Origin of the sequence: Pseudofrankia asymbiotica, from assembly GCF_001983105.1 — a bacterium.
Taxonomy (GTDB): Bacteria; Actinomycetota; Actinomycetes; order Frankiales; family Frankiaceae; genus Pseudofrankia; species Pseudofrankia asymbiotica.
In genome coordinates this window covers 1-45,806 of record NZ_MOMC01000079.1, presented here as the reverse complement: position 1 = coordinate 45,806, position 45,806 = coordinate 1, and the positions used below count along the sequence as shown (strand labels likewise).

The following is a 45,806-nucleotide window of genomic DNA, read 5'->3' as shown; positions in this document are numbered from 1 at the left end:
CCTGCGCCTCGGCTGGCAGGCTCGCGAGCAGCGGCGTCGCGAACAGGCCGGGCGCGATCGTGACGACGCGGATCAGCTTGTCGGCGAGGTCACGGGCGATCGGCAGCGTCATRCCGGCGATGCCGCCCTTGGACGCCGAGTACGCCGCCTGGCCGATCTGCCCGTCGAACGCCGCGACCGACGCCGTGTTCACGATGACGCCCCGCTCCCCACCGGGCAGCGGCTCGGCGCGCGCGATCCGCTCCGCGCCCAGGCGCAGCACGTTGAACGTGCCGATCARGTTGACACCGACGACCTTCGCGAACAGGTCCAGCGAGTGGACACCCGCCCGGCCCAGSACCCGGGCCGGCGGGCCGATGCCCGCGCAGTTCACCACCACGCGCAGCGCGCCCAGCTGCTCGGCCAGGTCCAGGGCCGCGGCGACCGCGCCCTCGTCGGTGACGTCGGCCGCGCCGAACCGGGCCCGCTCGCCCAGCTCCGCGGCGGCCCGCTCACCGGCGCTGGTCGGCAGGTCGAGCAGCACCACGCCCGCCCCGGCCTTGGTCAGCCGCCGGGCCGTCGCGAGCCCCAGGCCCGAGGCGCCGCCGGTGACGACGGCTACCGCACCCGCTATCTCCACGTGTCCAGCCCCTTCATGTTCACGGTCTCCTGGTGCGTCGCCATCCTGGTTCGCCGTCGCACACGCACAGCCCATCCTAATGAGCACTCACTCATGAATGCGCGCCACGCAGGCCCGATGGCGCTCCGACTCAGTCCCGTGGCAGCACCTCGGCCGGCCGCCGGGCACCGGGCGCCAGCCGCCGAGCGCCAGCCGCGACCTGGGCCTAGGCCTGGGCCAGGCTTAGGCCCTCGCCCAGGCCTAGGCCCTGGCCCAGGCCCGGCCTGCGCTCAGGCCTGGGCCGCTGGCTGCTCACCGAGCCAGTCGGCGAAGACCTCGTCCGTGTCGGAACCCTTCGCTGACGGCGGGGTCGGGGTGCCCGGAACAGTGCGCGAGAACCGCGGCGCCGGCGCCGGCTGCTCGATGCCACCCACGGTGACCAGCGTGCGGCGGGCGGCCAGGTGCGGGTGGGATCCCGCCTCGGCCCAGGTCAGCACCGGGGTGACGCAGGCATCTGTGCCATCGAAGACAGCGGCCCACTCATCCCTGGTCTTCGCCAGGAAGGCCCCCGTGAACCGGGCACGCAGCTCCGGCCAGCCCGCACGGTCGTTCTGGCCGGGCAGGCCGGCGTCGGTGAGCCCGAGGCCGGCGAGCAGCGCGGCGTAGAACTGTGGCTCGATCGCGCCGACCGCGACGTAGCCGCCGTCCGCGCAGACATACGTGTCGTAGTACGGGGCACCGCCGTCGAGGACGTTGACCCCGCGCTCGTCCGACCAGAACCCGGTGCCGCGCCAGGCCCACATCATCTGGGCCAGCACGCTCGCGCCGTCGACCATCGCCGCGTCCACGACCTGGCCGGCGCCGGACCGCTCCCGCTCCCAGAGCGCGGCCAGGATGCCGGTGAGCAGGAACATCGAGCCGCCACCGAAGTCGCCGACGAGGTTGAGCGGCACCGGCGGTTTGCCGTCCTTCGGCCCGATCGCGTGCAGGACGCCGGTGATGGAGATGTAGTTCAGGTCGTGGCCGGCCGTGTGCGCCCACGGGCCCTCCTGGCCCCAGCCGGTCATCCTGCCGTAGACCAGGCGCGGGTTGCGCCGCAGGCACACGTCGGGGCCGATGCCGAGCCGCTCGGCCACCCCGGGCCGATAGACCTCGATGAGCACGTCGGCCCGCTCGACGAGCGCGAGCAGCCGTTCCGTGCCCGCGGGGTCCTTGAGGTCGAGGACGACCGAACGCCGGCCGCGCAGCAGGTGGTCACCGTCGTCCGGAGCGCCCTGCACCCCGCCGCCGCTGGGCCGGTCCACGCGGACCACGTCGGCGCCGAGATCGGCGAGCACCATCGCCGCGTGCGGTCCCGGCCCGATCCCGGCGAGCTCCACCACCCGCAGGCCGGCCAGCGGCCCCGTCGACGTCCCGGTCCCCGTCGCGGCATCGCCGGACGTGGACGCCCCAGCGCCTGGCTCCATCAGCCCGTCACTCCCTCTCCGAAACAGCTCGCCGCGTTAGCGGCGCGCGGCACGTTGACGACCGCGGCCGCGGACAACGGTCCGCGACCGCGCCCGTCGGCCGGGTCCGTCGGCGTGCGTGGACGTGCTGACTCTCGCCGGGTGACGGGTCCGCGCACTGAGCCGCTCCAGGCGCAGACCCAGAACCCGTTTCGACGACCGCTGACCGGTCTACCGCCATGACACCGCCGCGTCCACCGATCGGTCATGGGACGGTGACGAAGGCGAGCGGGCGGGCGGGCGGGCTGTCAGGCGGGCGGGCTGTCAGGCGGGCGGCTCGTCCTGTCAGGCGTACGGCTCGTCGCGCTCGGCTCGCTCCACCAGCGACGCGGGCGGGGTGAAGCGGGCGCCATGGCGGGTCGCGAGCGCGCCCGCCCGGGCCACGAAGCCGGCCAGGCCGCCGGGATAGCCGTTGACGTACCGAAGGGCGCCGCCTGTCCAGGCGGGGAAGCCGGCTCCGGTCAGCGAGGCGACGTTCACCGCCGACACCGAGCCGACCACACCCTCGTCGAAGCAGTCGACGGCCCGCAGCGCCACGACGAACAGCAGCCGCTCCTTCAGCTCCTCGAACGCGATCCCGGCCGGCTTCCCGACCGGGTTGCCGACCGGGTTCGCGGCCGGGTTGCCGACCGGATTCGCGATCGGGTTGCCGACCGGGTTCGCGGCGCCGTCCCCGCCGCCGTCGCCGTCCGCGTCCTTGCCGAAGTGCTCCCGCAGCCCCTTCCACAGGCCCGCGCGCCGGCCGTCGGCGTACTCGTAGAACCCGGCCCCGGCGGCGCGGCCGGACCGGCCGAACTCCCCGGCCATCCGGTCAAGCACCGCGAGTGCCCCGTGGTCCTGTCCCGTGGCGACGGCCCCTTCGCCCGCCGGCGCCTCGGCCACTGCTTCGGCTTCGGCTTCGGCTTCGGCTTCGGCCACTGTCGCTGCCACACCCCCGACCGCGCCGACCGTCGCCGTCGCCGTCGCCGTCGCTCGGACGGTGGCGAGCGTGAGCTCGTCACACAGCCGCAGCGGCGATGAGCGGAAACCGGCCTGCACCCCGGCCTGTTCGACCGACGGCGCGGGCACGCCCTCGCCCACCATCGCGGCCGCCTCGGCGAGATACACGCCGAGCAGCCGGTCGACGAACGCCTTCGGCGCCTCGAACCGCGCCCGGCCGCCCGGGCCATCCGCCGAAGCCGCTCCTTCGGCGACAACCCGGCCCATGTCCACGAAGAACGCCTGGACGAGGTTCTTCGACGCCTGGCTGGTCACCAGCTCGGCGAAGTAACGCGACTCGACGACACCCGCGGTGTCGACGTCGAGCTGGGCACCCTCGACCGCGGCGGCGAGGATCGCGGGCCCCGCGACCTGGGCCGCCCCGGCGGCCTGGCGGCGCAGGCCCGCGGGCAGCGACGCGAGCGCGGTGGCCAGCGCTGGGCTCGCCGGGCCGCCGCCCGGGATCTGGTAACCCGGGACGTCCCAGCGCGCCGCCGGTGCCGGGTTCGCCCGGATCCAGGCCTTCGCCGCCGGCACCAGCTCGTCCCGTGTGGCGACCAGCCCGTCGACGAGCCCCAGGGCGCGCGCCCGCGCCGCGCTGTACCGCTGGCCCTGCAGCAGGACGTTGACCAGTGCGTTCAGCACCCCGAGCAGGCGGACCACCCGCACCACCCCGCCGCCCGACGGCATCAGGCCAAGCGTCGCCTCGGGCAGGCCGAGCTGTGTGCCGGGCGCGTCCAGGGCGACCCGGTGGTGGCAGGCGAGCGCGATCTCCAGCCCGCCGCCGAGCGCGGCGCCGCCGAGCGCCGCGGCCACCGGCCGGCCGAGCGTCTCCAGCCGGCGCAGAAGGACCCGGCCGGCGGTGGCCAGCTCGAAGGCGGCTCGCGGGTCGGCCAGCTCGGCGAGCTCCCGCAGATCGGCTCCGGTGGCGAAGGTCGGCTTCGCCGACGTCACCACCACGCCGGTGAGCGACGCGCGCTCGCGTTCCAGCCGCGCGACGACGGCGCCCAGCGAGCGCCGGAAGGCCGCGTTGGTGGTGTTCGCGGGCTGCTCGGGGTCGTCGAGCGTCAGCACGACGATCCCGTCCGCGTCCCGCTCCCACCGGATCATCCCGATCCGCTCGGCCTCGCCGCCCGGCTCGCCGCTCCCCCGCTCGCCACCCGCGAGCTCGGACGGCGGCGGTACCGGTGGCCGCGCCGCCTCGGAGGTCGACGCCGTCTCACGGGTCGACGCCGTCTCCGAGGTCGACGCCGTCTCCGAGGTCGACGCCACCTCGGAGGTCGACGCCGCTTCGGGCGTCGGTGCCGTCTCGGAGGTCGACGCCGCCTCGGACGCCAGTGCCGCTCCGGACGTCGGTGCCGCCTCGGACCTCGGTGCCGCCTCGGACGGCGGCTCAGCCTCGGACGTCGGTGCCGCCTTGGACGGCGGCTCAGCCTCGGACGTCGGTGCCGTTTCGGACGGCGGCTCAGCCTCGGGCGTCAGCGCGGTCGCGAGCGCTGGCGACGGCTCGGGCATCGGCGTCGTCTCCGGGTCGGGAAGGCCGCGGGCGGCGGCGAGGCGGGCAACAGGGGCGTGGGCAACGGAGGCGGGCATCGGAGGCGACTGGATAGCCGCGAGCGGACAAGAGGGACGAGGAAAGGATGAACGGGGTGATGCGACGCGTCGTCACCGGCCCCGGTCCAGGAGACCGTCAGACCCGTTCCAGCAGCGTCGCCACCCCCATTCCGGCGCCCGCGCTGACGCTGACGATCGCCCGGCGGGCACCGCGCCGCTCCAGCTCGTCGACCGCGGTGACGACGAGCCTCGCGCCCGTGGCGCCGAGCGGGTGACCCAGGGCGAGCGCGCCGCCGTTGGCGTTGAGCTTCTCGTCGGGGATGGCCAGGTCCTTCTGGTAGGCGAGCGCGACGGCCGCGTAGGACTCGTCCGTCTCGAACAGGTCCACGTCGTCGACGCCCAGCCCGGCGCGGGCGAGCAGCGCGCGGGTCGCCGCCGCCGCGCCACCCAGCGCCAGCGTCGGGTCGGATCCCGCCGGCACGACGTCCACGACCCGCGCCCGCGGCGTCAGCCCCAGCTCCTCGCCCGCCCGCGCACCGCCGACGAGGACGAGCGCCGCGCCGTCCGCCGGCCCCGCCGAGCTGCCGGCCGTGTGCGCGTGGTCCACGCGTTCGAGCCAGTGGTAGGCCCGGGTCGCCACCGCGTCGAAGCCCGCCTGCTCGCCGGCCTGGGCGAACGCCGCGGGCAGCCCCGCCAGGTGGCCGGCGGCGGCGTCCAGCCGGGACTGTTCGACCAGGGCGCCGGCCCCGACCGGTCCGACCCGCTCGTCGTGGTCGAGGACGAGCAGGCCGTGGTCGTGGACGGCGACGACCGAGCGGGCGAAACGGCCGTCGGCCCAGGCGTCCGCGGCCAGCCGGCGCGACCGCAGCGCGTAGGCGTCGAGGTCGGCCCGGGTGAGGCCCGTCAGCGTGGCCAGCAGGTCGGCCGCGACGCCGGCGGGGACGAAGCCGGTCCGGTGGTTGGTCGCGGGGTCGCTCGCCAGCGGGCCGGCGTCGGTGCCCGCCGGCACCCGTGACATCGACTCGACGCCGCCGGCGAGCAGGAGATCGTCCCAGCCCGCGCGCACCCGCGCCGCGGCCACCGCGACCGCGTCCAGTCCCGACGCGCCGAGCCGGCTGACGACGGCGCCGCAGACGGTGTCCGGCAGGCCCGCGACCAGCGCCGCCGCCCTGGCCAGGTCCCCGGCCTGGTCACGGACCGGGCTCGCCGCGCCGAGCACCAGGTCACCCAGGCGGTCGACGTCCAGCGTCGGGTTCCGCTTGCGCAGCTCGTCGACCAGGCCGGCCACCAGCGAGACCGGCTTCACCCCGCGCAGCGCACCGTCGACGCGCCCGCGTCCCCAGGGCGTGCGGACGGCGTCATAGAGGAAGGCCTCGCCCGTCACCGTGCCAGCCAAGCCCGCCACCCCACCCTGGTCAACCCGCCCACTCCGCACCGTCACCCCTGTATCCCAGCAGCCCACACCAGGCTTACAGCAAGGTGGCCACCCGGACGGACGCGGCGACGCCGGTCAGGCGCGACGGAGCCGGTCAGAGCGGGCGGGTGGGACGCCCTGGGCTATGCCGATCCGACGGGAACCCCGTGGGCGGGGGCGGTGGCGACGTCCTCGAGGAACGCGATGGTGTGGGCCGCGGCGGCGCGCCAGCTCGTCTCGGTGAGGACCTGGTGGCCGCCGGGAACGGCGACCAGGCGGGCACGCGAGGCCGTACGGGTCGTCATCCGGACCACCTGCAGGGGGCTGACGTCGTCGCCGACGCCGTGCACGAGCAGGATCGGCAGGTCGGGCAGTGCCCGCGGCGGCGGATCGGACGGGACCTGGCCCGCGACCGGGCGGTAGAGCAGCGGCAGGCCGAGCAGCACGAGCGCGTCGGCGCGCAGTGCCGGCGAGCCGGCGACGGCGAGCGCCCGCAGCGCGCCGGTGTCCGAGCCGACCAGCGCGAACGGCCGCCCCGGGACCCGGCACTCACCGAGGGCGAGCGTGCTGTCCTCCCCCATGCCGAGGTAGGTCACCTCGTAGCCGTCGAGCGCGAGGCGGAACGCCAGCGGCTCGAAGAGCTCGGCGGACTCGCCGCGGCCCGGGAGCACGACGACGGCGCCGCGCGGGTCCCGGTCCGGCTCGGCGCTCGGCCAGAACCGGGTGTCCCGGCGGTGCGCCTCGTTCTGCCCAATGCCCGGCGACGCGGCGTCGGTCCGCACTCGCGCCTCGGGCGGCCTGGCCGACGGCACGGCCGGCATGAGCGTTGGGGTCATCGAACACTCCTGATTTCTGGCCGGCACCGTTGCCAGCCGTTGTGCTGCCCGGTCGGCGGTCGCCGGCCGTTGGCGCCCACCGGCGGATGCCGGCGCCGGGCGCCACCCCGGGGGTTCCCGCCGGATCGGCGGAACCCGGGGCTCCTGTCGGATCGGCGGGGCCGATCTGTGGGTCTGCTGGGGTCTGCTGGGGTCTGCTAAGAGGTCCGCGATCCGGGACGTCCGCCGGAAGGTCGGCGATGCGGCGAATCGGGGGCCGTTCCCCGGCCGGCGGGTGCCGTCCAGGGTGTCGTCCACCGCTGGCCCGGCGGCCGCACCGAGCGGGACAGTGGCATCCCGTGGTACGTGGCGGGGACGGGGCAGTGCCCACGGGCGGTCTCGCGATTCCGACGACGGCGGACAGTACCGCGCCCGTCGCGGTCGGACGCCGCGGGGGCACGTGTTCACGTTGCGCTTCCGAAACCTGGCCGACGACACAGCGAAGTGGCGCCGGGGCGAACTCCGCGCGAAGAGGCGGACGAGTGCCGCGGCGGTCCCGCCGACCCGGGAGCGGGCCTGGGCGCGGTTCTGGACGGACCCGACGCGCGCGTGGGGCCGCGGCGAGCGCGAGACGGCGGGAGCTCGCCGGCGCGAGGGCGCAGCGGGCGGGCGACCGGTCGGGAACGCGCAGGTCAGCGACACCGGGGCGAGAACACGCCGGGCCGCGGGCCGGCGCGGGTCAGGCGGATCGCCGTACCGGGCCGTTCGCCGGAAGGCGGGACGGACACAGCCACGACGGCGCGACGGCGACCGCGCGGCGGCCGGACGACAGTCGGGCGTGTTCGGAGAACATGACTCTATGTTCACTGGATCAGTGGGGAATGTCAATGATCGGAGCGTCGCCGGAGACTTCGTCGACACGGAAGCGAAACATCTCGGATACATAGTGGCACGACGTGGGCCACCTCAGGTACCGCCGCCAGCCAGTTGGCGATGACCTGGTGACGCACCGACAGGCCGACACGAGCGTGGCGCACCGGGTGGTCGCGCCCCCGACGCACGCGTAGCAAAAGTACCCGGAACGTCATGAGAGGTATGAGCGCCACCCCGGTCGGCACGGGGCGGCACGGGGCGGCACGGCACGGGGCGGCACGGCACACGCCGCACCGCGGTGGGGCGCCGGTCAGCCGAGCACGCCGCGCGCGATCGCGAGGGCGTAGCGGCGGGCCCCGTCGGAGTACACCGGGCAGGCGCCGAGCGTGACCGGGTGCGGGCAGAAGTGGATGCCGTCGGGAGYCCGCACCACGACCCGGCCGTCGGCGCCGCAGGAGGAGTCTCCGGAGTCGCAGGGCAGGGTCGCGGTGAACCGGCCGTGGTCGGATACGGCCTGCCCGGCGCGGATCACCCTGGTGTGCGGCGTGGTGCTCGCGAGCTGCGCCCAGAGCCGGTCGAGCCCGGTGCGCCCGTCGGCGTCGACGGCCTCCCCGAACCGCGGCGGCGTCTCGACGAGGCGCACCTCGACGCCGCTCGCGGCCAGCTTCTCGGTCATCGCCGTCGTGTCCGCGCGGTAGCCGGCGATGAGGTCGCGCCCGTCCATGCAGGGCGGCCGGTTGCCGGAGAAGGCGATCACCGCGATCGTCGGCCGGAAGTCCCGGATCGTGCCCGACACGTCGCCAAGCCAGTTGCACGGCGCGGTGCCACTCCACATCTTCATCAGGATGGCGCGCGCGCCGGCCTGGGTCGCCGCCGTCCGGAAGTCATTCTGCGCCTCGACCATCAGCGAGTCGCCGTAGACGACGACCCGCGGGCTCTCCGGCAGGTGGCCACGCAGGACGACTCCGCCCGCGAGCGCGGTGACGGTCACCACGAGCAGTACGACGACCCGCCACGACCAGGGCCGGGACCCGCCCCTCCCCCGCCCGGTCGGCTCGCCGCCCCGGTGCGACGACTCTCGCCGATCCGGCCGCCCGCCGGCCTTTCGCCGGTCGATCGGTTCCGTGTGCCGCTCGAACGCCCCGAGCCCCGAGGGCCCGCCCATGGACGCCGATGGGTCGGCCGGTCGCGACGACGGAATGMGCGGAGGTCGTTCGGACTGCGCGGTGGACATGGCGCCCCTTGTCCGTAAGGAAGTGCTTTGTCTCCCTTATGGACGCACCGCGCCCCGGGAAAGGTTGACAGCTGGATTGGCCTTTTGATGCCACGCGGATGCCACGGCCCCTCAGGGGGCGGCAGCCAGAGGCCCTGTGATCACGGCCGGCAAGGGATCAATACGGATCGACGCCCTTGAGCACGCCGCAGAACTGGCGGAGGTGTTCCTTCTGCCGGTCGGTGAGCGGCCGCGGGTCGAAATGCATGATCTCGTTGCGGRTCCGCCGGACCTCGTCAAGGTCACGGAGAAACTGCTGGTGATMGACCGTCGCCCAACTGAGCTTTGTCCATTGGCCGGGCGGACGCAGCAGCTTGAGATACTCCCCGAACATCAGGTTGCTGATGCTCGTCGCGTCCGGATTGATCGCGCGCAGATCCTCGAGGCCGAACCTCAGCCCAAGGCACCGCCGCAGCCGCCGCTCGATCTCACCGACCAGAAAGTAGGGATGCGCGAGTCGGTCGTAGGCGTTCGCGAGATCAGCGGTTGTGACGATGCCGCAGACCCGGCCGTCGCGCCAGACGACGACGAACCCCCGCTCGGTGACCCTGGGCAGGGTCGCCAGCAGGTCGTCGGTCACCTGGACGCTCTCCACGTCCGGGTCCGTCGCGTTCTCGAGAGTCTGCTGCCGTCGCGAGCCCTGCAGCGTCGCGATCGAGCGCCAGGTCACGGCGCCGCGCAGATTCGACGTCCCGTCCAGGACGGGCACCTGGGAGTAGCCCAGCTTCAGCATGAGCGTCGTGGCCTTGGCCAGTGGCGTGCCCGAGGGGACGCTGCGCACGCCACCCGTCGCGCTCGGCAGGTGGCCGACCTTCATCGCGACCCAGGGCGGGGCGGCATCCGCGTCGACCCTCGGCTGCCCGGACGCACCGCCCTTCTTGCGCCGCCGGTTGCGTCTACGCCCGGCGCCCGTAGACGCTCCGTCGGGCGGCGCCCCCTCCGATGGCGTCCCCTCGGGCGGCGTCCCATCAGGCCTCGTCCCATCAGGCTTCGTCCTGTCGGATGGCACCTCCTTGGACGCCGCCCCGTCGGACGCCGCCCCGTCGGATGGTCCCGGTTTCGCCGAGGCGTCCACGGTGCCTCGAGCCGGCTCGCCGGAGCTCTGGGCGGGCGCGGCACCGCCTGCCCCGACAGCCGGCGTACGACCGTCACCATCCCCGGCCGCGGGGTCGCTCCGCGAGATCCCGGTCGTGGCGGCGCCGGCCCCGTCACGGCCGTCGACGCCCTCGCCCGGGTCCTCTACGGACGGACCGGAGCCGGAGTCGGGCCCGTCCCCCGACAGGCCGGGGCCGAGGTCGGACTTCTCCTCGGGCGGGCTGGAGCCGGGCTTCTCGCCGGGTGAGCCGGAGCCAGGGCCAGCGCCCGTGCCAGCGTCGGCGTCGGCGTCGGCGTCGGGCTTCTCGGCGGCGCTCGGGACCGGTCCCGGCAGCGGGACGACGCGCACGAGCGTGCTCAGCGGCCCGCGGGCGAAGCCCGGCTGGGTCGTCAGCCCGACGGCCGCGAGGTCGCGGCTGATCCGGGGCACCGCGATGTCGTCCCGGACCCGCTGCCCCCACTTCGCCAGGAGCTGGCCGATCGTCAGCGAGACGTCCCGCAGCGCGCGGATGTCGTCGGCGTCCACCGGTGGCCCCGCCCTCAGACGCCGGCCGGGACCGGGCCGCCGGCCGGGCCCGCCGCCGAGGCACGCACCGCGTGCTTGCCCATCGCGTCGTCGACCAGGTCGAGCAGCCGGGCCGTGCGGTCGGCGTAGAAGGCGTCGAAGTCGGCGGCGCGCAGCAGCGCCGGGTCGATCAGGTGGGTGGCGACCCGGTCGTCGAGCCAGTCGGCGGGAGCGCCCGCCTCCCTGGCGAGGACGTCCAGGTACGCGGTCGGCGCGCGGGTGTTCATCCGCTGGCCGGCCTGGTAGGACAGCGCGGTCTTGTTGACGATGCTGCCCATCCGGGCGTCCCGGCGCCCGGCCCGCTGGAACCAGGACTTCGGGAAGACCATCCGGAGGTCGACGTCCCGGCCGACGGCGCTGTCGCCGTCGATCGGCGCCTCGGTGAAGTACCAGTCGTACGCGCCCTGCTTGACCAGCAGCGCGTACAGGCCCTTGTAAGCGGCGCTGTTGCGGGTCGTGAGGGTAGCCAGCCGCTGCTCGTGGAAGGTCGCCTCGACGATGGTGTCCGGCCTGGGGCCGTCGGCGGTGATCCAGGCGACCACCTGCTCGACGTCGCGCGGGAAGCGGCTCTCGAACGTGCCGCTGTACAGCTCGCCGAGCACCCCGCACCAGTACCAGCGGGCCAGCCGCTCCCGCACCGGCGGCCTGTCGGCCTCCTCGCCGAGGAGCACCCGGATCGCGGCGAGCGGGATGAGCTGTGTGCGGTATGGCAGGAACTTCGACTGGAACACGCACTGCTCGCGCAGGAAGACGCCGGTCCAGTCGAACGCGTCGACAACCCGGTCAGCCCATTCCCGGTAGTCGGGCAGCGGCAGGTCGAGCAGGTCGCGCCGCTTACAGCCGACCGCGGGCGCGGTGCCCGGCGTCACCGCGCCGGCCGCGCGGCGGGCGCGCCATTCGCGTTTGCGCAGATAGGTGACGACAAGGGCGACGGACTGCAGGAAGTCGATGTTCTCCAGGTCGGTGAGCATCTCGTGCTTCTCGACCAGCTCGGTGCGAATTCGCTCCCAGTCGGAGGCGAGGTGGAAGTCCTCGCCGGCCTCCTGGAAGTAGTCGCTGTCGCCGGCGTACATCGCGGTGAGCAGCTCGAAGACGTTGAGGACGACGCCGCCGGTGTTCACCTTCTCGAAGACCGCGCACACCGCGACCTTGTCCGTCGTCTTCGGCAGCTTGATCATCGGCACCTGGAAGCCCGTGATCCGGTGCAGGACCCGCTTCTCGAACTCCGACCAGCGGTCCCAGTTCTCGTCCCCGGGGCGGGAGCGCACGAAGCTGCGCTGCCAGGCCACCACCCGGTCGTTGTCGAAGGTGATGTTCAGCGGGAACAGGCCGGCCGCGCACTCGGCCTCGGTCGTGGTGAGGTCGAGCCTGACCCTGCGGCCGAAGTCCTCCGTGAGGATCCTCGTCGCCGGTATCGACAGGATCGCCTCCTCCCGGTCGGCCACCGGGTCGATCGCCCTGTCGAGGTCGACGTAGTACCAGCGCTGGACCGRCCTGTGCCGGGAGTCCTCGGTGTCGACCGGCCGGTCGGCCAGCAGCGCCTGGTAAAGCGAGGTGAGCCGCTGCTGGCCGTCGAGCAGCAGCTGCTCGGGCTCGACGGTGGGCGCGGCGGGCGGCGTGCCGTGCAGGGCCCGGGTGCGAAACCGCGTCACCCCACCGGTCTCCAGCGTCATCACCACACCGAGCGGGTAGTCCAGTGTCACGGTGGCCAGCAGCGAGCGGATCCGGTCGTCGTCCCACTTCCAGGACCGCTGGAACTCCGGGAGCTGCACCCTGCCCTCGGCGACGAGAGTCAGGAGCTCACCGAGCCTGATGTTGTCGAGCGCCACGTCCCCCCCTGTCCGCACCCGCCCGCGCCACCCCGTCGCCCCCCGCCTCCCGACGCCGGCGGCAGGCCGAACAACGGCGCGCCGCGTCGAAGAGGAGTGCGCCAACCATATCGAAGCGGAATGAAGCGGAACGGACGGGCCGATTCCGGACCTGTTTGGCTCACCTGGGCGCGCGGTCGCGCGAGCTGTGGCTCAGCCCAACGCGAGGTGGCCGCCGGCGAGCTGGCGGCGAGCTGGCGGCGAGCTGGCGGCGCGGCGCGATCAGGAGGTGAGGCGAGCCAGGACGGGTGGGAGGGCGCCGGTGTGCAGGACGGTGAGCGAGCGGGTGGCGCGCGTCAGGGCGACGTACAGGTCGGCGAGGCCCCGGGTCGGCCCGGCGAGCAGCGCCGACGGCTCGACGAGCAGGACGGCGTCGAACTCCAGCCCCTTGCTGTCGGCGACGGTCAGCACCGCCACCCGCGCGTCCAGCACCTCCGCGCCGTCACCGGCGCCCGACCCGGGCCCGGCGGCGCCGAGAAGCTCGGGCGCGAGCCGGCACAGCGCGGCGCGCACCGGCCCGGCCGTCTCCGGCGGGCAGATCACCGCCAGCCGGCCCTCGCCGATGATCCCGGCCGTCCGGACGGTCTCGGCGGCCACGGCGTCCGGGAGACCGGCGGGCGAGGGCACCCGCACGGCCAGCGGCTGCTCACCGGTAGAGCGGACCGACTCGGGCGCCGACGCCGCCGACCCGCTCGCGGCCAGCACGTCCGCGGCGACGTCCATGATCTCCCGCGGGGTGCGGTAGTTCACCGTCAGCCGCTCGAGCCGGAACCGGTCGCCGACGTGCGGGGTGAGGATCGGCGCCCACGTCGAGGGCGCGCCGGGGCGCGCAGCCTGGGCGAGGTCGCCGACCAGGGTCGCGCTGCGCGCCGGGCAGCGCCGCCACAGCAGCCGCCACAGCATCGGCGAGACCTCCTGCGCCTCGTCGACGATGAGGTGCCCGAACGCCCATTCGCGGTCCGTCGCGCCCTGCTCCGCCGCGGTCGTGCGCCGGCGCGGGCCGCGCCACCGGTCGGCGACGGTCTCGGCGTCGAGCTCGCCGGCGAGTCCCAGCATCTCCAGCACGTCCTCGGCGTAGCGGCGCTCGGCCGCCCGCTCCCTGGCCGCGCGTGCCTCGGCCGCCTCCCGGCTGCTCTCGTCCGGGTCGCCGAGCAGCTCGGCCGCCTCGTCGAGCAGCGCCACGTCGGCGACCGTCCAGGCCTGTCCGCTCTCCCGGCCGCCGCGGTCCGCGCGGCCCCGCTCGGCGCGATCGGGCTCGGCGCGATCGCCGCGGCCCGTGCCGTGCCCGCGGCCCGCGCCCGCCGCGCTGTCCGGCGTGGCGGCTTCGTCCGCGTCGAGGGCGCTGAACAGGTCGTCGTGGCCGGCGGCGCCCGCCCGGCGGGTGCCCTGCAGCAGGTCCCGCTCGGCCGGGGTCAGGATCCGCGCCGCGGCCCTGGCGAGCAGGTCGGCGTCCGTGTAGAGACGCTCGAGCAGCTGGAAGGAGGTGAGCCGGGGCCACAGCTCGTTGAGCGCCCGCCGCACGGCCGGGTCCGCCCACAGGCCGTCGCGGACGTCGCGACGCTCGTCGTCGTCGAGCAGGCCGCCGGAGATCTGGCGCACGACCTGGCCGGTCAGCTCGTCGAGCAGCTCGCGCAGGAACACCCAGCGGGCACCGTTGTGCGGGCGGCGGCTGCGCCGTGCCCTGGTCCGCGCGCGGGCGACGGTGTCCCGGTCGAGGCGCAGCGTCCGGTCGTCGTCGTGGACGATCTCGATCGTCCGCCGCGGCAGCCGCTGGTGCTCCCGCACCGCGGCGGCGAGCACGGCCGCCATCCGCTCGTCGCCCTTGAGGCTCCCGAGCGCCACCGGGTCGGTCACGGTCGCCGCGACGCCGGGGAAGAGCCGGCCGGGGGTCGCGAACACCACCCCGGTCTCACCGAGCGAGGGCAGCACCTGGTCGATGTAACGCAGGAACACCGGGCTCGGGCCGACGACCAGGACGCCGGAACGCTCCAGCCGCGCACGCTCGGAGTAGAGCAGGTAGGCCGCCCGGTGCAGCGCCACCGCGGTCTTCCCGGTGCCCGGGCCGCCGTCGACGACGAGCACCGAGCGGGCGTCCGCCCGGATGATGCGGTCCTGCTCGGCCTGCAGCGTGGCGATGATGTCGCCCATCCGGCCGGTGCGCGGCGCGGACAGCGCCTCCAGCAGCATCGCGTCGCCGGTCGGCCTGTCGCCCGCCGCGGCGCCGTCGGCCACGGCGGGGGCCGCGCCCGCCGGTCCCACGGACAGCAGGTCGTCGGCGACGCCGGTCACCTCGCGGCCCTTGCTGCGCAGGTGCCGGCGGCGGACCAGGCCGCGCGGCTCGGCGAGCGTCGCCTGGTAGAACGCGGTCGCGACGGGTGCCCGCCAGTCGACCAGGATCGGCTCCTGCTCGGCGTCGGACAGGCCGATCCGGCCGATGTAGGTGCGCGTGCCGTCGGTGCGGTCCATCGCGCCGAAACACAGCCGGCCCTCGGCGGCCTCCAGCCGGGCCAGCCGCTCGGCGTGGGTCGCGGCGAACACGTCGCGCTCGACGACCGCCTGCGGCGTTCCGGTGCCCACGTCCAGCAGCACCTGCCGCAGCTGGGTGCGGGTCAGGTCGCGGACCTCGTCGAGGCGTGCGTACAGCAGGTCGACGTAGGCCTGTTCGCGGACGAGCCGCGGGTCACGGGTCGGGGACACGGCGCTCCTCCGCAAGTCGAATCGGCAAAAAAGGCTAGTAGCCGATCCGACGCCCCCGCCAGTCGGCCGCCGGGAACGGCCTCCTCGCCGACCTGCCGCACCTCGCTCGACGCTGGATCCGCGTGTTCGGCGCGGGCATGGCTTGGTGGACAGATCACGGACCTGTCGGGTCGCGGACCTCCCAGATCGCTTCGCGATCCGGCAGGAACCGTCGCAGATCCGACAGCACCCCCGAGATGCCGGCCAGCTACAACCAGAGCACAGAAGCCTAGCGGGCTCCGCAATCTTCCCGGCGATCTGCCACACCCGGCGCGGGCACCTGGGAACCCAGGGCCTTCGGCCGACGGACGTCAGCGTTGCGTGGCGGCGTCGATGACCTGGTCGATGTCCTGCTCGAGGCGACCGCGGACCAGCGCGGCCACCAGCAGCGGGAAGTCCTCTCGCTCGACCAGCATGAGCAGCCGGCGCGGGTCGCCGGGCAGGCCGAGCTCACGGGCGGTCTGGCGGGTGCGGGCGTCGATGTAGGGGATGAGCTCGTCCCAGCCAGCCTGCGCCTCACGCAGGAAGATGTCGGCGCCGACCGGGCCGATCCCCTTGATCTGCGTGAGCAGCGTGTGCTCCCGGCTTCCCTGGTAGTCGGCCGCGTCGCGCACGCCGCGGATGTCGCCGTCGTAGGTGTCGAGCAGGTAGTGGCACGCGTCGTCGAGGACACGCGCGGTGCTCTCGTCGTAGCGCGCGTATCCGTGCTGGTTGAGCACCTGAACGCGCTGCTCCCACGTGGAGTCGGCCATCGCGGCGGGGCTCGTCCACCCCTCGGCGAACAGCGCGTTCGACGCCTCCATCGCCGTCGACGACCGGATCCGTGCGCTGGCCAGCGTCGCGAAGACGAGCAGCCGGAACATCGCCTCCGCGGTGTCGGCGGCGACGTCGGCGTCGATGTCCTCGGCGAAGGTGCGGCCGTGCCGGGACATCAGCTCGGCCACGACGGCCATCGGATCGGCTCCAGCCATTTCCACGGGCTACCCACCACCACGCCGCGTCACTCAGGACGCACCCCACGGTGGGTCGCGGGAAACACACTTTGACCACTCTGGGAGGATTTCTCGGGACGATGTTCCCTACCGTGACAGACCAAAGTCCGGAGGGTTCAGTGGTAGGAGAGGGTTGATCACGGTGGGACCGGCGTGCTGACTCCGTTAGGCCCGACGGACCGCCGCGAGGTCGGCAACTACCGGCTGCGCGGCCGGCTCGGCGCCGGCGGGATGGGGACCGTGTTCCTGGGCGTGGACCCGGACGGGCAGCCGGCCGCGGTGAAGGTCATCCGGTCCGACCTGATCGACGAACCGCAGTTCCGCGACCGCTTCCGCCGGGAGGTCACGGCCGCGCGGCGGGTCCGCGGCGGTCGCGTCGCCCAGGTGCTCGACGCCGACCCGGACGCCGACGAGCCGTGGATGGCCACCGAGTACGTCGAGGGCGTCAACCTGCTCGCCGCCGTCGGCCGGCACGGCCCGCTGCATGGGCAGAACCTGACCGCGCTGGCCATCGGGCTCGCCGAGGGCCTGGTCGCCGTGCACGCGGCCGGAGTCGTCCATCGCGACCTCAAGCCGGCGAACATCCTGCTCACCTGGGAAGGCCCGAAGATCATCGACTTCGGCCTCGCCAGAGCCGACGACCTCACCGGCAACACCAGCGGCGGCAGCGTGATCGGCACCGTCGCGTGGATGGCGCCCGAGCAGCTCAACGGCGACGCGGCCACGACCGCGACCGACATCTTCAACTGGGGCATGTGCGTCGCGTTCGCCGCGCGCGGCCGCCACCCGTTCGAGGCGCAGACACCGGCCGCCACCGCGATGCGGATCCTGTCCACCCAGCCGGGTCTGGACGGCGTGCCGAACGACCTGCTGCCGATCGTGACCGCCGCCCTCGAGCGGGACCCCGACCGACGGCCCGGCGCCATGAGGCTCTTCGCCACCATCACCGACCTGCCGCACGCCAGCCCGGCCGGGGCAGGCGGGGCGGCCGGGGCGGCCGCGGACCGGGTCTTTCCGGTCGCTACGCCCACGGGGAGCGAGCGGGCCGGCGCTGCCGGAGCCGCCGGCGCGGTTGGTGCCGCCGGCGCTGTCGGTGCCGCCCGTGCGGCGGCCCCCGGTGGGTCGACGGCGCCGGTCGCTATGGCGATGAGCGCGGCGGACGTCGGCGCGGGGGCGCCGGTCGCCGTCGCGGACAGGGACGACGAGGCCGCTGGACCTCACCGGCCGGCCGGCGAGCCGACGGGCGGCGGCCGCGGCGGCGAGGACGACCTCGTCCCGCTGAACGGCCCCGCCGAGGGCGGACCGGGCACCACCGGGCGCCACCGGCCCCGCCGCCGGCGACGGCTGCTGATCCTGCTGGCGCTGCTCGTGGTCCTGCTGCTGGCCAGCGTCGCGCTCGCCCATTCCCTGCTGCGCGACGCCGACCAGAACGACACCGCGGGTGGCTCGTCCCACCCGGCTGGCGCCGGCGCTCGGGCCGGGGCTGGTGACGGCAACGGTGACGGCCAGGCGGCCGATGGCACTGGCGCTGACGACGGCATCGGCGCTGGCGCCGTGCCCGGCGCTGGGGCCGGGGCGGGACCTGGGGCCGGCAACCAGTCCGGGGGGCCGTCCGCCTCGGCGGGGCCGGGCGTCACCGTCTCCGGTTCGGCCGTCCCCGCGGCAGAGGGGTCGTCGGCCGGCCCGGCCGCGGCGACGCTGCCGCGCGTCACGACCAGCGGGCGGCCGCTCGACGAGGCCGCGGCCAGCAGGACCACGGTTCTGGGCACTGACGGCGCCGCGGTGCCGGCCTACCGGGGCCCGTCGACAGGCGGCCTGTTCGGTGGGCAACGCGGCTCCGTGCCCAGCGGCTCGCCCGTCGACGTCTACTGCGGCCTGTACGCCCAGCAGGTCAGCGCGACCGAGAGCACGTCGCGGCTGTGGGTCTACACCGACTCCGGCTGGATCCCGGCCGGCTACATCCAGACAGGCAGCGGCGAGCCCGTCAGCCCGCCGGCCTGCGTCGGGACGATCAGCTCGCCGAAGCTGGGGTCGGGCGCCCCCCAGCCGGACACCGGGCCGTTCCCGCTCACTCAGGAGGTCTCGGTCCTGGGGGTCGTCGGGCAGGTGGTGTCCAGCCTGACCGGGGCGCTGCTGGGCCAGGCCGACCCGGTCGGCCGGCTGCTCGGCGGCGACCTCGTCGTGCTGCGCTGCCAGTCCCGCGCGGCGGACACGGGCGAAATCTGGGACCAGCTGGCCTCCGGCGGCTGGATCAAGCACGCCTACGTCTACAGCGGCACCTCCGGGTCCCCAGCCCCCGCCTGCTGACCGTCCGCCCCGCGCCGCCCCACGCCACGCCACGCCGCCCCGCGCCGCGCCGCGCCGCCCCGCGCCGCGCCACCCGGCGCTGGTAGAGGTGCCTGGGCCTAGGCTGGCGGGACCTGGCCCTGGGTAACCAGCGGAACCCGGCCCTGGGAAGAGGCGCGTCGGCCCAGGCCGGCGGGCCGGTCGGAGTGACCGTCAGGGTGACTTCGGCCCTTGGTCGGGACGGCCGGCCGAGGTGGGGTAGGAGGGCCAGAAGGGCTGGGACGGCACGGGGCGCCGGGACGGGGAGACGGGGAGACGGGGAGACGGCCATGGTCACGCAAAGCACGACGTTCTCGGTCGAGCAGGTGCGCGCGGCGGTCGAGGCCGCGGGCCTCGCGCCTTCGATCCACAACACTCAGCCCTGGAGATGGCGGTTCCGCGACGAGACGTTGGAGCTGTTCGCCGACCTCTCCCGAGCCGTGCCGGTCGTCGACCCGGACCATCGCCAGCTGCTGGTCAGCTGCGGCGCGGCGATGCTGAACGGCTGGCTCGCGCTGCGAGCCGCGGGCCTGGACGTCGAGGTCGGGGAGTTCCCCGACGGCCCCGACCTCGGCACCGGGCGGCTGGCCACGCTGATGATCGTCGGTCATCGCCCGGCGACGGAGGACGAGTCCCGGCTCGCCGAGGCCATCACCCGCCGGCACACCGACCGCCGTCCGTTCACCCCCGCGGCGCTGGCTGTCGAAGAGGTGCGCAAGCTGCGACGGGCGGCCGAGGCGGAGGGCTGCTGGCTCGCGTCGCTGGGCGGCGAGGACGCCCGCGTCGAGCTGTCGGTCCTCCTGGCCAGGGCCGACTGGATCGAGCGCAACGATCCGGACTACCAGGCCGAGCTCGCCTCCTGGATCCGCGACGACGCCGACGCCACCGACGGCATCCCGCGCTCGGCGGCGCTGTCGAGCGCCGAGCAGCGGCCCGTCGAGTTCACGGCACGTGACTTCACCGGCGGCACGGGCGGGGCCGCCGGGGAGCCTGCCAGCGCCGATGAGGCCGGGGAATGGGTGCGGACCGCCCGGGTCGAGCACCCCGGTGTGCTGGTGCTCGGCACCGACACGGACGGCCCGGCGGACCGGCTGCGCGCCGGCCGGGCCCTCGGCCGGGTGCTCCTGACCGCCACCGCGGAAGGCCTCGCGACGTCCCCTCTCGGCCAGGCCGTCGACATCGCGGCGACCCGCGCCCTGGTCCGCTCGACGACCGGCGGCACCGGCCACACTCAGATGATCATGCGAGTCGGCTACCCCGACACCTCCGCTCCCCCGCTCACGCCAACCAGGCGCCGCCCCGTGTCAGACGTTCTGGAGCACCTCACCGTCACCTGACGAGCGCCGCCGACATCGCCAATGCCGCCGTCGACGGCGTTGTCCCTTCGGACCGCCCATTTCGAGATCGGTCAGACGGCATGCGTCACCGGTGACGCGCGCCGTCTGACCGATCTTGGTCCCCAGTGCCGACGACGGAGCCCAAGTCCTTCATGATCGCCACGGGCGTGTGGTCGCGGTCGCGATCTGGCCGGATCCGCGACCGCGACCACACGGTTGTGGCGATCTAGGCGATCTAGCAGTCGCGTGCCGGCGGGCGAACACCGCGGGGTGCAGTGCTAGCGGTACGACCAGCCGGTCCAGCGAGTCACGGTGACCACGATGGCCGGGCCGGCGGGCGGATGGTCACGGTACTGGCGGTAGCGCTCAACGAGCGCGCGGGCCGCCACCGCGTGCGCGTGGTCGGGCGGCTCGACGACGCTGGCCACCCCGTCGGCGCGTGCCCACCACAACCGGCTCCAGTCGTCGTCGTACTCGTCGGCGAGCAGGCTGACGCGCCCGTCGCGGGCGATGTCGTCGAGCCGGCGCAGCCGGGTGGTCCGCTTTGGCTTGTGGTCGACGGCGGTGACGACCGTCCCGAGGCCACCCGCCACGGAACCTGGCCCGGGCCCGGGCCCGGGCGCGGGCCCGGGCGCGGGCGCGGGCGCGGCGGAACCGAGGCCAGGCGCGGCGGAACCGCCTTCCGTCGGCGGCCCGGCCAGCACGGCGAACGTCACCGGGACGAGCCGGGGCGTCCCGTCGGGCGCGATCGTGGCCAGCCGGGCGACTCTGGCCGCGGCGAACCGCGCCCGCGCCTCGCCCTCGGAGAGGTTCACGCCCCTCCCCCGCCGGTCCTCATCCAGATCCGACGCCATCCTCACACATGCGCCGTGCCATYCCGCCTGCTCGCTGCTCGCTGCTCCGCGATCGCGCGACCAGCCGCACGTCGATCGCTGTTCGCGCCCTCCCGCGGTCACGATCCGCCGACCTCGCCGATGACCACCGCGAGGCTAAAACGGCGATCAACGCCCAATACGGCGCTACGCGGGCGGCTTCCACCGGAAGTTACTCGTCGGTATGCTTACTGGGCGGTATCCGTTCCGACCGACCGAAACCGGCTGGGAGATCGACGAGATGAGTGGTTTCAGCCTCGACCTCTCCGACGAGCAGCGCGAGCTGCGCGACTGGGTGCACGGCTTCGCCGCGGACGTGGTGCGCCCGGCCGCGTCCGAATGGGACGAGCGGGAAGAGACCCCCTGGCCCGTCATCCAGGAAGCCGCCAAGATCGGTCTCTACGGCTTCGAGTCGATCGCGACGATGTTCGCCGACGAGACCGGCCTGTCGCTGCCGGTGGTCTGCGAGGAACTGTTCTGGGGTGACGCCGGCATCGGCATGGCGTTGATGGGCACGGGGCTGGCCGCCGCCGCGATCTCGTCGGCCGGAACCATGGAGCAGCTGCTCGAGTGGGTGCCCCAGTGCTACGGCGACGCCGCCGACCCGAAGGTCGGCGCCTTCTGCGTCTCGGAACCGGCCGCGGGCTCCGACGTCTCCTCGCTGCGCACCCGCGCCCGCTACGACGAGGCCACGGACGAGTGGGTGATCAACGGCCAGAAGGCCTGGATCACCAACGGCGGCATCGCCAACATCCACGTCGTCGTCGCCTCCGTGGACGCGGAGCTGAAGGCCCGCGGCCAGGCCACCTTCGTCGTCCCACCGAACACCCCCGGCCTCGAGGCCAACAAGAAGATCAAGAAGCTCGGCCTGCGTGCCTCACACACCGCCGACGTCTTCCTCGACGACGTGCGGATCCCCGGCAGCTGCCTGCTCGGCGGCAAGGAGAAACTCGACGCCCGGCTCGCCAAGGCTCGAGAGGGCACCAGCTCCAAGGGCCAGGCCGCGATGGCCACGTTCGAGCGGACCAGACCGACCGTCGGCGCCCAGGCGATCGGCATCGCCCGCGCCGCCTACGAGTACGCCCTGGACTACGCCAGGACGCGGGAGGCGTTCGGCCGCCCGATCATCGAGAACCAGGCGATCGCGTTCGCGCTGGCCGACATGCGCATGGAGATCGACGCCGCCCGGTTGTTGATCTGGCGGGCCGCCTGGATGGGCAAGCAGAACAGGACGTTCGAGGCGGGCGAGGGCTCGATGTCCAAGCTCAAGGCCGGCGAGGTCGCCGTCGCGGTCACCGAGAAGGCCGTTCAGATCCTCGGCGGCGCCGGCTACAGCCGCGACCACCCCGTAGAGCGCATGTACCGCGACTCCAAGATCTACACAATCTTCGAAGGCACGAGTGAAATCCAGCGCCTGGTGATTGCCCGGGCCATCTCTGGCGTGCACATTCGCTAGGAACCCGCAGGTTGGACGGGCCAAGACGCCATGATCCGATATCGGCTAGGGCACCTCGACTCTCTTGCTGCCTCTCACTAAGTCTCGTGATCTCCGGCTACCTGCGGTCCATTCGTGGTCCCGGTTTCAGCGCTGAATGACGCGTCGATCAGGCGCATCGCGCGCTGCTCCTCCCCCACGATGCACGCCGCGTAGATCCTCAGAAGGACGGCCACCGTGTGCCCGGCCCACTCGGCAACCTTCTGCGGGGACACCCCGGCGTTCAGCCACCTGGACACGGCCGCGTGCCGCAGGTCGTACGGTCGCGCGGCCAGCGGGGACGCCGCTTCGGCTTCGGTGAGCGCCTGCGTGCGAGCCTTCGCCCAGACCTTGCGGTAGGTGTCGTTCGCGACGGCCAGGCCGCCTGTACTCCGGAAGAGCCTGCCGTCGGGCGCCGTGCCGTACAGGTCGAGATGACGACGCAGGAGACTTACGAGGTCGGGATGCAGCGGCACGACCCGGATCTGTCCTGGCTGACGGTGCTTCAATGCCCGGCCTTTCCGCTCGCTGGGGTCGTCAGCCCATCGGGGCGACACCTCAGGGTTGTTGGAGACGATCGCGGCTTGACCCCACCCGGACGTCGGCAAGGTCAGTTGGTCACGGCGCAACTCCTGGACCTCGCCGGGACGGCAGGCCGCGTAGTAGGTGACCGCGAAGAATCCTTCCAACTGAGGCGCCGCGCCAGCGCGGACCGCGGCCATCAGCGCCACGGCKCGTGGGTGATCGACGACGACCCGCCGGTCCACGATCATGACCATTCGAGCTGGACGCCATTCCTCGGCGTCCAGCGGGTTGGCTTCGAGATCGCCACGGCGGGCGGCGTGGTCAAGTGTCATGTCCAGCACCGCGCGCCGACGGGTGAGCGTATTTGGCGCCGCCGGTTTGCCGTCCAGCTTCCGCCCGACGGCAGTAAGGACGGCGCGGAGCACGTCAGGGTCAGCGAGATCGGTGATCGGCCGGGTGTGGCCCTCCATCCAGCCCAGCACCTCGGCCCACCCAGCCGGCGGATCGAACTCGACACGGCGACCGTCAGTACCGACCTTGCTTCGGGCGCCGGTCGTGAACGTCCAGGAGACGAGGGCCTCGCGAGTGAGCTCGGCCAGCCGTGCCGGGGGCTCATCCGTGAAGAGGGCGGCGGTTGCCGCCGCAAGGGCTTGCGCGAGGGATCGGCGAGTTCCGGGGGCTTGGCCTTCGGCCCATTTCAGGTCGCAAAACTCGCGGGCCACCGCGAGCCATGTCCGCGCGGCCGGCGAGGGTGGTGCCGCGGTACGCAACTCGCTCACGGGTCGGCCGGTGTCGACGTCGAATGCCTCGCCCTTACGCACTGCCGTCAGAATTTCAGCCCGCCGGGATTCGGCCGACTTAGAAGAGCGGAAGGTCTCGGTGACCGGGTGCGATCGCCCCGCGACGGTCCATCGCACCTGCCACCGCTTGCCAGTCGTCCTCTCTCGAACGCGGATTGCCCATACGACGACTTCAAAGGTGGTTGGYCCCCGTTCCCAGGAGGCAGTGGGCTTGGAGCGCAGGCTCGTCATGCCGCCGCCTGCGTCGGTTCGACCGTCCTGTCGTCGAGCCAGCGGTTGAGATCCGCGCGGTCAACCCGAACCTGCTTGTTCGGCAGTTTCACCTGCCGGGGCCCCTTGCCCTGCGCCTGCCAGGCGTACCAGGTCGATTCCGGGATCTGAAGCTCCTCCAGGACTTGGGCCAGCGTCAGCAACACCCGGCGGGTCGCGTCGGATGCAGTCCCCCCGCCTACGACGTGGTCCGGGACCGTGGTCTTGGAACGGGTGCGGGTTGCGCGACCCGCGGTGGTCGTCATGCTGGGGGTGCTCCTTCTGGGGAGTGGCGGCCCCGGCGGTTGCTGCCAGGCTTTGCGCCGGGGCCGCGTTCTGTCGTCGGCGGTGTCGGGTGCCGATGGGCGTTGACACGTTGACAATCGGGCTTGTGCGGTCTGTTCGTGCTGGTCGGAGGGGGTGCGGGGCTGTCATCGGGGGGTGGTGACAGGCGTTGACAGTGTTGACAGTCGGGCGGGGTGGCGGGGGTTGGGTGTCAACGGTGTCAACGGCTGTCAGCGGGGGGTGTTGACGGGGGTTTCGGGGCTGTGACCTGCGGAAAAGGCGCCGTTGATGTTGGTTGTCAACGTGTCAACGGTTTCGAGGAGGTCGGCGGCGCGGGGGTGGAGTTGGTGGTGTCCGTCGGGGCGGGTGCGGGTCCATCCGTAGGTGGTCAGGACGTCGAGGGTGGCGGCGACGTCGGCGGCGGTGGGGAGTTGGCGGATGAGGCGGCGGTGCAGTTCGCGGCGGGTGAAGGTGGTTATCTGCCGGTCGGCGAGGAACCGCAGGGTTTTCAGGGCGGCGGTGTGGTTGGGTTCGGTGGTGACGGCGTGTAGGGCGGTGCGGTAATGCGCGGCGAGGGCGTCGGCGAGCTGGACCGCGCCGGCCATTTGTTCGGCGGTGATGGGGTGGCGCCATCCGTCGGTGGGCCGGTGGGCCATGTGGAGGAGGCCGGCCAGACGGAGGGTGGTGCCGGGGAGTTTGTTGGCCCATTCGCGCATGGCGTGGTATTCGCCGCCGGGACGTAGGTCGTTTTCGACGCGTTCGGCGTGGGCGGTGCGGACCTGGTCGGCGTCGGAGGTGAGGGTGACGACGATGGGGTCTTCCCATTCCGCGAGTGTGGCCGCGAGGTGTTGGATGTTGTGGTTGTAGGCGTCGGTGAGCGGGGCGGGTACGGGTGGGGCGTTGACGTCGCGCCAGCCGGCGAGCGAGCCGGGGAGGACGAACAGGAACCGGGCGGCGAGGCCGCGGCCGGTGAGGTCGGCGTCGGCGCCGAACCGGCGTAGAACCGAAGGCTGGATCATCACGCCGACGGTGAGTGCGGGGTTGGGGATGAACTCGCCGTCACGCCCTTTGCGGTCGACGCGCATGGGCCTCCCGGCGTGGCCTTTCAGGTAGGGGTCGAGGTTGGGGACGCTGCTGAATCGGCCGGCGAAGATGTCGAAGATGCCGCCCTCGTCCGAGATGACGGCGATGCGTCCGCCGTTGTCGGCCATGAGGGAGATGAGGGCTTCGGGGGTGGAGTCGTCGCCGAGTAGCCGTGGCAGGTTGGGGACGGTGACGGCTTCGGCGGCCAGCGCCGCCGCGACGGCCTCGGTGGTCAGTGCCTTCCGCTTCTCCTCCTCGGTGGCTTTCGCGGCGACGGTCTTCGCCTGTTCGGCGGCCCGTCCGGCGATGTCCTTGAGCGCGGCGTTCTCCCGGGCCAGGGGTTCGACGCGGGCGGCCAGGGTGCGTTCGGCGGCCAGCAAGGGGGCGGTGAGGGCGCCGTGGACGGGGCTTTTGCGTTCGCCGGGGTCGGCGACGACGGCGAGGAACAGGTTGACCGGTTCCCGCCAGCCAGGTCGGGGCTCGACTTCGAGCCGGCCCCCGGCGCAGGTCGACAGGACGGCCAACGCGACGGCCCCGGCCATCGCGGGGTCGGTCTGGGTGAACGTCGCGACGGCGCGGACGTAGTCGGCCAGCCAGGGCGGGTAGACGTCGATCGGGAAGCCGGGCGGCGGGGGCACCGTGCTGAGCGGGACGGGCAGTTCCCAGGGCGGCCCGTCGCCCGGGTCGGCGGCGAGCTCGGCGGGTCGCAAAGGTCGGATGACGGCGGGGTCGCCGGGGTGTCCGGTCACGCGGGCCGCCCAGCGACGCTGTTGTCGGGGAGAGGGCCCCAGTGGGTGCCGAGGATGTCGGCTTCGGCGGTGATGGCGATGCCGCGGTAGGTGGTGGTCATGGCGTTCTGCAGGTCGGCGCGGACTTGGTCGGCGCGGGCCGTGGGGACGTGGACGATGACTTCGTCGTGGACGAACAGCCACAACGCGTCGTGCAGGCCGTGGCGGGTGACGAGGGTGTGGACGGCGGTCACCAGGAGGTCGCGGGCGGTGGACTGGACGGCGTAGTTCGCGTTGGCGTAGGGCCGTTCGGGGTCGGCGGGGATGCGCCGTCCGGAGCCGGTGACGACCGGGTCGACCTGGCCGAGGCGGGCGGAGTAGGCGGCGACGCCGGGGTAGGCGGCCCGCCAGCGGGCGATGACGTCGCTGGCGACGGCATGGGTGGCGCCGGTGGCGCTCATCAGCGCGCGGGCGCCGCCGCCGTAGATCGTCCCGAACGTCGCCCGCTTCGCCAACGTCCGCTGGTCCTTCGTGAACGTCTCGCCGAACAGGAGCCGTGAGGTCGCATCGTGGATATCGACCCCGGACGCCAACACGCGGGTCAGGGCGGGGTCTCGAGATAGGGCGGCGGTGACCCGGACTTCGACCTGGGAGAAGTCGCAGGAGATCAGGACGTGGCCGGGGTCGGCTTGGAAGCAGTGGCGGAGCCGGGGGTCGGCCTTCTTCAGCGTTTGGAGTGCTGGGCCGGTGATGGACATCCGGCCGGTTTTGGCCCGCAGCGTGTTGATCTGCGGGTGGACCCGGCCGGYCTGGTCGGCGGCGGTGAGGAACGAGCGCAAGTTGGCGATGGTGTTGGACGTCGCCGCGACCCGGCGGCGGGCGTCGAGCATCCGGCGGACCTGGTCGGACACGTCGAGCCGGCCGGCGTTGAGGTCCCGGCCGAGTGCGGCCACCGTGTCGGCGGTGACCTGAAGCCGGCCCGTGGCGGTGCGCGGGCCGGGGACACCTTCACTGTCGAGCCAGTCGGCGAACCGGGGGCTGGTCGCCGGGCATCCCAACTCCGCCTCGATCAGCCCGGCGGCGTCGTCGTGCTCGGCCTCGGCCTCGGCCAGCAGCCGGCGGGTGTAGTCGAGATCGAGGGCGAGGCCTCGGATCGTGATGCCGGTCGACTGAGCGGCCAGCCACTGCTCCACCGGGACCAGGTGCGAGAACGCGCCGCACCGGTCCAGCAGGAGGGGTAGCAGTCGGCGGACGTAGACCGCGTCGAGGCCGGCGTAGACGACGTAGGCCGGGTCGTCGGCGGGCAGGTGGGTCCATCCCCAGGTCTTCCACCGCTCCCCGGCCCGCTCGCCGGTCGGCGCGGCCTCGCGCATCCGGGCGTGCAGCGCCTCTTGGRCTTGGACGAGACCGTCGTCGAGGTGCTCGGCGGTGAGCGTCTTGAGGCCGTGGCCGGCGCGCTCGTCCGGGTCGATCAGCTTCGAGATCAGATGGGTGTCGACGACCCGCTGACCCAGCCCGATCCCGAACGCCGACCAGACCGCGAGCACGTCATAACTGGTGTGGGTCACGAACCGCCGGGCCGGGTCGGTGAGCACCGCGACGGCGGCGGCGCGCTGGGCCGGGTCGGTCGGGTCGAGCACCCACGCCGTCGTCTCGGTCCCGAGCTGCACCAGGCGTAGGCCGGCGTCCGGGCCGAAGTGCCGCGGGCCGGCGTCCGGGATGGCGCGGGTCTCGACGTCGAGGCCGAGGATCGCCTCCCCGTCGAGGTCGGCGGCCATCGCCGCCGGGTCGAACTCCCCGGGGCGGGGGGCGTGGATGGTCATGGTGTGGCCGTCGTGGGTGCGCTGGTAGGTCGCCATCACGCAGCCTCCGCCAGCACCGCACCGAGGCCGGGTTCGCAGGCCGGGCAGACCCACAGCGGCGGYGGGTCGGCGAGCACCATCGGCCACCGGTGGACCTCGCAGACCAGCGGGGACGGCGCGGGGAGCAGAGTGGCGAGCCAGTCGTAGCGCTCCCCGGCGAGGCCGGGGTTCACCGCTGACGGGTCGGCCGCCGCGTAGGGCACCGCCGGGGGCAGGGGTGGGGTGTAGTCGTCGACGTCGAACAGCGAGAGCTGGTCGACCGGGGTGGGCCGGCCGGTCCGGYGAGGGGTGGACATGGCGGCGGGAACCTCCCGAATGCTCGAGAACTGCGGGCCTGTGGTGGCCATGGCCGGCCCGTGGCGCCGGGCCCTGGCCATCACCCCGGCGGGACGCTCGCTGGCGTACGGGGACTGTGAGGGGCCGTAGGCGAGGGGCTGAGCGGGCCGTAGAGCCACGTTTGCGGGCAAGGTGGGGTGAGGGGTTGGGCCGGTGCGGTTCATGCGGGGACCGTGCGGGGGTTTCGGGCCCCGGCGCGCAGGCCGGAACGGATCGTGGCGGCCACCCCGGACCGGTGGCAGTCACACGGACCGGTGATGTGTCCGGCCGCTGCCTGTTCCAGCAGATCGGCGGCATGCTCGGTACTGAAGGCGCCAGCGGCGGCGAACTGGCCGAGGACCAGCGCGGCCGTGTACAGGGTCCAGTTGTGGGCGCCGGCCTCGGCGGCGGCGACCAGGTCCGTCTCATGGCGCACTACCGCGTCGAGGTAGGCCGTCGTCCGCCGTGTCGATGCCGGCGCCGTGGCCCGGCCCGCCCGGCGGGCCGGGCGAGGCGGGGGTGGGGTCAGGCGCTGGAACAGCCAGGGAGGCAGCGGGGCGGGCGGTCGATCATCGGTGACCGTGTACGGCCGGCCGGCCACGGTCGACCCGGCGGCGACGACGTAGCCACCGAAGCCCCGGGTATCGATCAGCCAACCCAGCCCCCCGCCGCGCTTCCCGCTCGTGTTCCCCAGTCGCGCGCCGGCCGGCATCGTGAAGTACAGGTGCCGCCCGCCCCGGCCGGTCGCGACCGTGAACGTCTCGCCCGGGAACGGCTCCGCCGCCCGCTCGGCCAGCACCGCGAGCACCTCGAGACCGCAGCCCGCGCCGACGGCGGCCCACTCGGCCGGCGGGGGGAGCTGGTCCGGCTTGGGGGTGTCGAGGTCGATGACCAGCAGACCCGACGGGCCGGCGGCGATCCCGACGTTGTACCGGCGCCCCGTCGACCAGCCCCGCCGGATCCGGTCGGCGTCGACCGTGGCGCGGTCCTCCCAGCCGACATGGCCAGCCTGGCAGCGGGGATCCCGCCGGGTGCAGTGGTCGGCGTCGTGGTCCGGGAACGCCGGGCGCTTGTCCCCCGGCCGCAGTGGGAACACGTGCCAGCCCCGCCCGGCGGCGGCGATCGCGGCGGCCAGCGGCGCGACGCCCGGTCCGGTCACCATGTGATGTCCTCGGGTTCGGGCATCAGCGCGCGGGCGGCGCGCAGCATCCGGCGGGCGTCCGCGAGGAACAGCGCGACGTCGTCCGGCGCGCCCGGAAAGTCCACCTGGCGGGTCGGTGTCCGGCGCTGCTGCGCCTCGGCGGTCGCCAACGCGCCGGCGGCGGTGTCCAGCAGCGCGGCCAGCCGCCGCCGGTCGTCCGCTACGGCGGCAAGATCTGCCTCGACGCGGGCCGCGTAGGGATCCATGTCGACCTCGACGGCCGGGTCGGCCGGTGTGCTGTCGACCATCGGTGGAAACCTCCTGTCGAGGGTGGGCCGGGTCGGCGGCCAGCCGCGCCGTGGGGCATGGCCGCCGACCCGGACGGCAAGCCGGGCAGGTCAGAACGGCGGCTCATCGCTGTAGCCACCGGCCGGCATCGACCACGGGTCATCCACCGCGCCATCCCTGGCCTTGCCGTCGGAGGCCGCGCCCCGGCTGGTCTGACCGGCGGGGGCGGTGCCGCGGGCGGCGCGGGTGACCTTCGCGGTCGCGAACCGCAGGGACGGGCCGATCTCCTCGACGTCCAGCTCGAAGACGGTCCGCTTCTCGCCCTCGCGGGTCTCGAAGGTGCGCTGCTTGAGCCGGCCCGTCACGATCACCCGGTCGCCCTTGGCGAGGGACTCCGCGACGTGCTCGGCAGGCTTGCGCCAGATCGAGCACCGCAGGAACAGCGGCTCCCCGTCCTTCCATTCGTTGGTGGCCCGGTCGAGGGTGCGGGGGGTCGAGGCGACGACGAACGACGTGACGGCGGCGCCTGTCGGGAGGAACTTCAACTCCGGGTCGGCGGTCAGGTTCCCGACGACGGTGAGGGTGGTCTCGCCTGCCATGGCTGATCAGTCCTTCCGGGTGTCGGCGGGCACCGGGCCCGCCGTGGGAGCGGTGGGGGTGTGGCGGGTCGCGGGCGTGTAGGTCGCGACCACGGCGCCGCCGTGGTGGGTGTCGTCGTGGACCCCGGCGGCGTCGATCGCGCCGGGCTCGTCCTCGACGGCCAGGTCGAGGACGAGGCAGGCCGGGCACGAGACCACGAACACGGCGCGGGGGTGGGCGGCCCTGCCGGCCGGGTTGGGGTTCACGCGGCGCTCCGGAGAGCGGCGGTGACCCGCTCGGCGAGTAGCCGGGCGGCGGGTGGGGTGACGGCGTTGCCGTACATCCGGACCCGGTCGCGCCGGGACGCCCCGGTCATCCGGTAGTCGGCGGGGAAGGCCATCGCGGCGCCGATCTCGGCGACGGTGAGCATCCGGAACCGGCAGCCGTCGACCTCGGTGTCGGGGACGTCGGCGGGGGTGCGCGTCGTCAGGGCGTAGCGGTCGCGGGTGGTCAGCGTGCCGGCGGGCCAGTCCGTGGGGCGGGCGACGCCGGTGCCGTAGTACGGCAGCAGCAGCGCCCCGTCCGCCGGGGTCGCCAACGCGGTCTCGTGGCGGGTCGTCTGGGTCCGCAGCGGCCCGCCGGTCGGCCGGGCCCGCAGGCCGGGGCGGGCCTCGACGGGCACGGCGAGGCTGTCGGTCACCACGGACTGGTGGCCAGCCGTCGTCAGGGTCCGCACCGGCTGGTCGAACGGCGAGGCCATTTGGCCGCCGTCACCGCGGGCGGTGTTGTTGCGCAGGACGAACCCGGCCGGGGTCGCGAGCGCCTCGGTCTCCCGGGTCGTGCGGACCCGCATGGGCACGGTCGCCGGGGTCGGGTCGTCGTTCCACGTCCCACCCGCCGGTACCAGCAGCGGGACGGCCAGCGCGTTGGCCTCGCCGGTGGCGGTGATGACCGGCCGGGGCCCGTCGAGCGGCCAGACCCGGGTGCCGGGCTGGCGTTCGAACGTGTTCCCACCGGTCGGCAGGCCGATCGGCCGCCCGTAGCGGGCCAGCCCGGCGCGGATCCGCTCCCGGGTCGCCGGGGCAAGGGGGCGGGTCCGGTCGGCGATCGCCGGGCCGAGGTCGGTCCAGTCGATGACCGCCCCGGCCGGGACGGCGAGCGGCTCTGCCAGGCCGTGGCAGGCCGGGCACTGGTAGACGTACTGCGCCCGCCAGCGGCCCCACCGCCGGGCCGGGTCCTTCCACGCCTGCACCGCGCCGACCGTGACGGCGCACGCCGGGCACCAGGCCGGCGGCCGGACGTCCAGATCCGGCGCGGGTAGGCCCTTACGCCAGAACACGACGTAGAGCCGGTCGCGGTACTGCGGGGCCCCGGCGTAGTCCTTGCCGTGCGCGAACGCCGAGTTGAGGTAGACGACCTCGTGGGCGTAGCCGAGGTCGGCCATGGCCAGCAGCCAGCCGTTCCAGCCGACCCACCAGCGGGCATCGACAACGTTCTCGACGATCACCGCCGCATAGGGGCGGCCCCGGTTCACCATCGCCTCGACGAACCGGGGGACATCCCACATCGTCGCCCTCGACCGCTCGGCCGCCGGGTCCGGCGCGTCGCCGAACMGCTCGAGCTGACCCGTCACCCGGCGCTTGCCCTTCGCCACCGAATGGTTCGTGCACTCCGGCGAGGCCCACAGGATGTCCGTGGCCGGGTAGCGGCGCGGGTCGGTCCCCGAGATGTCCGCGCAGTCGTGCTCCGTCGTCGGGTGGTTCGCCGCGTGGACCTCGACCGCCAGCGGCCAGTGATTCGCCGCGAGCACGACCCGCACCCCGGCATCCACCAGACCCGTGCTGCTGCCGCCAGCGCCGCAGAACAGGTCCAGCGCCGTCAGCCCGCTCACCGGGCACCCACCCGCGGGCACCGCTCGTCGTCGTACTCGGACGTCAGGTGGGAGATGACCGCCTTGTCGAGCGCGGCGATCAGCAGCCGGACCTGGCCGGCGTCACTCCAGTGGTTCTCGTACCGCGTCGCGCCGATCCGCTGCTCACAGCGCGGGCAGCGCACCGACCCGTTCCGGTGGTACAGGTCGGCCTGGTAGCCGTACTGCCGGGCCTGGCGGGCGACCTTGCGCGCCTCGGTCTTCGTCATCGCGACGCGGCTCACCGGCTGACTCCGGCCGTCGGCAGGGTGACGCAGGCGCCGCACAGCGTGCACGTCCGGTTGACCGGGTTCGCGTCACCGGAGGCCGCCGGGGTGGGAGTGGGGTGCGACATGATGGGCATTCCCTTCCTGCTGGTTGCTGGGTGGGTGGGGCCGGGGCGCGGCGACGGTTCTTGGCGGAGTTGGCGCCGCGCCCCGGGCGGCCTGGTCAGGTCACCGGGTGCGCGCCCGGCGGGGAAAGAGGGCCTTGCCGGCGGTGTAGCTCTGGGACCATGCGGCGACGGCGGCGGCGACCGGGCGCAGTCGGACCGGGGTCGCTGCGGCGTAGGCACCGTCGGCGTCCAGGAGTTCCGCGACGCGGGTGGCGGCCTCGGTGAGGTCGTGGGCCTTGTCCCACAGGTAGTGGGGGCTGGAGTCGGCCAGGCCGGTCAGCAGAATCCGTCCGGTGTAGTCGACGATCCGGACGAGTGCCTCGGCGAGCTGGACCTCACGGGCGGTCAGGGCCGCGCCGGTGCGTGCGGGCGAAGGGTCCTTCGGTCGGGTGGAGACCGCGGCCCACGGGGTCGGCGTAAGGCTGCCTTCGGGGGTGGCGGAGTCGTCATGGGTGGCCAGCCAGCGGCGGGCGGCGGCGATGCCGGCCGGGGTGGCGGTGAGCGTGACGCCCGCTTGGTCATCGACACCGAGACGAGCAAGGCCCCTGTCGTCGAGGTCGTTGGCGGCGGCCCGTTCAAGGCGGCTGTTGGTGTTGACGGCGATGCCCGTGGGCGAGCGCATCGCGGCGATGAGTATCTGGGCGGCCCGGTCTCCGAACTCGCCGTTCTCGTCATACATGAGGGCGTCCCTTCCTGCGGATTTCTGGGCGGGTGGGGCCGGGGCGCGGCGGCGGTTCTTGGCGGAGTTGGCGCCGCGCCCCGGGCGTCGCTAGCGGCGGGTGAGGGTGTCGCGCAGGATGTCGGCGTGGTCGAACGCGAGGCCGTCGGCGAGGGCGGTGGTGACGGGGACCCAGCGGGCGGCGTCGGCGTCGTCTCCGGCGGTCGGGGTCGGCATGCCGGATAGGTAGGTCGCGTAGGCGAAGGAGACGTATCGGCCGCGGGGGTCGCGGCCGGGGTCCGAGCAGATGACGACGGGGCGCAGGTTCACGACGTGCAGGCCGGTCTCCTCGGCGAACTCGCGGAACGCCGCCGCTTGCACGTCCTCGCCGGGGTCGACGTGGCCGCCGGGCAGCGCCCACATCCCGGCGTGCGGGTCGTAGACGCGGCGGATCAGCAGCACGTGCAGAACACCGTCGGCGTCGGACAACGCGACGACGTCGGCGGTCAGGTAGGCGGTCTCACGGTCGGCCATATCAGGGCTCCTTCGGTTCGGGTGTGCGGCGTGCGGGGGTTAGAGGGCGGCGGCGATGAGGGTGGACAACGTGATCGCGGGGCTTCTGGTGGCCGTCATCGCCTGCCCCGGCCGCCGAAGAGAGCGACCCCGGCCGGGTAGCTCTTGGCCCAGTGGCGGACCGCCTTCGCGACGGGGCGTAGTCGGATCCCGGTGTCGCGCCCGGCGTGGCCGTCGGCGGCGTCAAGGAGTTCGGCGACCCGAGCGGCGGCGTCGGCGAGGTCGCTGGACTTGTCCCACAGGTAGTGCGGGGAGTCGCTCATGCCGACCAGCAGGACACGGCCGGTGTAGTCGATGACCTGCACGAGCGCTTCTGCGAGCTGTATTTCGCGGGCCGTCATATCAGCGGCGAGATCGGACACGGAATTGCCCTCCTGGTTGGGGTTAGGCGGCAGGGTTGGCGGGTTCGTAGGTTCCTCGGCGGGTTTTGTGGATGAGGCCGTCGGCGGTGAGGGTTTTGAGGAGGTCGTAGACGGTGGTTTTTGCGTAGCCGGTTTCGGAGATCAGGGCGGCGGGGTTGTCGACGCCGCGGGTGATGGCTTGGTAGATGTCGCGGCCGGCGATCGTGGCGAGTGAGGGATATCCGGCCGGGGTCGGAGTTTCGGCGTCGCCGGTGAGTGCGTCGGCCATGGCGGCGTCGGAGTCCGCGGCGGGCTCGTCGTCGGGGGTGGCGAGTTGGCGGGTCCAGGTGGACACGAGGGTGGTGCCGGTGGGTGTGGTCCGTTCGGCGGGCTTGGCGGCGGGCTGGTCGAGGTCGGGGAGGAAGGGTTGGGCGGCACGGACGGTGGCGATCGCGGTCAGGCCGGCGGCGAGGTCGGGGTCGTCGGCGGCGATTTCGGCGAGGAGTGCCGGGTCCAGCTCTGTGGCGCCGTAGAGGGTGGCGGCGTTGGCGGCGGTGGCTTCTTCGAAGGCGTGGTGGCGGCGGGTGTAGGCGGTGCCGAGTTCGTCGGCGAGTTGGCGGCGGATGGACGCTTCGAGTTCGCCGCGGGGGGCGTCACGGTAGGCGCGGGGGAGGTCGTAGCCGTGTTCGGCGTCGAACGCCCGGCCGTAGATGTCGCGGCTGCCGGTGGCCCCGGTGTAGTRGGCGTAGCCGTGGGGTGGGAGTTCGGTGGGGTCGGCCTTGAATCCGGGAATGAGGTTCCGGGCGATGTTCGAGGTGAGGCGCATGACGACGGAGTTGTAGTTCACGACCCCGGACCGCATCACATCAGAACCGCCGAAAACACCGAGGCCGCTGTCCTGGCTGGCGAGAACGACGCCGATGCCGCCTTTTCGGTAGGAACGGACGGCACGTTCGATGGTTTGCGTGTTGATGGCGGCCTGCGCTTGGCCTACCAGGTTGGGGTCAAAAATCATGTGGCATTCGTCGATGACGACTATCAGCGCAGGCATGCGGKGGCTGACCGGGTGGACGTTGCGCCGCGGGCTGGCGATGGTGTTGTTCTTCGTGCGGGTCTGTCCGACGATGTCGATCCCGCGCATCATCGCGTTGAGCTTTTTCGGGTCGGTGCCGACGACGGGCCAGTCGGCGTATTCGGCGAGCGTGGGTAGCGAGCTGCCGTCCTGGGGGTCGATCATCCAGACCGTGACGAACCCGGTGGCCCGCCACGTCGCGCACAGTTGTTCGATCAGCCGGGACTTCCCGCCGCCCTGGCCGGCGAGGATCGCGCCGGACAGGACCCCAAGCTTGGGGTGAAAGGCGTTCCAGGGCATGAGCTGCCCGTCGGGCCAGCGGCCCCAGTAGGTCGTCCAGGTAGCCGGGTCGAAGCAGGGCCCCGGTCCGGGGTAGGTCAGGGATTCGGCGGCGGCGGCACGATCGAGGGTGACGATCAGCCAGGCGAGGTGTTCGCCGGGTTCGTGGGGCGGGGGCGGTGGGTTGGCCGTCGAGGTGGCGTCAATGCGGATCTGGGCGGCGTTCATGCCCAGCGCGAAGGCGATCTGATAGGCGCTGTTCTGGAGATCGCGCCGGCTGAAACGGGTGCCGCGCGAGTGCAGGAGGTATTTCTCGCCGTCGGCGGTCGGTTCGCCGTCGGTCAGGCGGGTGCCTTCGGCCGGGCCGCCTTTGCAGGCGACCCACCTGTTCCACAGGTCGACGACCTCGGGTGCCCGCTCGTGCACCTCGGCGATGGCCGGCAGCTCCGGCTCGTCGAACTCGAGTTCAGGTTCCGGGGCGGGGTCGATGGGGTTGGGGATGTGGTGGCGGCGCCAGTAGGGGACGGCGAGCGCGTAGGTGCCGGCCCACAGGGTGGTGAGGGGTAGGCGGGTGGGGCCGTCGGTGGTGGTCGTCCAGGCGAGCCAGACCGCTCCGGCGACGGCGACGGTCAGGGTGTAGGCGGCGAGCCAGCGCCGTGGCGCCCAGTCGGCGCGCCGGCCGCGGGCGAGCCACCACAGACCGGCGGCGGAGAGGAAGCCCCACGCGGGTGCGGTGCCGACGTGGGATAGCTGGGTGGTGACTGCGGCGGTGGCCCAGAGGGTGGCGAGGACGGCGAAGGGGGCGGTGTGGCCGGCCACGGCCAGGGCGCCGAAGCGGCGGCGGGTCGCGGCGGCGCGGGCGGCGTCCAACAGCCGGGCGGCGCGGTCGTCCTGGCCGCGCTCCAACGCGGCCTTGGCCCGCAGCGTCAGGGTTTGGACGAGCGGGTCGGCGGCGGCGCGGGCGGCGTCGGCGTCCTCGCGGCGGGCGCGTTCCAGGGCGACGGCGGCCCCGAGGTGGACCATGGCGGTTTCGGCGTCGGGGGCGCCCGCCGCGCTGGCGGTCAGCCGGTCGATCCGGCTGTCCGGGGCCGCCGTATCGGCGGTGGGCCGTGCCATCAGGCGCTCTCCCTTCACATCAACAGGCCGCGCGTGGGGGCTTCGCGTGGCCCGTGCGCCGGGGAAGCGACGCACGGACCACGCGAAGCGATCAGAGGGTGGGGTTAGTGCTGTTCGTAGGCCGCGACGTTGCGGGCAGCCTGGCCGTGACCAGCGGCGGCGACCGTCTCAGTGATGTTCGAGTGGACACCGCCCAGCCGACTCAATGCGGTGTCGATCTGCGCGATCGCCGAGGTCAGCAGGTCGCGGGTCGAGGTGATCGCGCCGATGACCTGGGTGTCGCCGAACCCGAACTCGGCGAGCCCGGCCAACAGTGTCTCGATCTCGGTCGTCGCGGTGTGGGTGATGTTGCCGCGCAGGCCGGTCAGGTACGCCTTCGCGCCCGCAACGTCGATGGCCTCGCCAGTGGTGGTGGACATGGGGATCTCCTTCATGTGCAGGTGGGCTGACTGGTTTTGGGATGGGTGTGCGGGCTCCTTCGCTCCCGCCGTCGGACAGGGCGCCAGCGACTCCGGCGCCCTTGGGAGTCAGGGGGCCGGGTGGTGGACCTTCGTCCAGTCGGCGGCGGGAAGATCGGTCGCGGACGGGGTCTCCCAGACGGCGTCCACGGGCTCGCCCGTGGCCTCGTCGACGACCTCGGCCGGTTCGCCGGCCGCCGGGTCGGCTGGGGCGTCCGGCGGTGGCGTGTCGGGGTCCAGGTGGCTGCGGTGGATCCAGGCGGCGTGGTCCACCACGAGCGGGTCGCCCTCGCGGGCCGGCTGGCCGCAGGCCGCGCAGTAGTCCGGGAAGTGCACGCCACACACCCAGCCCTCCGGCAGCGACCGGGCGGAGGTCTCGGGGTCGCTGATGTCGCGGCGGCAGCGGGCGCACAGGAAACTGCCGTCGCCGTCCGGGTCGTTCGGGTCCGCCGTGGGGGCGTCGTCGCCGTCCGGGTCCGGGTCCGGGTCGTCGTCGGGGCTGGCGGTGTCGGGTTCGTCGTCCCAGTCGTCGGCCGGTAGGCCGCGGGCGGCCCGGCGAGCGCGCACAGCGGCGACCCGATCGCGAGACCAGGGCCAGGCAACGCGCCAGCCCTCCCACAGCGAGCGGAAGAACACCGCGAACCCGGCGCCGATCGCCCACCCGGCGTAATGGCGCTGGCGGTCGCCCTCGCCGATCGTGACGTCACGGCCCCGCGCGAGGGCGTAGCTGCGGACGGCCGCGTCGAGGCCGGCGCGGTAGACCGCGTACGCGAAGTACAGCAAGATCAGCAGTTCCATGGTCGGTCTCCTAGATCAGTTGGACGGCGACGAACAGGGCGGCGTACGCGACCCGGCCGGGCCGGRCCATCAGCCACACGGCGGCGTAGGCCACCGCTGAGACCGCGATCGCGAGGCCGGCTACCGGCCGGCGGCCGGCGGGCAGCGTCGCGGCCTTGTCGATCAGGTCGGCGAGTGCGGGTGGGTGGGCGGCCAGCCAGCGCCGCCACCGGCCATCGCCGGTCTCGGGAAGCCAGTCACCCCCGATTCCGCCGGCCGTCTGGGCGAGCCAGGCGGCGCTGTAGGCACCGGCGGCGACCGGCAGGGCGATCAGGGCGGCGTAGGCCATGCCGGCGCGGCGTAGCCGCAGGGCATACGGGGCGCACCACGGGGCGTCGGCGGCGTAGCGCCACAGGGCGACCGGCGGGGCCGGCGGGGCGACCAGCGGCGGCCAGCCCCGGTCACCCACCGCCACCGGCACCGCGAGAGCGGAACTCCGGAAACTCCGGCCAGCGGCCTCGCGCGCGTACGCGCGCGCGTAGTGACCCCTCCCCCGGCGGCCCGCCGCCGCGACCACCGGAGTTTCCGGAGTTTCCGGAGTTGCACGCACGGTTACTCCCGGCCGATCTGTTCGCGGCGCAGCATCTCCGCGAGGTAGGCCAGATGGGCCGCGGCGTCGCCGCCCACCTTGTGGGCCTGGCCGGGCGGGACGTCACCGAGTGCGCCGCGCAGGTAGTCCGCCGCCGCCATCAGCCGCCCGGCCGGGGTCGTGGCCCGCCCCCGGCGGGTGACGTAGGTCGCCCGCCGCCGCGCCCACCGGTCCTCGATCGCCGTCCGGCCCGCCGGGCGGCCCCGGGCCGGGCTCACCGGCCCGCCCCGACCGGCTCGGCCCGCAGCTCCCGCAGCAGCGCGTCAAGCCTGCGGGTCCCGGCACGGTGGCCGCGCTCCTTGAGGCCGGCGTGCAGCGTCGAGCGGTTCAGCGCCCGGCCCGCCGCGGCGAGCCCGTCACGGACCTTCCGCCCGTCGTCGAGCAGATCCGACACGTCCGTCTCCGCGCCCGAACCCGTAGCCGCCACGGCGGCCGGGGCAGGAGGCTCCGGGGCACGGAACTGCACCGCTGGCAGCCGCGGCCCGGCCGTCTCGGCCCGCTCCGGCTGCGGCGGGGTGGCCGGCGCCAGGGTGAGCGGCGGGGTGGCGTCGTCGTCGCGGCCGGCGTGCACGCGGTGGTGGCGACCGTCAGCGTCGGTGTAGACGTCCCACAGTTCGCCCCCGCTCGCCTCCCGGGTGACGTCTCCGACGGGCCGGGCCGGCGCCGGGGTGGGCTCGCGGGGCGCCGGAACCGGCGCGGCGGCCGGCGCCGGACGGGTGCCCAGCGGGGGTAGGGACGACTGACCGGTGTGCCCGTTGCTGTGCTCGCCGTTGTGCCCGGCGAGGTCGTCATCGACGTCGGACAGGCCCGTTCGGGCCCAGGCCGCAGCGACCGGGACAACCACTCCGACGTGGTCAGATGTCCCGTTCTCCCCCACCCGGATGGCCGCCAGATCGGCGGTGGCCGTGGGCATGTGCCCGCCGTCGGGCGCGGTGCCGCCGTCGCGGTAGAGACGGCCGTACCCGGCCGCGCGGACCGGCGACGTCTGCCGTGGCACATCGGCCGCCGGGGTTTCGTCGTCGGTGTGAGGTGGCTTGGTGGCCTTGAGGCCAGCGACCAGGCCGAACGCCAGAACGGGCCAGACGGCCATCAGCCCGACCCACACCCCGGGCTCGCCGTGCAGAACCGTGCCGGGCGGGTCGCCAGGGCCGGTGCGGTGCAGGACGGCGACGAGGTTGCAGGCGCCGGAGAACAGCACCGCGGCGACGACGACGAACACCGCCCACTTGATCGGCGCGTCCGCCCGCCGCCGCGACGTGATCGCGGCCAGCCCGGCCACAGCCATCGCCTCACCGGTCATCGCGATCAGCCAGGACGCCCAACTCGGCTGCCCAGACCAGCACGCGACGTCATGCACGTGGATGAACGCGACGATGAACACCCCGGCACCCAGGGCGACGGGCAGGACGGTGGTCGCGGCCCGTTCGAACCACGTCGCCCCGGACGTCTGCCGGCTCATGCGGCACCCCACAGGGCGGCCAGCGGCCAGGACACCAGCCCACCGAGGATGTTCAGCGGCGAGCGGACGATCGCACCGAGGTCACCGGGGATCGTGTCGACGACCAACGGCAGGATCAGCGCGACCGTGACCGCCGCCGTCTTCGGCGGCAGGCTCGGCATCCGCCCCGACCCGAACGCCAGCCCAGACCGGCTGGCGAACCGGCTGCGCTGCCGGCCGCTGCCGTAACGGTCGTAGCGGTCGCGGCCGGTCGTGCCGCGACGCCGGTCGCGGCGGTCATAGTCGCCGCGGGCCGACTCGCCGCGAAGCTGATCCAGGGTCCGCGACGACGGGGCCAGCGCGAGAACGAGATAGAGGGTGAGCAGGAGGGCGACGGCGCCCGGGACGACACCGCCGACCGTGGAACGGGTGACGACGTTGAACAGGTCGGTCGCCCAGCCGACGGCGGTCGTGATGCCGGTGTGCAGCCAGCCGGACGACAGGGTCGCCCCGGCGGTCAGCGCCAGGCACGCCGCGAGACGGGGCAGCATCCGCCGCCACATCAGCAGGGCCACGAGGAACAGAGGTATCGCGGCGGCGACCGCCCGCGTAGCGGGAAGGCCGACGCTGGCCGCTGTCAGCGGCTCAAACGCGAAGATCATGCCGGCACTCCAGAAGAGGACGAAGACGTCGAGTAGAGGTGGGTGGCGGCCAGGATCGAGCGGACGTAGCCGCGGGTCTGAGGGATCGAGGGGACGCCACCAGCGGCCCGGACCGCGCCGAAGCCGGCGTTGTAGCCCGCGAGCGCCAGTTCGACGACGTCACCGGAAAGCCGGCCCGTCGCGAGGCCCTTGGCGGCCTCGGTCGCGAGGTGGCACATGAACCGGCCCTGAGCGGTGATCGCATCCGGCGGATCCCACGGCGAAGCAGTCCCGTCCCGGTCGGCGTCGACCGCCCACGACGGCCAGGTACCGGGCATGAACTGCGCGATGCCCTGCGCCCCGACGGCGGAGCGGGCCCGGGGGTTGAACCCGGACTCCTGCGAGAGCTGGGCGGCCAGCAATGCCGGGCTGACCTGTGGGCATTGCGAACCGGCCCGCTCGATCCACGGCCGGTAGACCGCCGGGACCGGCGCACCCACCGCCAGCGGCCCRCCAACCGGCGGCCCGGTGCCGATCAGCCGGGGCAGGACGCCAAGGCTGAGAGCAAGCGCGGCAACCAGAGCCACGGCGACCAGCAGCCGGCCCAGCCGCCACGCCACCACCGCACCCACGCCCAGAGCGACCGGCAGCCACATCGGCACCTGAAGGTCAGCCATCGCGGAGCCCGAGATGCGACAGCTCGTTGGCCGCCCGCCGTAGCGGCGCTGCGAGTACCCCGACAGCGCTGATCGCCGTGGCGAGCTCCGTGGTGGCCGCACGGATCGTGCCGTGCGGGTTGAAGCCACGGTCGTCGTACAGACCGGCATGGTCGGTAAATCCGTCGCCGATGTCGGCCAACTGGTCCAGGGCCTGCGGCAGCTTTTCGACCATCGCCGCCAACGACCGGATGACCTGGTCCAGCTCGGAGGGAAAGTCGATCCCGCCGTCACCGCGGATCGTCAGGTGGTTGATCGCCCGGATCGCGTCGTCGGCGCGGCCGGCCTCGGTGACCACCGCAGGCTCCAACGGCCGCTCAGACCAGGGGCGGGACGGCGCGGCCCTCATGCCGCACCCCTACCGGCCAAGACCTCATGGCACTCGTCCACGAACACGACGACCGCCGGGCAATTGGCCCTGGCCGGCCCGGCCATTGCGGTGGCAGCGGGCACGAGTCGCCGCCAGGCGGCGATTGCGACAGCGCCGGACGTCTTGCCACGGCCAACCCCGCCGATCGGCAGATCAGCAGCGTCCTGGGCCGCCGGGCGGTAGGTGACGCTGACCGGGTCGAAGACGAACCCCGCCGCCACCGCCTCCAACCGCCGCTCCGCCGCGGCGAGCCGGGACCGACCCAGCACACCACCACACCCCGCGGCGATCGCCGCCTCGGCGTCGGTCACGGCCAGCTCGGCGCCGATCAGCGGCCACTCCGCCTCGATCGCAGCCAGCTCCGCCGCCGACGGCTCAAGCTCCGGGTCAGGCAGCATCAGACACCTCGCCCGGCCCCAGACCCGCCCACGCCGTCGCCGCCAGAACCTCCGGGTTCCTGAACAGCGCCCAGAGCTGGACAGACACGCCGTCTTGGGTCCACACGGCCTTGATGTCGGTCGCCGTGCCATCGCGGTAATGCCTCGCCGTCAACGGCTGGTCAAGGACCGCCGCGCAGGTCAGCAGCTCCGTCAACCGGCGCCACTCGTTCCCGTGGTGCACGTGCAATTCGGCGGTGGGTGGGTCCGACTGCGGAGGGACCGACACATACACGTGCGAACCCGCAACCCCCAGCAGGTCCAACAGGTCCGCAGCGACCCGGGCGGCGTCCGCCGGCCGGCCGGCCCGGAAACCCGGGCCGGCCACCACAACCGAGGCCGTCACTTGCCACCACCCGACTGGGCGTCCCGCCGCGCCAACTTCTCCACGGCCTCCGCCGTGGCATCCGCGAGGTTGTCAGCCGACAGGACCGTGTTCAGGGCATGCTTCATACGGGTCTGACCTCCAGGGGTCGGATCAAGGACTCCGGCGCACTTGCTTGGCGGCTGGGCGCCGGGGTCCGACTTCGGCCGTTGCTGACGCGATACATGTAAGACCTGTATCGCATCAGCGTCAAGCCCCGTGGTGGGAGGGTTCTCCCGGCCGGCTTGGTGTTGCTCCTAGCTTGCGGCTGATCCGTCGGACGATCTACACCGGCGCTGGACGACTCTCGGCCGACTAGCTAGGGTCCCGAGTCGTCCCAAGTCGTACCAAGCACGGCAGGACGTCCCTCGGGGGCGGCAGGGAGGKACCATGCCCAACGAACGTCTCCGGGGCATGATTTTGGAGCGCGGATTGTCTTTGGAAGGCATGGCCACAAGTCTTGGGGTCGCCGCGAAGACTGTTGAACGCTGGATCACGGAGCCGGACCGAAAGCCGTACCGGCGGTTTCAATATCAGGTCGCCTCACTACTCCAGTGCGAGGTCTCATACCTCTGGCCTGATGAGCGAACCTCAACCGAGGTGACCGAGACCAGCCATGCCGAGCTGGTGAAGCTCTACCCGCATCGTTCTGTGGTCCCCAACAGCTTGTGGCCCAGGCTGTACTCACGGGCCCGAAGGCGGTTCGACGTCCTCGCCTACTCTGGATTCTGGCTGAGCGAAGACGCAGCGTTTCTCAGGGTGGTGAAGGAGAAGTCCGCTGACGGCGTTCCCATCCGTTTTATGCTCGGTGAGCCGAATAGCATGGCGGTCACAGTTCGGGGGTCCGACGAGGGGATAGGACCTGCGATGGGCGCGAAGATTCGTAACGCCCTAATGAACTACGGTAAGCTATTCGGACTCCCTGGCGTCGAGTTCCGACTTCACTCGACGACGCTATACAACTCGATCTATCGTGTAGATGATGAGCTGCTTGCTAATAGCCACGTCTTTGGAGTCGGTGCCTACCTAGCACCGGTGACCCATCTCCAGCGCATCCCCGGGGGTGAACTGTTCGATACTTATGCGGAAAGTATCGAGCGCGTCTGGGAGCAAGGGCGCCAAATTTCATCACCTACAGACCTCTTGGAAAGTGACATATGAGTCGCATCGACTTTTTCAACGCGCCGAACGCGCCTGAGGCAAATTCGGTAGTTCCGTCTGTGACGGCCGTAGTTCGCGGCGGAGATGGGCGGCTGCTTCTGATCCACAAGACAGATAATGACCTCTGGGCGCTCCCTGGTGGAGGGCATGAAATCGGCGAGAGCATCGCCACGACAGTGACTCGCGAAGTCCGGGAAGAGACAGGCATCGAGGTGGCGGTCGACGGTATCAGCGGCCTCTATACCAACCCGCGACATGTCATTCAGTACGACGACGGCGAGGTCCGTCAGCAGTTCTCGATATGCTTCAGGGCCCATCCGATCGGGGGGAGCCTGAAGACGAGTAGCGAATCAAAGGAGGTGCGGTGGGTCAAACCGTCCGACCTCAACGGKCTAGACATTCACCCTTCCATGAGGCTGCGTATCKAGCATGGCCTAGACGCGACACGTACAGAGCCTTACATCGGCTAGCCCTGGCCTACCGCTGCTAGTCGATACTCGACTCGGGAAATGGCGGCGCGAATCTCGGGCGTCGCACGTAGAATGAAGCGGGTAACGATGGAGTCAGGTCCRTATCGCCCACGTATCTCGTCCAGCCGCTGGTCTACGGTCGTTTCCTCACCGTCGGGCGTTGTCAGCATGTCGCAGAAGATCAGGGCATCTACAAGTGCCGGACCTTCCATTGGAAATTCACTTTCAAGGGCACCCCTCAAACCGCGTTCCTCCGCCTCCAGGAGGGCGCATGAATGATGGGCCACAAGCCGGATGACCCGGTCGGGGATTTCGTCCTGAACCCGCAAGAAGCGCGCTSCGTCGAGTGGGTGAAATCCCTCAATTGCGATGGATGGCGAGTACCCGACGTCGTGAAGAATGGCGGCGGCTTCCATGAGGTCCGAATCGGCGCCGAGGACCGGGCGCAGTTGTCTAGCTCGACGGGCAACGCCTAGAGAGTGGTTCCAGCGCCTCGGCAACGGGTCTGCAAGCATCGATTCAGACAGGTCGTATGCCTGTTTCACCAGATCGGAGACCGTCATGTCGATGGCCTCTCATCACGCGTCGGCAGTGCGGCCACTTGCCGACCCTTTCCCGGGTGAGTGGTGAGCAATCCGCTCCCCTGAAGATTGGCCAGGACGCTGCGAATGAGCGGGCGGGAAGCCTGGTATTTCTCGCACAGGTGTCGCTCAGATGGAAAGTCATCGCCGACCGCCTTGCCGTCGAACTCGGTCAGCACTCGTTCGGCTAGCGGCTTCGAGTCGGACCGGCCGACCCTCCAGCCAACGCCGGGGACGGACGTGGCGGCCCCCTCGTCCGCGAGAGCCTTCAGGGCCCTCCGGATCGTGGTCCTCGACACTCCGAACTCCCGTACCAACTCGGCTTCAGACGGCAGGACCGTTGTGATCTGCCCGGTCTCGATCTGCTTACGCAGGCTAGTGGCGATCCGCGCGAACGTGCCCCGCGGGCTCACCAGTGGGTTCGGTGCCGTCACGTACGCCATCCTCCCCGACCAGGGTCCTGGAGCCAAGCACCATGATCCGTCCCCCGCCCCCGGCGGCGGCCGTCGGGCTCGACCTGGGGGCGACCGCTTCCCGAGTCATGCGGCGCCGCCGCGACCGAGCCGTCACGGGACGTCRCACGGTCCATGTGCGGACCAGCGCGGAGACCGACTCCCCCATCGGCGCGACGCCGCAGGTCACGACACATCTTGATCAAGATCAGCGAACACCTACACAATCTTCGAAGGCACGAGTGAAATCCAGCGCCTGGTGATTGCCCGGGCCATCTCTGGCGTGCACATTCGCTGAGCGGTGGTTAGCGGACACTCACCGCGCCGCGCCACGTTCCAAGATCGAGTCCACGTATAGTCCACAGCGGTCCCGCCGACGTCGCCCGCGATGGCGGCCACGATGCCGCGGTCAGTCACGCTGAGGCTCGAGGAGACCCGCACCGGGCGGAGCCGGTGAGGCGTCTCCGCGACGAGCGTTGCCCAGACCTCAGGTACCGCCCCGGACCGACTCGGGCGCTGACATCCCATCCAGACGCCGGCAGTGCTGTCCATTCCAGTTGATCTTTCCTGCCCTGGCGTAGAAGAGGACAGATCAACGGAGACACGCGGATCCGTGCGAGCTCCAGAAGGACTAACGAGCTTTAATCCGTGGTGTCGATTCCGCTGATCATGCTGGTTCCAGGGTCAGGCCGGTGGCGGCCAGGCAGCCGTCGAGCAGGTGTGGGTGGTGCTGGATGCGGCCCAGGCCGGTTCGGATGTGGCCGGCGAGGTGGTCGACGTCGGTGAACAGGCGGTTGGCGAGCTCGCCGCGTTTGAGCAGG

43 protein-coding genes and 1 pseudogene are annotated in these 45,806 nt (G+C 72.9%); 6 read left to right on the top strand and 38 right to left on the bottom strand.

Features of this window, described 5'->3' with window-relative positions; translation table 11 throughout:
* The 10 genes from BL253_RS32600 to BL253_RS32555 all read right to left on the bottom strand — a co-directional run.
* Positions 1-619: SDR family NAD(P)-dependent oxidoreductase (locus BL253_RS32600; RefSeq protein WP_076821262.1), on the bottom strand; the 619-nt coding region annotated here is incomplete at its 3' end.
* 269 nt (positions 620-888) lie between these two features.
* Positions 889-2,064 (bottom strand): CaiB/BaiF CoA transferase family protein, encoded by a 1,176-nt coding sequence (locus tag BL253_RS32595; RefSeq protein ID WP_076821260.1) that lies wholly within the window; start codon positions 2,062-2,064, stop codon positions 889-891.
* A 324-nt stretch (positions 2,065-2,388) separates the two neighbouring features.
* The gene (locus BL253_RS32590; RefSeq protein ID WP_241835338.1) at positions 2,389-4,674 is read right to left on the bottom strand and encodes an enoyl-CoA hydratase-related protein; all 2,286 of its coding nucleotides are present in this window, start codon (positions 4,672-4,674) and stop codon (positions 2,389-2,391) included.
* A 97-nt stretch (positions 4,675-4,771) separates the two neighbouring features.
* On the bottom strand, positions 4,772-6,076 hold the full coding sequence (locus BL253_RS32585; RefSeq protein ID WP_476644129.1) for an acetyl-CoA C-acyltransferase: 1,305 nt from the start codon (positions 6,074-6,076) through the stop codon (positions 4,772-4,774).
* Positions 6,077-6,192: 116 nt separating this feature from the next.
* A complete protein-coding gene (locus tag BL253_RS32580) occupies positions 6,193-6,885 on the bottom strand; it encodes an alpha/beta hydrolase (protein WP_076821256.1) in 693 nt (230 codons plus the stop codon).
* A 1,162-nt stretch (positions 6,886-8,047) separates the two neighbouring features.
* Positions 8,048-8,731 carry a DUF459 domain-containing protein gene (locus tag BL253_RS32575; RefSeq protein ID WP_198946495.1) on the bottom strand — a complete coding sequence of 228 codons (684 nt, stop codon included), beginning with the start codon at positions 8,729-8,731 and terminating at the stop codon, positions 8,048-8,050.
* Between the two features lie 397 nt (positions 8,732-9,128).
* Complete coding sequence (locus BL253_RS32570; protein WP_076821254.1) at positions 9,129-10,631, bottom strand: CBS domain-containing protein; 1,503 nt, start codon at positions 10,629-10,631, stop codon at positions 9,129-9,131.
* Positions 10,632-10,645: 14 nt separating this feature from the next.
* Positions 10,646-12,517, bottom strand: a complete 1,872-nt coding sequence (locus BL253_RS32565) for a DUF262 domain-containing protein (protein ID WP_241835337.1) — start codon at positions 12,515-12,517, stop codon at positions 10,646-10,648.
* 243 nt (positions 12,518-12,760) lie between these two features.
* Complete coding sequence (locus BL253_RS32560; RefSeq protein ID WP_076821250.1) at positions 12,761-15,235, bottom strand: HelD family protein; 2,475 nt, start codon at positions 15,233-15,235, stop codon at positions 12,761-12,763.
* A 350-nt stretch (positions 15,236-15,585) separates the two neighbouring features.
* Entirely contained in the window at positions 15,586-16,245 is a 660-nt protein-coding gene (locus BL253_RS32555; protein ID WP_076821248.1) for an HhH-GDP family DNA glycosylase, read from the bottom strand.
* A 174-nt stretch (positions 16,246-16,419) separates the two neighbouring features.
* On the opposite strand from BL253_RS32555, the gene BL253_RS32550 reads away from it, so the two are divergent.
* Both BL253_RS32550 and BL253_RS32545 read left to right on the top strand, forming a co-directional pair.
* Positions 16,420-18,573, top strand: a complete 2,154-nt coding sequence (locus BL253_RS32550; protein ID WP_076821246.1) for a serine/threonine-protein kinase — start codon at positions 16,420-16,422, stop codon at positions 18,571-18,573.
* A 308-nt stretch (positions 18,574-18,881) separates the two neighbouring features.
* Positions 18,882-19,928, top strand: a complete 1,047-nt coding sequence (locus BL253_RS32545) for an Acg family FMN-binding oxidoreductase (RefSeq protein WP_076821244.1) — start codon at positions 18,882-18,884, stop codon at positions 19,926-19,928.
* Positions 19,929-20,206: 278 nt separating this feature from the next.
* Here BL253_RS32545 and BL253_RS32540 read toward each other — a convergent pair whose 3' ends face one another.
* Positions 20,207-20,743, bottom strand: coding sequence for a TIGR03668 family PPOX class F420-dependent oxidoreductase (locus tag BL253_RS32540; RefSeq protein WP_241835336.1), 537 nt, complete (start codon positions 20,741-20,743; stop codon positions 20,207-20,209).
* A 298-nt stretch (positions 20,744-21,041) separates the two neighbouring features.
* Here BL253_RS32540 and BL253_RS32535 point away from each other — a divergent pair, with 298 nt between their 5' ends.
* On the top strand, positions 21,042-22,256 hold the full coding sequence (locus BL253_RS32535) for an acyl-CoA dehydrogenase family protein (RefSeq protein WP_076821268.1): 1,215 nt from the start codon (positions 21,042-21,044) through the stop codon (positions 22,254-22,256).
* A 77-nt stretch (positions 22,257-22,333) separates the two neighbouring features.
* On the opposite strand, the gene BL253_RS32530 is transcribed toward BL253_RS32535, so the two are convergent.
* From BL253_RS32530 to BL253_RS41960, 25 genes are all read right to left on the bottom strand, one after another.
* Positions 22,334-23,830: a tyrosine-type recombinase/integrase gene (locus BL253_RS32530; RefSeq protein ID WP_076821240.1), complete on the bottom strand. Its 1,497-nt coding sequence runs from the start codon at positions 23,828-23,830 to the stop codon at positions 22,334-22,336.
* Positions 23,827-24,114: a helix-turn-helix transcriptional regulator gene (locus BL253_RS32525; protein ID WP_116438911.1), complete on the bottom strand. Its 288-nt coding sequence runs from the start codon at positions 24,112-24,114 to the stop codon at positions 23,827-23,829. Before BL253_RS32525 ends, BL253_RS32530 begins: the two co-directional genes overlap by 4 nt.
* A 249-nt stretch (positions 24,115-24,363) precedes the next feature.
* Positions 24,364-25,965 carry a YfjI family protein gene (locus BL253_RS32520; protein WP_081438915.1) on the bottom strand — a complete coding sequence of 534 codons (1,602 nt, stop codon included), beginning with the start codon at positions 25,963-25,965 and terminating at the stop codon, positions 24,364-24,366.
* On the bottom strand, positions 25,962-27,803 hold the full coding sequence (locus BL253_RS32515; RefSeq protein WP_076821239.1) for a DNA polymerase: 1,842 nt from the start codon (positions 27,801-27,803) through the stop codon (positions 25,962-25,964). Before BL253_RS32515 ends, BL253_RS32520 begins: the two co-directional genes overlap by 4 nt.
* Entirely contained in the window at positions 27,803-28,102 is a 300-nt protein-coding gene (locus tag BL253_RS32510; protein WP_131831625.1) for a hypothetical protein, read from the bottom strand. The genes BL253_RS32515 and BL253_RS32510 overlap by 1 nt, the downstream gene beginning before the upstream one ends.
* A gap of 200 nt (positions 28,103-28,302) precedes the next feature.
* Complete coding sequence (locus BL253_RS32505) at positions 28,303-29,283, bottom strand: bifunctional DNA primase/polymerase (RefSeq protein WP_076821235.1); 981 nt, start codon at positions 29,281-29,283, stop codon at positions 28,303-28,305.
* The gene (locus BL253_RS32500) at positions 29,277-29,570 is read right to left on the bottom strand and encodes a hypothetical protein (RefSeq protein ID WP_076821233.1); all 294 of its coding nucleotides are present in this window, start codon (positions 29,568-29,570) and stop codon (positions 29,277-29,279) included. The genes BL253_RS32505 and BL253_RS32500 overlap by 7 nt, the downstream gene beginning before the upstream one ends.
* A gap of 90 nt (positions 29,571-29,660) precedes the next feature.
* Positions 29,661-30,149, bottom strand: coding sequence for a single-stranded DNA-binding protein (locus BL253_RS32495; protein WP_076821231.1), 489 nt, complete (start codon positions 30,147-30,149; stop codon positions 29,661-29,663).
* Between the two features lie 6 nt (positions 30,150-30,155).
* A complete protein-coding gene (locus tag BL253_RS32490) occupies positions 30,156-30,395 on the bottom strand; it encodes a hypothetical protein (protein WP_076821230.1) in 240 nt (79 codons plus the stop codon).
* Complete coding sequence (locus BL253_RS32485) at positions 30,392-32,020, bottom strand: DNA cytosine methyltransferase (RefSeq protein ID WP_198946494.1); 1,629 nt, start codon at positions 32,018-32,020, stop codon at positions 30,392-30,394. The genes BL253_RS32490 and BL253_RS32485 overlap by 4 nt, the downstream gene beginning before the upstream one ends.
* On the bottom strand, positions 32,017-32,283 hold the full coding sequence (locus tag BL253_RS32480) for a hypothetical protein (RefSeq protein ID WP_076821228.1): 267 nt from the start codon (positions 32,281-32,283) through the stop codon (positions 32,017-32,019). The genes BL253_RS32485 and BL253_RS32480 overlap by 4 nt, the downstream gene beginning before the upstream one ends.
* 210 nt (positions 32,284-32,493) lie before the next feature.
* On the bottom strand, positions 32,494-33,111 hold the full coding sequence (locus BL253_RS32475; protein ID WP_076821226.1) for a hypothetical protein: 618 nt from the start codon (positions 33,109-33,111) through the stop codon (positions 32,494-32,496).
* Between the two features lie 90 nt (positions 33,112-33,201).
* On the bottom strand, positions 33,202-33,624 hold the full coding sequence (locus BL253_RS32470) for an NUDIX domain-containing protein (protein ID WP_076821225.1): 423 nt from the start codon (positions 33,622-33,624) through the stop codon (positions 33,202-33,204).
* A gap of 95 nt (positions 33,625-33,719) precedes the next feature.
* Complete coding sequence (locus tag BL253_RS32465) at positions 33,720-34,025, bottom strand: hypothetical protein (RefSeq protein ID WP_131831624.1); 306 nt, start codon at positions 34,023-34,025, stop codon at positions 33,720-33,722.
* Positions 34,026-34,047: 22 nt separating this feature from the next.
* Positions 34,048-36,471: a hypothetical protein gene (locus BL253_RS32460; protein WP_076821221.1), complete on the bottom strand. Its 2,424-nt coding sequence runs from the start codon at positions 36,469-36,471 to the stop codon at positions 34,048-34,050.
* 104 nt (positions 36,472-36,575) lie between these two features.
* Complete coding sequence (locus tag BL253_RS32455) at positions 36,576-36,890, bottom strand: hypothetical protein (RefSeq protein WP_076821219.1); 315 nt, start codon at positions 36,888-36,890, stop codon at positions 36,576-36,578.
* Positions 36,891-36,998: 108 nt separating this feature from the next.
* On the bottom strand, positions 36,999-37,727 hold the full coding sequence (locus BL253_RS32450) for a hypothetical protein (RefSeq protein WP_076821218.1): 729 nt from the start codon (positions 37,725-37,727) through the stop codon (positions 36,999-37,001).
* 10 nt (positions 37,728-37,737) lie between these two features.
* The gene (locus tag BL253_RS32445; protein WP_076821216.1) at positions 37,738-38,187 is read right to left on the bottom strand and encodes a hypothetical protein; all 450 of its coding nucleotides are present in this window, start codon (positions 38,185-38,187) and stop codon (positions 37,738-37,740) included.
* Between the two features lie 131 nt (positions 38,188-38,318).
* Complete coding sequence (locus tag BL253_RS32440) at positions 38,319-38,573, bottom strand: hypothetical protein (RefSeq protein ID WP_076821214.1); 255 nt, start codon at positions 38,571-38,573, stop codon at positions 38,319-38,321.
* Positions 38,570-39,814 carry a hypothetical protein gene (locus BL253_RS32435; protein WP_076821213.1) on the bottom strand — a complete coding sequence of 415 codons (1,245 nt, stop codon included), beginning with the start codon at positions 39,812-39,814 and terminating at the stop codon, positions 38,570-38,572. The genes BL253_RS32440 and BL253_RS32435 overlap by 4 nt, the downstream gene beginning before the upstream one ends.
* Positions 39,811-40,455 (bottom strand): hypothetical protein, encoded by a 645-nt coding sequence (locus BL253_RS32430; RefSeq protein ID WP_076821211.1) that lies wholly within the window; start codon positions 40,453-40,455, stop codon positions 39,811-39,813. The genes BL253_RS32435 and BL253_RS32430 overlap by 4 nt, the downstream gene beginning before the upstream one ends.
* A complete protein-coding gene (locus tag BL253_RS32425; protein ID WP_076821209.1) occupies positions 40,452-41,111 on the bottom strand; it encodes a transglycosylase SLT domain-containing protein in 660 nt (219 codons plus the stop codon). The genes BL253_RS32430 and BL253_RS32425 overlap by 4 nt, the downstream gene beginning before the upstream one ends.
* On the bottom strand, positions 41,104-41,448 hold the full coding sequence (locus BL253_RS32420; protein WP_076821207.1) for a hypothetical protein: 345 nt from the start codon (positions 41,446-41,448) through the stop codon (positions 41,104-41,106). Before BL253_RS32420 ends, BL253_RS32425 begins: the two co-directional genes overlap by 8 nt.
* Before the next feature lie 47 nt (positions 41,449-41,495).
* Positions 41,496-41,918: a DUF6284 family protein gene (locus BL253_RS41515; RefSeq protein WP_076821205.1), complete on the bottom strand. Its 423-nt coding sequence runs from the start codon at positions 41,916-41,918 to the stop codon at positions 41,496-41,498.
* Positions 41,908-42,114, bottom strand: a complete 207-nt coding sequence (locus BL253_RS41960; RefSeq protein ID WP_131831623.1) for a hypothetical protein — start codon at positions 42,112-42,114, stop codon at positions 41,908-41,910. The genes BL253_RS41515 and BL253_RS41960 overlap by 11 nt, the downstream gene beginning before the upstream one ends.
* Positions 42,115-42,711: 597 nt before the next feature.
* Between BL253_RS41960 and BL253_RS32405 the strand changes: the two genes are divergently transcribed.
* The gene (locus BL253_RS32405; RefSeq protein WP_076821202.1) at positions 42,712-43,482 is read left to right on the top strand and encodes a helix-turn-helix domain-containing protein; all 771 of its coding nucleotides are present in this window, start codon (positions 42,712-42,714) and stop codon (positions 43,480-43,482) included.
* Positions 43,479-43,952, top strand: a complete 474-nt coding sequence (locus BL253_RS32400; RefSeq protein ID WP_076821200.1) for an NUDIX hydrolase — start codon at positions 43,479-43,481, stop codon at positions 43,950-43,952. The genes BL253_RS32405 and BL253_RS32400 overlap by 4 nt, the downstream gene beginning before the upstream one ends.
* Here the strand turns inward: BL253_RS32400 and BL253_RS32395 are convergent.
* A complete protein-coding gene (locus BL253_RS32395) occupies positions 43,949-44,515 on the bottom strand; it encodes an HD domain-containing protein (RefSeq protein ID WP_076821198.1) in 567 nt (188 codons plus the stop codon). The two genes, BL253_RS32400 and BL253_RS32395, sit on opposite strands and share 4 nt — an antisense overlap.
* The gene (locus BL253_RS32390) at positions 44,512-44,967 is read right to left on the bottom strand and encodes a GntR family transcriptional regulator (protein ID WP_241835335.1); all 456 of its coding nucleotides are present in this window, start codon (positions 44,965-44,967) and stop codon (positions 44,512-44,514) included. Before BL253_RS32390 ends, BL253_RS32395 begins: the two co-directional genes overlap by 4 nt.
* Before the next feature lie 223 nt (positions 44,968-45,190).
* Here BL253_RS32390 and BL253_RS45595 point away from each other — a divergent pair.
* Positions 45,191-45,283, top strand: a pseudogene (locus BL253_RS45595) (acyl-CoA dehydrogenase family protein); the annotation flags it as partial.
* Between the last annotated feature and the right edge of the window lie 523 nt (positions 45,284-45,806).

Coding starts and splice junctions, on each gene's coding strand:
- BL253_RS32595 (WP_076821260.1), bottom strand. CDS start 2,064: ATGGAGCCAGGCGCTGGGGCGTCCACGTCCGGCGATGCCGCGACGGGG.
- BL253_RS32590 (WP_241835338.1), bottom strand. CDS start 4,674: ATGCCCGCCTCCGTTGCCCACGCCCCTGTTGCCCGCCTCGCCGCCGCC.
- BL253_RS32580 (WP_076821256.1), bottom strand. CDS start 6,885: ATGACCCCAACGCTCATGCCGGCCGTGCCGTCGGCCAGGCCGCCCGAG.
- BL253_RS32555 (WP_076821248.1), bottom strand. CDS start 16,245: ATGGCTGGAGCCGATCCGATGGCCGTCGTGGCCGAGCTGATGTCCCGG.
- BL253_RS32545 (WP_076821244.1), top strand. CDS start 18,882: ATGGTCACGCAAAGCACGACGTTCTCGGTCGAGCAGGTGCGCGCGGCG.
- BL253_RS32535 (WP_076821268.1), top strand. CDS start 21,042: ATGAGTGGTTTCAGCCTCGACCTCTCCGACGAGCAGCGCGAGCTGCGC.
- BL253_RS32525 (WP_116438911.1), bottom strand. CDS start 24,114: ATGACGACCACCGCGGGTCGCGCAACCCGCACCCGTTCCAAGACCACG.
- BL253_RS32505 (WP_076821235.1), bottom strand. CDS start 29,283: ATGGTGACCGGACCGGGCGTCGCGCCGCTGGCCGCCGCGATCGCCGCC.
- BL253_RS32500 (WP_076821233.1), bottom strand. CDS start 29,570: ATGGTCGACAGCACACCGGCCGACCCGGCCGTCGAGGTCGACATGGAT.
- BL253_RS32495 (WP_076821231.1), bottom strand. CDS start 30,149: ATGGCAGGCGAGACCACCCTCACCGTCGTCGGGAACCTGACCGCCGAC.
- BL253_RS32475 (WP_076821226.1), bottom strand. CDS start 33,111: ATGTATGACGAGAACGGCGAGTTCGGAGACCGGGCCGCCCAGATACTC.
- BL253_RS32470 (WP_076821225.1), bottom strand. CDS start 33,624: ATGGCCGACCGTGAGACCGCCTACCTGACCGCCGACGTCGTCGCGTTG.
- BL253_RS32455 (WP_076821219.1), bottom strand. CDS start 36,890: ATGTCCACCACCACTGGCGAGGCCATCGACGTTGCGGGCGCGAAGGCG.
- BL253_RS32450 (WP_076821218.1), bottom strand. CDS start 37,727: ATGGAACTGCTGATCTTGCTGTACTTCGCGTACGCGGTCTACCGCGCC.
- BL253_RS32435 (WP_076821213.1), bottom strand. CDS start 39,814: ATGAGCCGGCAGACGTCCGGGGCGACGTGGTTCGAACGGGCCGCGACC.
- BL253_RS32430 (WP_076821211.1), bottom strand. CDS start 40,455: ATGATCTTCGCGTTTGAGCCGCTGACAGCGGCCAGCGTCGGCCTTCCC.
- BL253_RS41515 (WP_076821205.1), bottom strand. CDS start 41,918: ATGCTGCCTGACCCGGAGCTTGAGCCGTCGGCGGCGGAGCTGGCTGCG.
- BL253_RS32405 (WP_076821202.1), top strand. CDS start 42,712: ATGCCCAACGAACGTCTCCGGGGCATGATTTTGGAGCGCGGATTGTCT.